Source organism: Zoogloea sp. (genome assembly GCF_041908905.1).
Classification (GTDB): Bacteria; Pseudomonadota; Gammaproteobacteria; order Burkholderiales; family Rhodocyclaceae; genus Zoogloea.
Map to the genome: position 1 here is coordinate 1 of NZ_JAYREK010000029.1, position 44,217 is coordinate 44,217.

A 44,217-nucleotide genomic window follows, 5' to 3' on the forward strand; every position below is an offset into this window, starting at 1 on the left:
CACAGGAAGAGGCGGTCGTTGAGGCCGTCGGTCCACAGGTCGGCCAGCGCGGAGCAGCCGTTGGCGAAGGGGCCGCCGCCCCAGTAGTCGTCCTCGTTGAGGAAGACGCTGTCGCCGAAGTCTTTGACGTCGCGCTTGGTCGCCTTGTAGCCCCAGCGGAAGCGGATCACCGGCGACCAGTGGGCCTGAGGCTGGATGAAGTTGTCAGCGGAACGCCGGGGCGCGAGAAAACCTTCCGGGTCCAGCTCCGGCGTATACGCGCAGGGGATCAGCCGCCCGGTGTCGTCCCCCTTGAACGCCAGCTGCGCCTCTTGGCGGGCCAGCCGGGCATTGAGGCCCTCGCACAGGCCCTGCTCGGCGGCGTCGTACCACTCGCCGTCGGAGTTGACGCCATGCACGAAGATGACGACCCCGGGCAGGGGCAGGCGGCAGGGCACGGGCTTCTCCCCATGGCCCGGGAGCAAAGGGATGCTGCAGGAGATGACGGGCGAGGTCATGGCTTGGGCGTGTTCGTTCAGGTTTCCGGGGGCGTGAAGCGGACGTCGAGGCTCTCGAACTGCGCGCTGGTGATGGACTGGGCGCGGCCCTCGGCGTCGGTGACGCCGGCCTCCACCCGGCCGTCGGCACGCGTGATCTCGTAGCGGGCGTCGGCGATCGGCTGGCCGTCGGTCGGCCGCACGAAGACGGGGGTGCGCCCCACGTCGGCGCTCGCAAAATGGGGGAGCTCCGCGGCCTGGGTGGCCGGGCCGCTCCAGTCGTGGCGGGCCGCCTTGAGGGCGATTGCGCCGGAGCAGCCGAGCTCGATCCGGCCGTTACCGAGCTTGAGATAGCAGCCGTCGGCGGTAGCCAGCAGGATCTCCTTGGCCGCCAGTGCCTGGAGCTGGCCGTCGCTGGCGGAGAGCTTGAGATGCCGCGCGGCCTCGATGGTGACGTCGTCGTGGCGGGCCTGGATGCCGACCGGCCCCTGGTGGGCAATGAAGCGGGCGCCGCCGGACTGGGCGAACAGGGAGATGCCCGTGCCGGCGTTGGCGATCAGGCGCTCGGCGGCGCTGACCTGGTAATGCTTGAGGGCGACGGCATCCAGATTGCCGCCGGCGTGGCTGACGATGCTGGCGGGGCTCGACAGGTGCACCCCGGCCGGGGCGGTGATGGCGACCAGGGGGGTGGCGCCGCCACCGCCGCCCGGCGCGGTGCTGGAGCCCTGCTCCCAGTCGCGGAGAGCGGCGTGCAGGCGGACTTGGGGCGCCGGGTCGGCCGCGACGGCGGTGTTGTCGGCGGCGTATTGGCCGAGCTCGCGGAACAGGGTGACGCACTCTTCCATCAGCGACAGCGTCTCCTCCCGCGCGAGCTGGCGGCTGGCCGGGTCGAGGCGGGCGAAGGCGCTGACGAGGAGACCGCGGGCGGCCCGCAGGGCGCCCGCCGCATGGGTGGCGAGTTCGAAGCCTTCTCCACGTGCTTCAGCCTTGCCGCCGTCCCGCGGGGTGCCGAGCCAGCCCTGGTTGAGCTGGGTGGCGGCGTGGCTGGAGAAGAGCTGGCTGCCGACCTGGCCGCCGCTGTCGTCGAAGCGCAGCTGGTTATAACCGTCGCCGTGGAACTCCCGCGAGCGGAGGCCGGAGAGCGCACCATTGGCCGGCAGCCCGCCCTTGCCGGAAAAGCGCACCGGCTCGTGGAGACCGTCGTACAGGCCGCCGAGGGCGATGGGCTTGTCGGGGTGGCCCTGGATGAAGCCGATCAGGATCTCGGAGCCCACCCGCGGCCAGAAGGCGGCCCCGAAGCCGGCGTCGGCCCAGGGCTGCAGGACACGCACCCGGGCGGAATCCCGGGGGGTGCCGCTGGTGCCGTAGCGGGGGTGCTCCTCGTCGCGGGCGAACAGGAAGCGCACGGCGATGCGCCCCTGCTCGTCGACGTCCACCTCGCGTCCGGACTCGCCGACCACGATGGCACTGAGCAGCCCCGGCCGCGGCACCCGGGCCGGGTCGTAGAGGGGAACGATGGGAACATCACTGCGCACGCATTCGAAACGGTTGCGGTAAAAGGGCAGGCCGCCACCCTCGTCCGGGATCTCACGCCAACCCTGGGCCAGGCGGTGCGCGAGGACGGGGTCGAGGCGGATGCCGTTGGCCGCGGTGAGCTCGAGGCGGGTGAGGACGAACTCCCGCTGGGCCGGCGGATGCCGATCTACCCCGGCGTGCCCGACCAGCACAAAACTGCGCCCGTGGGCGAAGCGGCGCACCACGCTCTCCCCCGACCAGCCCTTGGCGGCAAACTCGTGGGCGAGGATGCGGCTGCGCCCGAGCTGTGCGAGGTGGGCAGCCCCGGCGCCGGCGCGGGGCGGGTCGTAGGCGTAGTCGACGAGGCTGTGGGCCAGGGCATCGCCGGCCTCGCCCTGGTCGAGGGCGGAGGGCTCGGAGACATCGCTCCGGCGGACTGTCTTGCAGTCGAAGCTGCCCCGCGCGACGGCACCAGGCGCCAGGGTTCGCCGGGCCTCCCAGGTGTTGACGGTGTCGCTGACCTCGGTGGCATCGGCGCGCTGGAAGCGGACGGGGCCGAGGGAGTCGGCGACATAGAAGCCCGGCGCATCGGCGAGGATGAGCGTGTGAACGGGGTGGCCGTCCTCCCAGCTGCAGCGAAAATGCCAGGCGATGCCCTCCTGGGCCCACAGCCGGGTGAGGAAAGCGGCGTCGCTCTCACCGGCCTGCATCGTGAAGGCACGCGCAGGATATCTGCGCTGGAGGCCGTCGAAGGCAAACCGGAAGGCGGCGGCAAGGATGCGGTTGGTCTGCCGATGCTCGTCGAGGATCTGCTCGGTGATCTGCACGACGGAGAGTTCGCGAAAGACCCGCCAGGTCTTGCGGTGGGCGAGAATGCCCAGGGCGTCCTCGAAGTGCAGTTCGAAGACCGTGGCGGCGCCATCCGACAGGAGCCGCTCGACACCCGTGACGACGCCGCACACCCATCGGTTGCCGCCCTCGTCGTCACCGATGGAAAGCCCCACCGGCAAACCCTGGATATCCTTCAGCGCGAGGCTGTCGTCATCGCCAAGACACTGCACCCGGTAGCGCAGCAGGCCGCAGACAGCCTCCTCGCCCTCCGCGCGGTAGGCGACCAGGCGCCGTACAGCCTGTGGCGCGCTGGGAGGAAAGACAACCTTGAGGAGGCGCACGGCCTGGGAGAGTGCCGCAAATGCGCTGCGCACGGCGGCATGAAGACTGGTTTCGGCGATCATGGCAGCACAGCCTCGCCTGAGCCGGCTTTGCGCCCGGCACGGCAGGCCTCATCTCCTTGCAGAACAATGGCTGTACAAAATTATACATAAAATCTTTATGAATAGCTTATTTGCATTTTAACAAATGCAATTCGCTTTACCGCCGCCAGATACGCGGATAAACCTCGGAATAAAAAAAGCCCGGGGATCACCCGGGCTTCTGGTCTTGCAGGAGATGCAGCTTCGTTCAGCGCGGCAGCAGCGACGACCCCATCAGGAAGGCGTCGACCTCGCGTGCGGCCTGGCGGCCTTCGCGGATCGCCCACACCACCAGTGACTGGCCGCGACGCACGTCACCGGCGGCGAACACCTTGTCGACGTTGGTGCGGTAGCAGCCCTCGCCGTCGGTGGTGGCCTTGGCGTTGTTACGGGCGTCCTTGTCGACACCGAAGGCGTCGAGCAGCGCGCCGACCGGGTTGGTGAAACCCATCGCCAGGAAGGCTGCGTCGCAGGGGATCTCGAACTCGGAGCCGGCGACTTCCTCCATCCTGCCGTCCTTCCAGTCGAGGCGGACGGCCTTGAGGGCTTTGACGTTGCCTTGACCGTCGCCCACGAAGCCTTTGGTGGCCACCGCGAAATCGCGGCTGCAGCCCTCTTCGTGGGACGAGGAGGTGCGCAGCTTGTAAGGCCAGTTGGGCCAGGTGAGGGCCTTGTTCTCCTGCTCCGGCGGCATCGGCATCAGCTCGAACTGGGTGACCGAGGCGGCGCCGTGGCGGTTGGAGGTGCCGACGCAGTCGGAGCCGGTGTCGCCGCCGCCGATCACGACGACGTGCTTGCCCTTGACGTTGATCGGGTTGGCGATGCCCTGCTGGACTTCCTTGTTCTGGGGGATCAGGAACTCCAGCGCGGCATGGATGCCCTTCAGCTCGCGGCCCGGGACCGGCAGGTCACGGGGCACTTCGGAGCCGGCGGCCAGGATCACCGCGTCGAAGTCGGCCTTCAGCTGGTCGGCGGAGACGAACTCGGTGGCATCGTTGTTGATGCCGGCCGGCAGGTTCTTGTCGCCGACGAGGACCTGGGTACGGAAGGTGACGCCCTCGGCCTGCAGCTGCTCGACGCGACGATCGATGACCGACTTGTCGAGCTTGAAGTCGGGGATGCCGAAGCCAAGCAGACCGCCGATGCGGCTGCTCTTCTCGAACACCGTGACGTCGTGGCCGACGCGGGCCAGCTGCTGGGCCGCCGCCAGGCCGGCAGGGCCGGAACCGACGATGGCAACCTTCTTGCCGGTCTTGGTGGCGGACGGCTGCGGGACGACCCAGCCGTTGGCCCAGGCCTTGTCGATGATCGCGTGCTCGATCGACTTGATGCCCACCGCGTCGGTGTTGATGTTCAGCGTGCACGCGGCCTCGCAGGGCGCCGGGCAGATGCGGCCGGTGAAGTCGGGGAAGTTGTTGGTCGAGTGCAGAACCTCGATCGCCTCCTTCCAGTTGCCACGGTAAACCAGGTCATTCCAGTCGGGAATGATGTTGTTCACCGGGCAGCCGTTGTTGCAGAAGGGGATGCCGCAGTCCATGCAGCGCGCCCCTTGCTTGGCGGCTTCTTCGTCGCTCAGGGTGACGACGAACTCCTTGTAGTGCTTGAGACGCTGCTCGACCGGAGCGTAGGCCTCGGAGAGGCGCTCGTACTCGAGGAATCCAGTTGGCTTGCCCATATTACGCGGCCTCCAGTTCTTTCTGTTGTTGCGCGGCCTGCTCGGCCAGCGCGCGACGATATTCGTGCGGCATCACCTTGACGAACTTGCCACGGGCATTGGCCCAGTCGGCGAGGATCGCCTTGGCGCGCTCGCTGCCAGTGTAGGTGGCGTGGCGCTCGACCAGCATCTTGAGCAGGGCTTCGTCGGCCATGCCCAGGTGGCGGACATCGACGCGGCCGTGGGACTCGAGCTCGTCGCCGGATTCGGAGCCCTTGCGGGCTGCGAGCCCCTCCTCGACCGGCTCCAGGGCCACCTGGGCCATGTTGCAGCGGGACTCGAAGGTGCCTTCCTCGTCGAACACGTAGGCCACGCCGCCGGACATGCCCGCGGCGAAGTTGCGGCCGGTCATGCCCAGCACCACCACGGTGCCGCCGGTCATGTATTCGCAGCCGTGATCACCCACGCCTTCGACCACCGCCGTGGCGCCGGAGTTGCGCACCGCGAAGCGCTCGCCACCGACGCCGGCGAAGTAGGCTTCACCTTCGGTCGCGCCGTAGAGCACGGTGTTGCCGATGATGATGTTGGACGGGGTCTCGCCCTTGAAGCCATCCGCCGGGCGCACGACGATGCGGCCGCCGGAGAGGCCCTTGCCCACGTAGTCGTTGCCTTCGCCCACCAGCTCGAGGGTCAGGCCGCGGGACAGGAAAGCCCCGAAGCTCTGGCCGGCGGTGCCGTTGAGGCGGATATGCACGGTGTCGTCCGGCAGGCCGGCGTGGCCGTACTTGGCGGCAAAACGGCCCGACAGCATGGTGCCGACGGTACGGTTGACGTTGCGCACCGGGACTTCGAAGGAGACCTTCTCGCCCCGCTCGAGGGCCGGCTTGGCCAGCTCGATGAGCTGGTGGTCGAGGGCCTTGGACAGGTTGTGGTCCTGGGTCTCGGTGTGGGTGCGCGGCACCTCGGCCGGGACGTTCGGCAGGTGGAAGATGCGGCTGTAGTCGAGACCGCTGGCCTTCCAGTGCTCGATGCCCGCCTTCATGTCGAGCAGGTCGGCACGGCCGACGAGGTCCTCGAACTTGCGGATGCCCAGCTCGGCCATCAGCTCGCGCACTTCCTCGGCAACGAAGAAGAAGTAGTTGACCACGTGCTCCGGCTGGCCGGAGAAGCGCTTGCGCAGGGTCGGGTCCTGCGTGGCCACGCCCACCGGGCAGGTGTTGAGGTGGCACTTGCGCATCATGATGCAGCCTTCGACGACCAGCGGCGCGGTGGCGAAGCCGAATTCGTCGGCACCCAGCAGGGCGCCGATGACGACGTCGCGGCCGGTCTTGATCTGGCCGTCGACCTGCACGCGGATGCGGCTGCGCAGGCGGTTGAGCACCAGGGTCTGCTGGGTTTCGGCGAGGCCGAGCTCCCACGGCGAACCGGCGTGCTTGACCGACGACAGGGGCGACGCACCGGTACCGCCGTCATGGCCGGCGATCACGACGTGGTCGGCCTTGGCCTTGGCGACACCGGCGGCAACCGTACCGACACCCACTTCGGACACCAGCTTGACCGAGATGTCGGCCACCGGGTTGGTGTTCTTGAGATCGTGGATCAGCTGGGCCAGATCCTCGATGGAGTAGATGTCGTGGTGCGGCGGGGGCGAGATCAGGCCGACGCCCGGCACCGAGTGGCGCAGGAAGCCGATGTACTCGGACACCTTGTGGCCGGGCAGCTGGCCGCCCTCACCGGGCTTGGCGCCCTGGGCCATCTTGATCTGGATCTGGTCGGCATTGACCAGGTATTCGGTGGTCACGCCGAAACGGCCGGAGGCGACCTGCTTGATCGAGGAACGCAGGCTGTCGCCGGCCTTCAGCGGGATGTCGCGCTCGACGCGGCTGGCGCCGATGACCTCGGCCAGGGAGGAGTCCTTGGCGATCGGGATGAAACGCTTCGGATCCTCACCGCCTTCGCCGGTATTCGACTTGCCGCCGATGCGGTTCATCGCGATGGCGAGGGTCGAGTGGGCTTCGGTGGAGATGGAGCCGAGGGACATCGCGCCGGTGGCGAAGCGCTTGACGATGTCCTTGGCGGGCTCGACTTCATCCAGCGGCACCGGGGCGCCGACGGGCTTGATGTCGAACAGGCCGCGCAGGGTCATGTGGCGCTTGCTCTGGTCGTTGATGATCTTGGCGTACTCCTTGTACGTGTCGTACTTGCCGGAGCGGGTGGAGTGCTGCAGCTTGGAGATGGCCTCCGGGGTCCACATGTGCTCTTCGCCGCGGATCCGGAAGGCGTACTCGCCGCCGGCATCGAGGGCGTTGGCCAGCACCGGGTCGGCGCTGAAGGCCTGCTGGTGGAGGCGGATCGCCTCTTCCATGACCTCGAAGACGCCGATGCCCTCGACCTGGGAGGAGGTGCCGGTGAAGTACTTGTCCACCAGCTTCTTCTGCAGGCCGATGGCCTCGAAGATCTGGGCGCCGGTGTAGGACATCAGCGTGGAGATGCCCATCTTGGACATGACCTTCATGAGGCCCTTGCCGACGGCCTTGATGAAGTGCTTGACGTACTTGTCGGCGGTGGCTTCGTCGCCCTTGGCGAGCTCGACCAGGGTCTCGAGGGCCAGGTAGGGATGCACGGCCTCGGCGCCGTAGCCGGCCAGCACCGCGAAGTGGTGGACCTCACGGGCGGAGCCGGTCTCGACGACCAGGCCGGTGCGGGTGCGCAGGCCCTGGGTGACCAGATGCTGGTGGATCGCCGAGGTGGCGAGCAGCGCCGGGATGGCCACGTTGTCGGCATCGACCTTGCGGTCGGAGACGATCAGGATGTTGGAGCCGTTGAGCACCGCGTTCTCGGCTTCGGCGCAGAGGGAGGCCAGGCGCGCTTCGACGCCTTCCTTGCCCCAGCCCAGCGGGTAGCAGATGTCGAGTTCGGCGGAGCGGAACTTGTTGCCGGTGAAGCCGGCGATGCCGCGCAGCTTCGCCATGTCGGCGAAGGTGAGGACCGGCTGGGTGACCTCGAGGCGGTACGGCGGGTTGATCTCGTTGATGCCGAGCAGGTTGGGGCGCGGACCGACGAAGGACACCAGCGACATCACCAGCTGCTCGCGGATCGGGTCGATCGGCGGGTTGGTGACCTGGGCGAAGAGCTGGCGGAAGTAGTTGTAGATCGGCTTGTTGCGGGCGGACAGCACGGCCAGCGGGCTGTCGTTGCCCATCGAGCCGGCGGCCTCTTCACCGCTCTTGGCCATCGGCTCGAGGATGAACTTGATGTCTTCCTGGGTGTAGCCGAAGGCCTGCTGGCGATCCAGCAGCGACGCGGCGGACCTGGGCCCGGCCTCGGGCTCGACCTCGGCGCAGTTGTCGAGCTTGATGTTGATGCGCGACAGCCACTCCTGGTAGGGCTTGGCGGCGGCGAGGGACTCCTTGAGTTCCTTGTCGTCGATGATGCGGCCCTGTTCCATGTCGATCAGGAACATCTTGCCCGGCTGGAGGCGCCACTTCTTGACGATCTTCTCGTCGGGGATCGGCAGCACACCCGACTCGGAGGCCATGATGACGTAGTCGTCGTCGGTAACCAGGTAGCGGGCCGGACGCAGGCCGTTACGGTCGAGGGTCGCGCCGATCTGGCGGCCATCGGTGAAGGCCACGGCGGCGGGGCCGTCCCACGGCTCCATCATGGCGGCGTGGTACTCGTAGAAGGCGCGACGCTTCGGGTCCATCTGCGTGTGGGACTCCCAGGCTTCGGGAATCATCATCATCATCGCGTGGGCCAGCGAGTATCCGCTCATCACGAGCAGTTCGAGGGCATTGTCGAAGGAAGCGGAGTCGGACTGACCCGGGTAGATCAGCGGCCACAGCTTCTGCAGGTCTTCGCCGAGCAGCGGGGACTGGGTGCCCTTTTCACGGGCGCGCATCCAATTGTAGTTGCCGCGGACGGTGTTGATCTCGCCGTTGTGGGCGATGTAGCGGAACGGATGGGCCAGGTGCCAGGTCGGGAAGGTGTTGGTGGAGAAGCGCTGGTGCACCAGCGACAGCGCCGACACGCAGCGGGGATCCTGGAGGTCGAGGTAGTACTGGCCGACCTGGTCGGCGAGCAGCAGACCCTTGTAGTTGATCGTCCGCGCCGACATGGACGGCGTGTAGAACTCCTTGGAGTGCTTCAGCTTCAGGCTGCCGATGGCGTTGGCGGCACGGCGGCGGATAACGTAGAGCTTGCGCTCGAGGGCATCGGTGACCATCACGTCGGGGCCGCGGCCGATGAAGACCTGGCGGATCACCGGCTCCTTGGCCTTGACCGTGGGCGACATGGGCATCGCCGGATCGGTCGGCACGTCACGCCAGCCCAGGACGACCTGGCCTTCGGCACGGACGGCACGCTCGATCTCTTCCTGGCAGGCGAGACGGGAAGCGTTTTCCTTGGGCAGGAAGATCATGCCCACGCCGTAATCGCCGGCGGGCGGCAGCGTCACGCCCTGCTTGGCCATCTCTTCGCGGAACAGGGTGTCCGGAATCTGGATCAGGATGCCGGCACCGTCGCCCTGCAACGGGTCGGCACCCACGGCACCCCGGTGGTCCAGATTCTTCAGGATTTCGAGACCTTGCTGAACGATCTCGTGGGTTTTGTTGCCCTTGATATGTGCAATGAAACCGACACCACAGGCGTCATGTTCGTTGGCGGGGTCGTACAGGCCCTGCTCCAGGGGAAGATCCATCTCGTTTTTCCTCGACACAACACACACCGGCACTCACATTCCTGTAGCACCGGACCTTCAAACTGCGGGAAGCCGCCCCGCCCGAACCGTCAAAAAAAGCCGGCACATCGATCGGCCGGCTACTCCGATCCCGACGAGGAGACCGTTCAAACACATTGGGCGAGGTTTGAATATACCGCCGCAGACGCCGGTTTTTCAAGATTTTTTTGCAGCGCGGCAACGGGGGGAGCCGCTTGCGCGGCGCGGGTTGGCGAGCGGACGATCGCCTGCGTGGCGATCAGTAGATCTCGCCGACCGCGAAGAGGCGGCGATGCTCGCGCATTGCGTACCTGTCCGTCATGCCGGCGATGTAGTCGGCGATGGCGCGGGCCTTGTCGGCGCGGGCCATGGCCTGGTACTGGGGCGGCAGCAGGCGCGGGTCGTTCATGAAGGCGCCGAAAAGATCCTGGATGATGCGGCGAGCCTTGTCGGTCATGCGCAACACCTGGAAGTGGTGGTAGAGCTTGTCGCGCAGGAAGGCCTTCAGCACGCGCAGCTCGGGCAGCAGCCCGGCGCTGTAGGCCACCAGCCGCGGCGCGGCGTGCACCTCGTCGAGGCAGGCCACCCCCGCCTGGGCGATGTTGGCGCGGGTCTGCTCGATGAGGTCGACCGCCATCAGGTTGATCATCCGGCGGATCGTCTCGTGGATCAGGCGCCGCCCGGCGAGGCCCGGGTAGCGCGCCTCGACCGACTGCCGGTTGCGGGCGAAGATGGGCACCTCGTCGAGCTGCTCGAGGCTGACGAGGCCCGAGCGCAGGCCGTCGTCGATGTCGTGGTTGTTGTAGGCGATCTCGTCGGCCAGGTTGGCCAGCTGGGCCTCGAGGGAAGGCTGGCGCCCCTCGATGAAGCGCCGGCCGATCTCCCCGAGCTCGGCGGCATGCTTGGGCGAGCAGTGCTTGAGAATGCCCTCCCGCGTCTCGTACATCAGGTTGAGGCCGTTGAAGTCGGCGTAGCTCTCTTCGAGCAGATCGACGGTGCGCAGGGACTGCAGGTTGTGCTCGAAGCCGCCGAAATCCTTCATGCAGGCGTTGAGCGCCTCCTGGCCGGCGTGGCCGAAGGGCGTGTGACCAAGGTCGTGGGACAGCGCGACAGCCTCGGCGAGGTCTTCGTTGAGCTGCAGCGCGCGGGCGATCGAGCGGGTGATCTGAGCGACCTCGATGCTGTGGGTAAGCCGGGTGCGGAACAGGTCGCCCTCGTGGTTCACGAAGACCTGCGTTTTATATTCGAGGCGCCGGAAGGCCGTGCAGTGCACGATGCGGTCACGGTCGCGCTGGAACTCACCCCGCGCCAGTGGCGGCGCCTCCGCCACCTGCCGGCCGCGGGTGTTGGCTTCGCTGACCGCGTAGGGCGCCAGTTCGCTCATCGGCGGCGCGGCTCAGCAGCACGCCTCGATGGTGGCGCGGATCTCGGCGGTGCTGGCCTCGGAGGTGATCACCGCCCTGCCGATCGCCTTGAGCAGCACCAGCCGCAGGGTGCCGTCGCTCACTTTCTTGTCGTGGGCCATCAGCTCGAGATAACGGTCGGCGCCAAGGGCCGCGCCCTTCACCGGCAGGCCGGCCCGCTCGTGGATGCGGCGCACCCGCGCCACGTCGGCCTCGGAGAGCCAGCCCAGGCGGCGCGACAATTCGGCGGCCATCACTGCGCCGGCGGCCACCGCCTCACCATGCAGCCATTCGCCGTAGCCGAGGCCGGTCTCGATGGCGTGGCCAAAGGTGTGGCCGAGGTTGAGGGTGGCGCGCTCGCCCTGCTCCGTCTCGTCGGCGGCGACCACCTCGGCCTTGTTGCGGCAGGAGCGCTCGACGGCCTCGGCGAGGGCGTCGGCGTCGCGGGCCAGCAGGCGGTCGAGATTGGCCTCGATCCATTCGAGGAAGGGCAGGTCGCGGATCAGGCCGTACTTGATGACCTCGGCGAGGCCGGCCTTCAGTTCGCGATCCGGCAGGGTATCGAGGGTGGCGATGTCGGCCAGCACCAGCCGGGGCTGGTAGAAGGCGCCGATCATGTTCTTGCCCAGCGGGTGGTTGATCGCCGTCTTGCCGCCCACCGACGAATCCACCTGGGACAGCAGCGTGGTGGGCACCTGGATGAAGGGCACGCCGCGCTGGTAGCTGGCGGCCGCGAAGCCGACCATGTCACCGATGACGCCGCCGCCGAGGGCGATGAGGGTGGTGCTGCGGTCGCAGCGCTCGCCGAGCAGGCCATCGAAGATCAGGTTGAGGGTCGGCCAATCCTTGTGGGCCTCGCCGTCGGGCAGCACGATCTCGGTGACCCGCAGACCACGCTCACGCAGCCCGGCGACGAAGGGCGCCAGATACAGCGGGCCGACCACGGTGTTGGTGATCACCGCGACCCGCTTGGTCTTGAGGAAGGGCAGGATCAGGCCCGGGTCGGCCAGCAGCCCGGTGCCAATGTGAATGGGGTAGCTGCGCGCATCCAGCGCGACGCTCAGTGTTCGCATAGGGCCTGCAATTCCTTCTCTATCATTCTCACCATCGCGCTCGGCGTTCCGCGCCCGCCCTCGACGATGATGTGGGCAACCTCCCGGTAAAAGGGGCCGCGGGCTTTCAGCAGCTCCTCGAGGCGCCCCTTGGGGTCGGCCACCTGGAGCAGCGGGCGGCTGCGGTCGTGGCGGGTGCGCTCCCACAGGATCTGCGGCGGCACGCTGAGGAACACCACCACCGCACGCTCCCGCAGCAACGCGCGGTTCTCGGGCCGGATCACCGCGCCACCGCCGGTGGCGAGGACCATGTTGGATTCGCGGGTGAGCGCGTCGAGGGTCTGGGTTTCGCGCCTGCGAAACCCGTCCTCGCCCTCGATCTCGAAGATGGTCGGGATCTTGACCCCCGTGCGAGCCTCGATCTCGTGGTCGGAGTCGACGAAGCGCAAACCCAGCCGCTTGGCGAGATCCCGCCCCACGGTAGTCTTGCCCGAGCCGGGCATACCGACGAGGACGATGCAGCGACTGTTGATCATTTATTCCTTTATCCGGGTCACGGCACCCGAAGGCATCCGTGACCCGAGGTCCAGCCTTATGTCATCAGGGGGTGCGACGGACGGTCACCGGGATGTAGTTGAGCCGCCCGCGAGTCGACGGGACCGCCAGCGTGACCGTGCTGTCGATGGAGGGCGTGGTCGTGGCAATGCAGTTCGAGCCCTGGAAGCTGACCCGGTGGGCACGACCGCTGAGGTTGGTCACGAAATCCAGGCTGGCCGGCGCCGAGGCCGTTGCCACCGCGCCCGGCGTGGACGAGGCGACCTGGTAGCTGACCGAGCCGCTCACCACCGCGAACGGACCGGACACAAGCTGGGCGTCCGTCGGGAGGGCTCCGTTAATGTCCGCCAGGTTGAGGTCGAAACTTCCTGCACAGGCGCCCGAGACGACACCGAAATCCGTGTCGCTGACGGTCGCAATGAGGCTTTGACCGCTCAGGCTGACATTGCTCGACCGGGCGGTGAGGGTGAGGGTCCCCGCACTGTTCACCCGCACCGGGATGTAGCTGATCAGACCCTTCGGCGTCGTCGCCTTCAAGGTGAGCGAACCCGCAGGAATGCTGACGCACTTGGTGCCACGCATCGTCACCAAGTGGGTCGTGCCACCGGGGATCGTGGTGTCGAGGATCTTGTTGTTGCCGATCGTCACCGCCACACTCACCGGATCGGTGCCGCCCGACTGCAGGTACTGGACGCTGTTGTCCTCGATATCGAGGGTGGTGCCGGCCGGCAGCACGTTGTTGTTGAGATCCGAGATGCGGACCGTGAAGCTCGCCGAGCAGGAGCCACCCGTGGCACCGCCAAAGGTGTCGCCGACATACACCCGACCGTCGCTTTCCAGGTAGCTGTTCAGCGACAGGGCGTAGATGTTGCTGATGGCGCTGCCGGACAACACGATGACCTGTTCGCGACGCACCTGCGCCTGCCCCCAGGTGGTGTTGCAGGTGTTGGCCTTGGACTTGGCGTCGCTGTAGCGGATGTAATTGGTCGGGCAGTCGGCACCGGTGCTGGCGTTGTCGCCGGTCCCAAGGTAGGGGAAGTACTGCTCCGGCGAGGTCCAGACACCATCCTCGTTGTTGTCGACGTAGGCATCGCCCAGGCGGCGGTGGGTCTCGGTGGCGGACTGGTAGAGATTGTCGCCGTTGGTATCGTCGAAGCTCTCTTCGCCGTTGGCGTAGGCCAGCACGGTGATGCGCCCGGAATACACGCAGGTGTTGTCGATCCTGCCCGCGTCGGTGCTCGGGACCTTGGCGCCCAGGGCGTTCAGGCAGACACCGACGGTTTCGCTCTGGGGACGCCGCTCGCCGCTGACGAACTGGACGGTACAGGTGGCGTTCTGGAGGGAACAGACACCGGGCGACGGCGACACGCCGGCACCCTCGGTGACGAAGTTGACGGTCGTGCCATCGGGGACCGGGTTACCGACCCGGTCGAAGGCCAGCACCGTGAGGGCGCTCTGGACGCCATCGTAGTTCCAGCCCTCGATGTTGTGCGTACCGACCGACAGGGAGAAACGATCCTGGGTCGGCAGGCCGGTGGAGATCACGAGCTTGCTGGACTGGGTCTCGAGGGACGAATCCTTGAGCTTGGCCAGGACCCACACCGAGTTCGGATTGCTGCCCGCCTGCACCGTGACGCTGACCGTGCCGTCGGCGGCGGTCTGCTTGCGCACCTTGCCGAGCACCGACGTGACACCACCGGTGGTGATGGTCAGGGCATCGACCTGGGCCTGGGTCTTGTCATCGAGCTTGAGGCCGCCGGTCCAGTTGGAGAGGTAGAAGTCCACGCTGGCGGACGGCACGGGATTGCCCGTCGCGTCGACCACCTTGAAGGTCACGGTGGAGACGTCCACCAGGCCCGCGGTGCCCTTCAGGGCAATGGTGCCGGGCGTCGCGCTGACGAACTGGATGTTGGCCGGGGCGGGGCCCGCCGAAGTGATCTTGCCGGACAGGGTCTTGTCGAGGACGCTCACCGTGATGGTGTCAGTGCTGTTGCAGCCCTTGTCGGTGTAGGTGGCGGTGGCCACCCCGTTGATCGTCTGCACGGTCGAGGCGAGGGTCGCCTTGCCGCTGGCCGCGCAACCGGATGCGAACGCGACGGTCAGCGGCGCGGTGGACGGCGCGCCGTCGACATTGACGGTGACCGACACGGTGCTGGTGCCGTAGGCGTCGATTTCGGGCTTGCTGATCAGGAAGTTGGCGAGGCTCAGGTTGGCTGCGCCGACCTGGTAGGTCCAGCCGCCCGAAACGGTTGCGGTTCCAACCGTCGCCGTCGCGGTGACCGCTGCGGCGCCTTCGGCGCTAAGCGACGCGGCAGACATCTGGATGGTGGTGACGCCGTTCTTGGTCAGGCCCGTGCCGGAGGCCGGGCTGAAGATCGCCAGCGCAGTATTGGTGGTGAACGTGACCAGGGTGCCGTCATCGACGGTCGCACCCGCGGCGTTCTTGACGGTGGCCTTCACCGTCACCGAGCCGGACGAAGGCAGCGTCCGCGTCTCGACACCCGCGCTGTCGAGCACCGCGACGGTGACCGTGGGCGCGGTGGTCGTAGTGGTGCCACCACCCGTGTTGGTATCGGTGGTGGAACAGGTCGAGAACTGCGTCGGACAGTTCGACGAGGAAGAACCGCCGCCACCTCCGCCGCCGCAACCCGCGACAGCCAGGGCGAGGATCATCAGAAACGCGAGACGGAGCCGCGCGATGAGACCGTGTGCATTGAAATTACGCATGTGAAGTTCCATTCAGACCTGGGTGTTCAACGCAGCCCAAGCTGGTCGTTGATGATGCGGGGCGTGATGAAGACGAGCAGCTCGGTCTTGTTGTCCTTGCGCTCGTTGTTGCGGAAGAGGTACCCGAGCACCGGGATGTCGCCCAGCAGGGGAATCTTGGTGGTGTTGTTGCCGACTTCCTGGATGTAGATGCCGCCGATCACGACGGTACCACCGTTCTCGACGACCACGTCGGTCTTGACGTGTTTGGTGTCGATGGGGACGTTGCCGCCGGCGACCGGCTGGTCGTAGCGGGGCTGGTCCTTGTTGACGTCGAGGGCCATCATGACCTTGCCGTCCGGGGTGATCTGGGGCTTCACCTTGAGGGACAGGTTGGCCTTCTTGAAGCTGACGGTGGCCACCGCGGTGGTGCTGGTCTGGGTCTGGTAGGGGATTTCGGAACCCTGCTCGATGATCGCTTCGGCCTTGTCGGCGGTCATCACGCGGGGACGCGAGACGACCTTGCCGCGACCGTCGGCCTCGAGGGCCGACACTTCGAGGTCGATGTAGCGCGTGGCGGCACTGTTCCACAGCGCGAAGGACAGCGCGCCGACCTGCTTGGTGTTGATGTTGGAGGCCGGCAGATTGACGCCGAGGGCGTTGTCGAGGGTCGGCACCGTGGTGATCTGGCCAGCCTGGTAGGCGGTGGACGAGAGGTTGCCGCTGCCGAAGGTGTTGCGATACACCGGCACGCCGCCGGTGGTGGTGCCGAGCAGGCCGCCGGTCTTGGCGCCAAAGCCGAGGCGCACGCCCAGGTTGCGGGCGAAGGTGTCGGTGGCCTCGACGATCTGGGCCTCGATGAGCACCTGGCGCACCTCGACGTCGATCTCGGCGATGAGGCGGCGGACATCCTCGAGGCGGGAAGGCACGTCATTGACGAACAGCTTGTTGCTGCGCTCGTCGGCGCTCACGTTGCCGCGCTTGGACAGCACGGTCTGCTCCTTGCCCTTGATGAACTCGGCGACGCTCTTGGCCTTGTGGTAGTTGATCTGGAAGGTCTCGGTGCGCAGCGGCTCGAGCTCGCCGATCTGGGCCTTGGCCTCGAGGTCGAGCTTCTCGCGGGCAGCCAGCTCGTCACGCGGGGCGATCCAGATGACGTTGCCGTTCTTGCGCATGTCGAGGCCGCGGGCCTGCAGGATGATGTCGAGGGCCTGATCCCACGGGACGTCCTTGAGGCGCAGGGTGAGGTTGCCCTGCACGGAGTCGCTGGTGATGATGTTGAAGTTGGTGAAGTCGGCGATGACCTGCAGCACCGAGCGCACGTCGATGTTCTGGAAGTTGAGCGACAGCTTCTCGCCGCCGAAGCGGCCCTTGCCCGCGCCCCGGACCAGCTTGTTGGGATCTTCCTTGACCGGCTTCACCTCGAGGACGAACTGGTTGTCGCTCTGGTAGGCGTTGTGCTCCCACTGGCCGCGCGGGGTGATCGTCATGCGGGTGTTGCCGCCCTGGCTCTGGGTCAGCACCGTGGACACCGGGGTGCCGAAATCGATCACGTCGAGCCGGCGGCGGAGCTGCTCCGGCACTTCGGTCTTGAGGAAGTCGACGATCAGGCTGGTGCCCTGCTGGCGGATGTCGATGCCGGCACCGGCGTCGGACAGATCGACGACCAGCCGGCCCTCACCGTCCTTGCCACGACGGAAATTGATGTCGCGGATGGCGTGCCGCTCGCCCTGGGCCATCGGCGCCGGGGCGGCGAACTGGGTGGACTGGGACAGCTGGGTGCCGGCCTCGCGCAATTCGCCCGACGACAGGGTGATCAGGACGTCGCGATCCTCCATGCGGACATCGTAGGGAGACAGGCGGGACAGGTTGAGCACCAGCCGGGTGCGGTCGCCCACCTGGACGATGTTCACACTGCGCAGGTCGCCGGCGTTGAGCTGCTGGCTGTTGCGCCCGAGGCCGTTGCCGGTGTCAGGGAAGTCGAAGGCGACCCGCGCCGGGCTGGCCACGCTGAAGCTGCCCGGCGCCGCGGCGAGCGGCTTGGCCATCGTCAGCTTGAGAACGACGTTGCCCCCCTGCTCGGCGGCGACGATCTTCTCGATACGATTGCCGGCCTGCACGACCTCGGCCGCGGAAGCCTGCGCCAAAACCGGCGCGGACGGCAGCAAGGCGCCGCAAACCGCTGCCAATACCCATGCGCCCCGTACGACGCCACGTCTCATCTTCATTTCTTCGCCTCCTGGGGCGCCTGCTCCTGCAGCTGCAGCGTGCTGATGCGCTCTGCCCACTCGCCGGATTGATCTTCAACGAGTTCCTTGAGGGTGATCTCGGTTTCCGAGATCGCCGTGATCTGCCCGTAGTTCTGGCCGAGATAATTACCCACCCGGACCTGGTGCAATGTCTTGTCCGCCGCGATGATGGCGTGGGACTGGCCCTGCTTGATGAGGACCCCCACCATCTTGAGGGACTCCAGCGGATAGGCCTCCAGCGGTTCGCGGCGCCGGTTGGCGTCGGGCACGAACATCCCGGATTTCTTGTCGGGCTCCAGCTTGGCCGCCTTGAAGGGGTCGGTCGTCCCGACCCCCTGGTAGCTCACCGGCACCATCTGCTGGATCGGCGGCAGCGGCTTGAGGTTGGGTTTGAGATCCTTGGACGCCTCGGTCATCCAGGCGCGCAGGTCGTCTTCCTGGTCGCTGCACCCGGACACGATGAGCGCCGCGGCCAGGGGCAGCAACAGGGTCAGTCGCATGATGGTCACTTGCCCGCCTTTTCTTTGGCCTTTTCCTTGCGCAGACGCGCCACTTCCTCGTCGTCGAGGTAGCGGTAGGTCATGGCTGTCGCGTCGAACTTGAGGACACCTTCCTTCTGGGTCTCGATGGCGATGTCGTTGAGGGTGACGATCCGCGGCATCTGGGCCACATCGCCGACGAACTCGCCGAGATCATGATAGCTGCCGGTGACACGCACGGCGATCGGCAGCTCGGCGTAGAAATCCTTCATGACCTCGGTGCCGGGCTTGAAGAGCTCGAACTGCAGGCCGCGCCCGAGGCCCGCCTGGTTGATGTCGGCCAGCAGCGACTCCATCTCGGAACGGTTCGGCAGCTGCTTGAGCAGCGCGCCGAACTGGCGGTCGATCTCGCTCAGCTGACGGCGGTACTCGGGGAGATTGACGGCCTGCCGCTTCTTGTTGACCCAGTCTTCCTTGAGCGTCGCCTCTTCGCGCTCCTTGGCTTCCAGGGTCGCCAGCTGGTCGCTCCAGTCGAACCACCAGCCACCGACGACCAGGACGAAGAAGATCGCCAGCAGGGTGGCGACCCGCGGCGCGAGCGGCCATTGCCCCGGATCGTTGGGGTCAAGCCCCTTGAAGTCGCGCAGCAGATCCTGGACATCCAGGGAGCGGAGGTTTTCCAGCGAATCCTTGAGACCCATTACGGCTTACCTCCGGCGGCGGGAGGGGTTCCCTTGGGCTTTTCGGCACTTTCGACCGGCTGGCGCTCCAGGGTGACGTTGAGGTTGAATTCACTCACGCGGCGGGTGTTGAGCACGGAGGCCTTCACTTCGATCAGCTCCGCATTCTGGAGGTAGGGCGAGGCATCGAGGTTGCGCATCAGATTGGAGACCCGCGCGTTGGACTGGGCGTAGCCGGTGATGTTGATGCGCGAACCGGTCTGCTTGAGGCTCTTGAGGTAGAGCCCCTCGGGGATCTGGCGGGCGAGCTCGTTGAAGATGTGCACCGGCTCGGTGCGGTTGGTCTGCAGCGACTCGATGACCTGCTTGCGCGACAGCAGGGCCTCGGCCTGTTCGCGCAGGCCCTTGATCTCGGAGATCTCCTTGTCGAGCAGGGCGATCTCTTCCTTGAGCATGGCGTTCTTCTGGTCCTGGCCGTCGACGTAGCCGACGATCACGGAGTGCCCGATGAACCACACAAGCAGCCCGCCCAGCGCGGCGATGGCCGAGAACAGGATGAACTGCTGGCGACGCGCCTTGCGCTTTTCTTCCCGGTGCGGGAGAAGGTTGATGCGAATCACGAATCGAACCTCCGCAGAGCCAGCCCGCAGGCAACCAGCAGCGCCGGGGCGTCAGCCGTCAGGTTTTTCGGGCGAATCTTGGAGCTGAGGCTCATGTTCGCGAAGGGATTGGCGATCAGGGTGTCCACCTGGGTGCGCCCGGCGACCGTCTCGGCCAGCCCGGGGATGACCGCGCAGCCGCCCGCCAGCACGATGTGGTCGACCTGGTTGAACTGGGTGGAGGTGAAGAAGAACTGCAGCGCCCGCGACACCTCGAGGGCCAGGGCGTCCATGAAGGGGCGCAGCAGGTCGGATTCGTAGTTTTCGGGCAGCGAACTGCTGCGCTTGGCGCCCTCGGCCTCCTCGAGGGACATGCCGAAGTGGCGCATGATGTCCTGGGTCAGCAGGAAGCCGCCGAAGGCCTGCTCGCGGGAGTACACCTGCACGCCGTTGCGCAGCACCGAGACGTTCATCACGTTGGCCCCGGCATCGACGAGGGCGATGATCTTGTCATCCCCCTTGTCGGGCAGCTGGGCCTGGACGAGTTCGAAGGCCGACAGGGCGGCATAGGACTCGACGTCCATCACCAGCGCCTTCAGCCCCGCGGCCTCGGCGGCGGCGACGCGGTCCTCGACCTTCTCCTTGCGGGAGGCGGCGATCAGCACTTCGTCCTCCTCGGCGCCGGAGGCGGCCGGGCCGATCACCTGGAAGTCGAGGTTGACCTCGTCGAGGGCGAAGGGAATGTACTGGTTGGCTTCGGATTCAACCTGAACCTCGAGCTCCTGGTCGCGCAGGCCGGCCGGCAGGATGATCCGCTTGGTGATCACGGCCGAGGCGGGCAGGGCCAGCGCGACGAACTTGGTGCTGGTGCCGAGGCGGCGCCAGCCGCGGCGGATGGCTTCGGAGACGGCTTCGAGATTGGCGATGTTGCCGTCGGCCACCGCTTCACGGGGCAGGGCCTCGATCGAGTAGCGCTCGACCCGGTACCCCCCTCCGGAAACGGCGGACAACTCAACCATCTTGACTGACGACGACGAGATGTCGACGCCGATCAAGGGCCGTGCCCTGGGGTTCAGAAAGGATAGGTCGATCACAAAAAATCCTGAAAATTCTTTACGTTAGACGCACTTACAACAATCTACATGAAATCCTAACAACAACAATGACAGGTGTAAAGCAAGGCTCTGCAAATCGGCGCGGCGGCATTACGGGCGGCAAACCGGGGCTGCTCGTATAATGCACTGACTTTTTTGCCCCCTGCCCTCCCTTCATGCGCTGGCTCCTTTACCCGTTCGCCGCCCTGCTCGGCCTCATCACGATCGGCGTTGCGATCATCGCCATTGCCGTCGCCTCCGCCTGGCCGACCCTGCCCTCGCTCGAGGCCCTGACCGACTACCACCCCAAGATCCCGCTGCGCGTCTACACGGCCGACGGGGCCCTGATCGGGGAGTACGGCGAGGAGCGGCGCGCCTTCATCCGCATCCAGGACGTGCCCCCGGTGCTCAAGCAGGCGATCCTCGCCGCCGAGGACGACCGCTTCTACCAGCACTCCGGCGTGGACTTCCTGGGCATCCTGCGGGCCGCCGGCGCCAACCTCGCCACCGGCGGCAAACGCCAGGGAGCATCCACGATCACTATGCAGGTTGCACGGAACTTCTTCCTCACCCGAGAGAAAACCATCTCTCGCAAGCTTTACGAAATACTCCTCGCCTTCAAGATCGAGCAAAATCTCACGAAAGACCAGATTCTCGAGGTCTATATCAACCAGATATTCCTCGGGCGGCGCGCCTACGGCTTCGCGGTGGCCTCCCACACCTACTTCGGGAAACCCATCCGCGAGCTGAGCGTGGCCGAGGCGGCGATGCTCGCCGGCCTGCCCAAGGCGCCCTCCGCCTACAACCCGGTGGTCAACCCGAAACGCGCCGCGCAGCGCCAGCAATACGTGCTGCGGCGGATGCTGGAGCTCGGCTTCATCAACGAGGCCGAGCAGCGCGAGGCCATCGAGACGCCGCTCAAGGTGGTCACCAGCACCAGCGACTTCGGCGGCAGCGCCGACTACGTGGCCGAGATGGCCCGCCAGATCGCCTACGAGCAGTTCCAGGAAGAGGCCTATACCCGCGGCATCAAGGTCATCACCACCATCAACAAGGCCGAGCAGGACGCCGCCTACCGGGCCCTGCGCCGTGGCATCCTGGATTACGACCGCCGCCACGGCTACCGCGGCGCCGAGGCCTACGTCGACCCGGCCCGCATGAAGGGTGAGCAGGGCGAGGCGCTGGACGAGATCCTCGCCGAGACCCCCGACTACGACGACATGCTGGCGGCCATCGTCACCGAGGCCCGCAGCGGCGCCGTCACCGTCTATCGCTACGGCGAGACGATCCGCATCAGCGGCGACGGCCTGCGCTTCGCCGAACGCATGGTGGGCGAGAAGGGCCCGCCCAACAAACGCATCCGCGCCGGCGCCATCGTGCGCATCACCCGCAACGACAACGGCCGCTGGGAGATCACCCAGCTGCCGGAGGTCGAGGGCGCCCTCGCCTCCGCCGACCCGCGCACCGGCGCCATCCGCGCGCTGGCCGGCGGCTTCGACTTCACGCGCAACAAGTTCAACCACGTCACCCAGGCGTGGCGCCAGCCGGGCTCCAGCTTCAAGCCCTTCATCTACTCGGCGGCCTTCGAGAAGGGCTACGGCCCCAACAGCGTGGTGGACGACTCGCCGATGTCCTTCTCGTCGGGCGAGACCGGCAGCCAGGCCTGGGAGCCCAAGAACTACGACGGCCGCTACGACGGCCCGATCTCCATCCGCACCGCGCTGGCCCGCTCCAAGAACATGGTATCGATCCGCCTGCTCAAGTCGATCGGCCCGCGCTACGCCCAGGACTACATCACCAAGTTCGGCTTCGACGCCGAGCGCCACCCGGCCTATCTCACGATGGCCCTCGGCGCCGGCTCGGTCACCCCCTGGCAGATGCTGCGCGGCTACTCGGTGTTCGCCAACGGCGGCTACCGCATCGAGCCCTATCTGGTGCAGGAAATCCGCGACGACGCCGGCAACGTGCTGGCCCGCGTCGACCCGCCGGTGGCCGGCGAGACCGCCGAGCGGGCGATCGACGAGCGCAACGCCTACCTGATGGACTCGATCATGAAGGACGTGGTCCGCCGCGGCACCGCCACCAAGGCCATGGTGCTCAAGCGCAACGACCTGGCGGGCAAGACCGGCACCACCAACGACTACCTCGACGCCTGGTTCTGCGGCTACCAGCCGACCCTCGTCACGGTGGCCTGGATCGGCTTCGACAAGCCGCGCAACCTGGGCAGCGGCGAGACCGGCGGCCACGCCGCCCTGCCGATGTGGATCAACTACATGCGCAAGGCCCTCGAGGGCGTGCCCGAGAGCTTCCCGAAGGCGCCGGAAGGCCTGATCCGCATCCAGCCGGCCGGCAGCGCCACCGAGGAGATGATCTACAAGGAGAACCTCCCCGACGTGCCGGCGGAAGCGCCTGCCGAAGCGAAGCCCAGCACGCCGGCGGACGAAGCCCCGCCCCCGGCGCCTGCCCCCGCGGCCGCGCCGGCACCGGTCGCCCCCGGCCTGCCCCCCTCCACCGGCTGAGGGCTGGGCGGGCCGGACGCTGGCCTCAGCCCTTCAGGCTGACCGGCTCGCCGGCCTGCTCCGACATGCAGCGGGACAGCACCACGTAAAAATCCTCGCCGTCCCGCGTGCCCACCCAGCGGCCATCGGCGGGGCGAAAATGAAAGCCCCCCGACTTCGCCGCCAGCCAGATCTCCCGGGCCGCCGTGTGGCGATTCACGATGATCTTGCTACCGTTGTCGAACTCCAGCTCCAGCACGCCGCCGGGCTTCACCTCGTAGTCAAAGTCGGCCCCGCAGGCATCGAGCAAGCCCTCCAGGCGCCCGAGTTCGGCATCCGCCAGCGCGTTGAACCCTGCTTCATCCATCGCCCATTCCCTTCCTTCTGTTAACATTCACGTTTTTGCGTGGAAATCATGCGAACCATCGCCACTGCCGCCGCAGCCTGCGGCCTGATCGTGCTGGGCGGCTGCGGCATCAAGGGGCCGCTGCAGCTCCCCCAGGTTCCCAAGCCCATCGCCCGCCCGGCCGCCAAGCCGGCCACCGGCGCGGCCGACAGTGCGCCGGCGCCCGCACAGGCCCCGGCCGTCGATCATAACAAACCCGCCCCCCAGGACTCCGCCCAATGACCACCGCCCTGCCCGTGCCGACCCTTGCCGCCGGCCCCGCCGGCCTGACCCTCGAAGGGGTCGCCCTCGCCGACATCGCCGCGCGCTTCGGCACCCCCACCTACGTGTACTCCCGCGCCGCCCTCACCGGCGCCTACGAGGCCTACCAAAAGGCCCTCGGGATGCGCAAGGCGCTGGTCTGCTACGCGGTCAAGGCCAACTCCAGCCTGGGCATCCTGTCGGTGTTCGCCAAGCTCGGTGCCGGCTTCGACATCGTCTCCGGCGGCGAGCTGGCCCGCGTGCTGGCAGCCGGCGGCGACCCGGGCAAGGTGATCTTCTCCGGCGTCGGAAAGAGCATCGACGAGATGCGCTTCGCCCTCGAAACCGGCATCGGCTGCTTCAACGTCGAGTCCGCCGCCGAGCTCGACCGCCTGAACGACGTGGCCACCCAGCTCGGCAAGCGCGCGCCGATCGCCTTCCGGGTGAATCCCGACGTCAACCCCAACACCCACCCCTACATCTCCACCGGCCTGCGTGGCAACAAGTTCGGCGTGGCCTTCACCGAGGCCCTTGACCTCTACCGCAAGGCCGCGCGGATGCCCGCCATCGAGATCTCGGGCATCGACTGCCACATCGGCTCCCAGCTCCTCGACCCGGCCCCGATGGCCGAAGCTGCCGGCAAGATCCTCGGCCTGGTCGACCAGCTCGCCCGCGAAGGCATCCACCTCGACCACATCGACCTCGGCGGCGGCCTCGGCATCCGCTACCGTGACGAGGAGCCGCCCACCCCCACCGACTACCTCAAGCCCCTGCTCGAGTGCTTTGAAGGCCGCTCCGAAGCCCTGTGCTTCGAGCCGGGCCGCTCGCTGGTGGGCAACGCCGGCCTGCTGCTGACCCGCATCGAATACCTCAAGCCCGGCGTCGAGAAGAACTTCGCGATCATCGACGCGGCCATGAACGACCTGGCCCGCCCGGCCCTCTACGACGCCTGGCACGAGATCGTCGCCGTCGCCCCGCGCAGCCTGCCGGCGACCCGCTACGAGGTGGTCGGCCCGATCTGTGAGAGCGGCGACTTCCTCGGCCACGACCGCGACCTCTCCGTCGAGACGGGCGACCTGCTGGCGATCCTGTCGGCCGGCGCCTACGGCATGACCATGAGCTCCAACTACAACACCCGCCCCCGCGCCGCCGAGGTGCTGGTGGATGGCGACACGGTGCACGTGATCCGCGAGCGCGAGACCCTCGAGCACCTCCTGAAGGGCGAACGCCCGCTTCCCTGAGCCCACATCAGCCCCGCCCGAAGGCCCCGATCATGCGTTTCGCCCCCTGCGTCACCCTGTTCCTCGCCATCGGGCTCGGCGCCTGCGGCGGCAAGCCCGAACCGGCCGCCGGCAAGCCGGCCGGACCACCCGCCACGCTGATCACCACCACTACGGCGGAGAGCATCACCCTCGACGTCACCGAGGACAGCCTCGGCACCCTCGAGGCCCTCATCGACCCGAAGATCGGCGCCGAAGTGGCCGGGCGCGTGATCGCCGTGCATGCCAAGGCCGGCGACCGGGTCCGCCAGGGCCAGCCGCTGGCCGAGATCGACCCCACCGACTTCCACATCCAGGGCCAGGCCGACGCCGCCGAGATCGCCCGCCTGGACGCCCTCGTGGCCCAGGCCGAGCGCTTCGCCGAACGCCAGCAGCGGCTCGTCGCCCAGGGCTTCATCTCCAAGAACGGCGCCGACGATGCCCTGGCCCAGCGCGACGCAGCCCGCGCCCAGCTCGCCACGGCCCGCGCCCGCAGTGGCGCCAGCCGCTACAACCTGGAGCGCAGCAAGGTCGTGGCGCCCGTCGAGGGCGTCATCGAGACCCAGATCGTCGCCGCGGGCGACTACGTGAAGGTCGGCGACCCGCTCTACCGGCTGGTCTCCAACCGCATCCTGAAGGCCCACCTGCCCTACCCCGAGAGCGCCGCCGCGCGCATCCGCCCGGGCCAGCCGGTGCGCCTCACCAGCCCCCAGCAGCCCGACCGGGTGATCGAGGGCAGCGTCGAGCAGGTCAAGCCCACGGTCAGCGAGGGCAGCCGTGCCCTCGACGTGCAGGTGCGCCTCGACAACGACGGCGGCCTGCGTGCCGGCGGCACCGTCAATGGCGCCATCGTCACCGGCCGCAAGCCCGCCGCGGTGGTGGTGCCCGAGCAGAGCGTGGTGCTGCGCCCGGCCGGCAAGGTGGTGTATGTGGTCGCCGAAGGCAAGGCCCGCCAGCGCATCGTCGAGCCCGGCGTCAAGCGGGACGGCCGGATCGAGATCGTCAAGGGGCTCGCCCCGGGTGAAGTCGTCGCCGAGGACGGCGCCGGCTTCCTCAGCGACGGCGCCGCCGTCACCGTCAAGGCCGCTCCCGAAACCCGCCCGGCCACGGCCGCCGCCAGGCCATGACCCTGCCCGAGCTTTCCATCAAGCGCCACGTGCTGGCGTGGATGATGAGCGCCGTGCTGGTGCTGGTGGGCGTCATCGGCTACCAGCGGGTCGGCGTCGACCGCTACCCGTTCATCGAATTCCCGGTGATCTCGATCACCACGACACTGAAGGGCGCCAACCCCGACATCGTCGATTCCAGCATCACCAACGTCATCGAGTCGGCGGTGAACAGCGTGCCGGGCATCGAGCACGTGCAGTCCACCTCGTCGCCGGGGGTGTCGACGGTCAACATCACCTTCGCCCTCGAGAAGAAGGTGGACGTGGCCTTCAACGAGGTCCAGTCCAAGGTCAACCAGGTGCTGCGGCGGCTGCCCAAGGACGTGGACCCGCCGGTGGTGGCCAAGGTCGAGACCAACGCCCAACCGGTGATGTGGCTGGCGCTGCAGGGCGACCGCACCCAGCAGCAGCTCAACCAGTACGCCCTCAACGTCCTCAAGAAGCGCCTCGAGACCATCGACGGCGTCGGCGAGGTGCGCCTCGGTGGCCGGCGCGACCGCACCATCCGCGTCGACCTGCTGCCCGACCGGATGGCCGCCCACAAGATCACCGCTCAGGACATCAGCGAGGCCTTCGCCCGCGAGCACGTGCAGCTGGCTGGCGGCTTCGTGGTGGGCCGCAGCACCGAGAGCCTGGTCAAGCTCGACCTGGAGTTCCACGAGGTCGAGCAGCTGCGCGAGCTGATCGTCGCCTGGCGCGACAAGGCGCCGGTGCGCCTGGGCGACGTGGCGAACATCGAGGACGGCCTCGCCGACAAACGCCAGCTGGCCCGCTTCAACGGCCAGACCACCGTCGGCCTGGGCATGGTCAAGATCGCCAACGCCAACACGGTGGCCATCACCGAGCGCATCCAGGAGCGCCTCGACACCGAGCTCCGCCCGGCCCTGCCGCCGGGCATGAGCCTGTCGGTGGTCTCCAACGACGCGGTGTTCATCATCGAGATCGTCGACTCCCTCAAGGAGCACCTCATCGAGGGCACCCTGCTGGCGGCGCTGGTGGTGTGGGTCTTCCTGCGCTCGGTGCGCTCCACGCTGATCATCTCGCTGGCGATCCCCGTGTCGCTCGCGGGGGCCATCGCGGTGATCTACTTCGCCGGCTTCACCCTCAACTCGCTCACCATGCTGGGCCTGCTGCTGCTGATCGGGGTGGTGGTGGACGACGCCATCGTGGTGCTCGAGAACATCTTCCGCCACCGCGAGACCCTCGATCCCGACCCGGTCTCGGCGGCGATCAACGGCAGCAACGAGGTGGTCTTCGCGGTGATGGCGGCCACCCTGTCGCTGGTCTGCATCTTCGCGCCGGTGGCCTTCATCTCGGGGATCATCGGGCAGTTCTTCCGCAGCTTCGCGCTGGTGGTCACCTTCGGGGTGCTGGTGTCGCTGTTCGTCTCGCTCACCCTCACCCCCATGCTGTGCTCCCGCTACCTCAAGGTCGAGAAGCAGCACGGCCCGATCTACCGCGCCTTCGACCGGGCCTTCGCGGCCCTCGACGGCCTCTACGTGCGCCTGCTGGAGGGCGCCCTCGCCCACCGCCTGTGGGTGGTGCTGGCCACCGTGGCGGTGGTGGCGTCGAGCGGCTTCTTCTTCGCCAACATCGGCAAGGCCTTCGCCCCCGACGCCGACGAGGGGCGCTTCCTGGTGTCGCTGCGCACGCCGCTGGGCTCCAGCATCGACTACACCGACGCCAAGCTGCGCGAGGTCGAGGCGGTCCTCGACAAGCACCCGGAGGTGCGTTCCGAGTTCTCGCTGATCGGCCTCGGCGCCGCCGGGCAAGTCAACCAGGGCACGGTGGTGGTACGCATGGTGCCGCGCAGCGAGCGCACGCTCAAGCAGCAGGAGGTGATCCCCATGTTGCGCGAGGAGTTCGCCCGGATTGCCGGCGCCCGGGTGTTCGCCGCGCCCTACCCGATGGTGCAGGGCGCCCGCGGCGAGCCGCTGCAGTTCGTGCTCACCGGCACCAACCTGCAGGAACTCGGCAACCACGCCCAGGCCCTGCAGCGCAAGCTGGCCACCCAGCCCGGCCTCGGCCGCATCGACACCGACCTGCAGCTCGACCTGCCCCAGCTCATCTTCGCCCCCGACCGGCTGCGCATCGCTGACGCCGGCCTCAGCACCCAGGACGTAGCCCTGGCCATCAACATGCTCACCGGCGGCGTCGACATCGCCAAGTTCAACGACGAGCCCGGCGACGGCCAGCGCTACGACATCCGCGTGAAGGCCGTCGAGGGCAGCTTCACCCAGCCGGCGGATCTTTCCAAGATCTACCTGCGCAACAAGGCCGGCGAGATGGTGCGCCTCGACAGCGTGGCCAGCTTCCGCGAGGCCCTCGGCCCGGCGGTGGTCGGCCGCTTCGACCTGCAGTACGCCGCCACCTTCTTCGCCACACCGACCCTGCCGCTGGCCGAGGCCGTCGGGCAGGTCAAGCAGATCGCCGCCGAAATGCTGCCCACCGGCTATCAGGTGCGCATGATCGGCCAGGCCGAGGAATTCGGCAAAACCCAGAAGTACATGAGCTTCACCTTCCTGCTGGCCCTGACGCTGCTCTACATGGTGCTGGCCAGCCAGTTCAACAGCTTCCTGCAGCCCGCCATCGTGATGCTGGCCCAGCCGCTGGCCATCGTCGGGGGGGTGGCGGCCCTGTGGGCCAGCGGCCAGACCCTCAACATCTACTCGATGATCGGCCTGGTGCTGCTGATCGGCCTGGTGGCCAAGAACTCGATCCTGCTGGTGGACCTCACCAACCAGCGCCGCGGCGAGGGCCTGAAGGTGGACGCTGCCCTGCGCGACGCCTGCCCGACCCGCATGCGACCGGTGCTGATGACCTCGATGACGGTGATCCTGGCCCTCGCCCCGGCGGCGCTGGGCTTCGGCGCCGGCAGCGAGACCAACCAGCCGCTGGCCGTGGCGGTGATCGGCGGCATGGTCAGCTCCACGCTGCTGACCCTGGTGGTGGTGCCGGCGGTGTATTCGCTGCTGGAAGGCTGGCGCGAGCGGCGGCGCGGCTAAGGCGCCACCGCGCGGGGCCGCCGCCCGCTACTTGCCGCCGAGCAGGTTGTGCTGCGCGAGGTAGCGGTGGATGATCTCCAGCCGCGACAGGGTGTCGTCGAGCTCCAGCAGGCGCTGGCGGGCGAGGCTGGGGATGGGCAGGACCTCGGCCAGCCGGTAGCCGACCCAGGTAGCGTCGTCGAGGCGGTGGGGCTCGGCAAAGGCCTCGCTGCCGGTGTCCTCGATGATCGCCTTCAGCAGCGGCAGCGCGCCCTGCAGCGCCTCCGGCACCGGCTGCGGCGCGGGCTCGGGCAGCGGCACGACGCGGGCGGTCTGCAGTCGGTCGGGCTGCAGCCGGCGCTCGACGATGCGGAAACGCTCGCCGCCCACCGTCTTGATGAACAGCAGGCCCGCCTGGGGCATGTCCCAGTCGACGATGCGGGCGATGGTGCCCAGCCCGTGGGGCACCGCCGGCTCGCCGACCTCGCCGCCCTCGCTGATCAGGCATACCCCGAAGGGCGAGTTGGTGCGCATGCAGCGGGCCGCCATGTCGAGATAGCGCGCCTCGAAGAGCTTGAGGGGCAGCACCCCGCCGGGGAACAGCACGGTGCTGAGGGGGAAGATGGGGATCTCGACGGCGTCGATGGGGGTGCTCATCGCCTTGCTCCTTTCACGGCCCGGCGGCCGCGCTCATTCGTCCCGCTCTTCGCCCCAGCGGGGCATCAGGCGGTGGGCCACGCCCAGCTGGTCCATGATGCGGGCGACCACGAAATCGACGAGATCGCCCACGCTCTGCGGGTGGTGGTAGAAACCCGGGTTGGCCGGCAGGATCACCACGCCCATCCGCGCCAGACGCAGCATATTCTCCAGATGCAGCACCGAGAAGGGGGTCTCCCTCGGCACGATGACGAGCTTGCGGCCTTCCTTGATCGCCACGTCGGCGGCCCGCTCGATGAGGGTGCTGGCGAGCCCGGCGGCGATCGCCGCGAGGGAGCCCATCGAGCACGGGCAGACCACCATCGCGTCGGGCGGATTGGAGCCGGAAGCCGGCGGGGCGAACCACTCCTCCCGCCCGAACACCCGCAACTGGCCCGGCGCCGCGCCAAAGCGGGCCGACAGCTCGGCCTCGACCTCCGCCGGGCGGGCCGGCAGGGAAAGCTCCATCTCCTGGCGCGCGACGATCTGCGCCACCTGGGAATACAGCAGCCACACCCGGCAGCCGGCGGCCAGCAGGCACTCGACGAGACGCAGCCCGTAGGGCATGCCCGACGCCCCGGTGAGGGCGACGGCGATGGTTTTGGTGTCGGAAGAAGCAGTCAAAATAACGAAACCCTGGTTGTTAACAACTCGGCCGCCGGGGCGGCGCCCCCTTCGGCGCCCTGAGCGACCACGCCAGCCCGTGGCGGAAGCCCCGCGGGCGGCCGCAGCCGCCTCCGCGAGCCCCCCTCAGTGCCGGTGGATCGCCCTGATCCCCTCGTGGGCGACGCCGTGGCTGTCAGCGGCATGGTGGCCGTGGCGCAGGCGATCGTGCACATGGATGTCGTGGGGCACGAACTGCTTGATCAGCGAGCCCACCACCATGCCCACCGCGCTGGCGATGAGGCCGGCGAGGGGGGCCGGCACGAAGGGGGCGTCGCCCCCCGCCAGATGCACGGCCAGCCACACGGAAATGCCGCAGAAGATCGACAGCAGCGCGCCCTGGTTGGTTGCACGGCGCCAGTAGAGGCCGCACACCAGGGGCACGAAGGCCGCGACGAGGGTGGTCTGGTAGGCGTTCTCGACCATCTTGAAGATGCTGGCCGTGGAATACATGGCGTAGAGGGTCACCAGCAGGGTGAACACCAGCGTCACCGCCCGCATCCAGAACAGCAGCCGGCGGTCGGTGAGATGGGGCATCGCCGGGCGCAGGATGTTCTCGGTGAAGGTGACGGAGGGCGCCAGCAGGGTCGCCGAGGCGCAGCTCTTGATGGCCGACAGCAGCGCACCGAAGAACAGCACCTGGGCCACCAGCGGCGCCCTGGTAAGCACCAGCTCGGGGAGGATCATCTGGGAATCCGAATTGATCAGCCGGGCCACCATGTCCGGATCGATGAGGGTCGCCGAATAGGCCAGGAACATCGGCACGAAGGCGAACACGAAATACAGCCCGCCGCCGAGCACCGAACCCCACACGGCGATCTTCTCGGACCTGGCCGACTGCACCCGCTGGAAGACGTCCTGCTGGGGGATGGAGCCGAGCGTCATGGTGACCGCCGCGGCGATGAAGGCGATCACCTCCCGGGGCTCGGCGGGCGGCAGGAAGCTGAACTTGCCCGCGTTCATGGCGTGCTCGACCACCACCCCGACGCCACCGGCCATGCTGCTCACCTCGCCGCCGATCCACAGCATGCCGATCACGATGATGATCATCTGCAGGAAGTCGGTGACCGCCACCGCCCACATGCCGCCGTAGAGCGTGTAGACGAGGATGGTCAGGGAACCGATCCACATGCCGGCCAGCTTGCTGATCTCGCCGCCCGACACCACGTTGAAGACCAGCCCGAGGGCCGAGATCTGCGCGCCGACCCAGCCCAGGTAGGAGACCACGATGGCCAGCGTGGTGAGCACCTCCACGCCCCGCCCGTAGCGCTTCTTGTAGAAGTCGCCAATGGTCAGCAGGTTCATGCGATAGAGGGGCGCGGCGAAGAACAGGCCGACCAGGATCAGGCACAGGGACGAGCCGAAGGGGTCGGCCACCACGCCATGGAGGCCTTCGTTGAGGAAGGTCGCCGGAATGCCCAGCACCGCCTCCGAGCCGAACCAGGTGGCGAACACCGTGGCGGTGACCATGTAGAACGGCAGATGCCGCCCGGCCACCGCGAAATCCTTGGTGTTATGTACCCGCGTGGCGGCAAACAGGCCGATGCCCACCGAGATCAGCCAATAAACGATGACGAACCAGAACAGCATGCGCGGATAGGGGAAAAAGCGTTGAAGAATCCGCGGATTATCCTGGAAATGGCGACCGGACGCACTCGCCGGCGCGAGGGGGCCGGAAACGGGCCGGCGGGGCACTTTCCGGCCCGTTTCCGGCATGCGCCAACGACGTCCCGCCCACGCGGCGCCGGGCCTAGGCGGCCGCGGCGAGGCGGGTCGCGAACACGTCCGCCGGCTCGGCCTTGCCGTAGCACCAGCCCTGCAGCGCGTCGCAGCCGAGCTGGCACAGGGTGCTGGCCATCGCCTCGGTCTCGACGCCCTCGGCCACCAGCTCGAGCCCCAGGTTGTGGCCGAGGCCGACAATGGAGGCGACGATGGCCCGGTCCGCCGGGCCGGCGTTGATCTCCCGCACGAAGGACTGGTCGATCTTGAGCTTGTCGAGGGGAAACCGCTTGAGGTAGGCCAGGCTGGAATAGCCGGTGCCGAAGTCGTCGATGGCGATCGAGACGCCCAGCGCCTTCAGCTCGGCCAGCTGCCGGGCCACCAGCTCGACGTCACGCATCACCATGCTCTCGGTGAGCTCGAGGGTCAGCAGCCCGGCGGGGATGCCGTACCGGCGCAGCGCGTCGGCGACGCTGTCGACAAAATCGGCGCGGCGGAACTGCAGGGCCGAGATGTTGACCGCCGTCGGCACCAGCCGCAGGCCGGCGTCGCGCCAGGCGGCAAGCTGGGCACACACGGCGTGCAGCACCCGGCTGCCGACGGGCAGGATCAGGCCGCTCTCCTCGGCCAGCGGGATGAAGCGCCCGGGCAGCAGCAGCCCCAGCTCCGGGTGGCGCCAGCGCACCAGCGCCTCGGTGCCCACCAGATGCCCGTCGGTCGCCACCAGCGGCTGGTAATACACCACCAGCTCGTCGCGCTCCAGGGCACCGCGCAGCGCGTATTCGAGGGACAGGCGCTCGTCGCCCAGCGAGTCCATGCCCGGCGTGAAGAACTCGATGCCGTTGCGGCCGGCCTCCTTGGCCCGGTACATGGCCATGTCGGCCCGGTCGAGCAGGATCTCGGCGTCCAGCCCGTCGTCGGGGTAGACCGCCACGCCGATGCTGGTGGACAGGCTGAACTCGCGGCCGGCGAGGCGGAAGGGCTCGTCGAGGGCCGCCAGCAGCCGGTTGGCCCCGGCGCCCAGCCCCGCGCCGTCCTCCCCCTCGGGGAGCAGCACGACGAACTCGTCGCCGCCGTGGCGCAGCACCCGCTCGCCGGGGCGCAGCACCGACTCGAGCCGCCGCGCCACCTCGACCAGCAGCTGGTCGCCCACGTGGTGGCCGAGGGTGTCGTTGACGTTCTTGAAGCGGTCGAGATCCAGGAAACACAGGGCCAGCCGGCCCCCGCCCTGGTCGGCCAGCGCGGTGGCCTCGGCGGTGATCGTCGCCAGCTCGGCGCGGGAGGGCAGGCCGGTGAGGAAGTCGTGGCTGGCCAGAAAGCGGATGTGGGCCTCGTCGGCCTTGCGCTGGCTGACGTCGGAGAACACCGCCACGTAGTGGCTGACCAGGCCGTCGTCGCTGCGCACGACGCTGAGGGACAGCGCCGCCGGGAAGCTCTCGCCGTCGGCCCGGCGCAGCCACACCTCGCCCTGCCAGGCCCCGCCCGCCGCCGCCTGGGCGCGGACCTCGGCCGCGAAGCCCTCCGCGTGGAGGCGGGGGTCGAAGAGCTCCAGCACCTCGCCGCAGGTGCTCGCCTCGTCGTAGCCGGTGAGGGTGGAGAAGGCCCGGTTGGTCATCACCACGCGCCGCTCGCAGTCGGTGATGACGATGCCCTCGGAGTTGTTCTCGAAGACCTTGGCGGCCAGGCGCAACAGGTCCTCGCGACGATAGCTGCGCAGCGCGAAGGCCACGTCGGCGGTGAGCTCCTCGATCAGGCGGACGGTGTGCTCGTCGAAAAAGCCGCTCTCGTCCTTGCGCAGGGCCAGCACGCCGTCGGCGTTGACACCGCCGTCGGCGACGCGGAGCGGGAAAAAGGCAAACGAGCTGTCGGGCCCACTGCCGCCGGCCTGCGGCCCATTGACGATGAGCCGCCGGGCCAGCCCCGTCTGCAGGCAGGCCGGGCAGCGCAGCTCGTCCGGCTGGGCCGCGCGGCGCCCGACGCGCTGATAGAGCGCCTCCACCACCAGCTCGCGCCCGCGGGGAAAGCCGATCCAGGCCAGGTCGAGCTCGCCGAACTCCACCGCGATGCGGCACACCTGGGGTAGCAAGGCCGCCGCATCGCGGGTGTGCACGATCGCCTTGTTGGTGTCGGAGAGGGCGTGATAGAGGCGCGTCATGCGCTTGATGTCGCGGGCGTTGTCGCGGGCCGGCTGGAGGTCGTAGGCCGACCCCACGTAGCCGGTGAACTGCCCGTCGGCGTCGTGGAGCGGCACGCCGTGGTCGGCGATCCAGTGGTAGCTGCCGTCGGCCGCGCGCAGGCGGTATTCGAAGACGAAGGGCGCGCGGGCCTCGAAGGCGCGCTGGTACGTGGCGAGGCAGGACTCCCGGTCATCCGGATGCACCGCCTCGGCCCAGCCTCCGTTGGCCTCCTGCTCCGGCGAGCGGCCGGTGAAGGCCAGCCAGGCGCGGTTGAACCAGTCGCACTGGCCGGTGGCGTTGGCGCGCCAGGCCAGGTGCGGAAAACCTTCCAGCATCGCCAGGTGCTGGTCGCGGGCCCGCGCCAGCTGCAGGTTGCGGGTGCGCAGGGTGTCCAGCATGTCGTTGAGGGCGGCGGCGAGTTCGCCCAGCTCATCCCGCCGGCCGACCGGCACCGGGACGTCGGCGCCGCCGGCCTGACGCCGGTAGAGGGCCGCGCGGATCGCCTCGGCCGGGCGCAGCACGTGGCGCGAGACCATCAGCAGGATCAGCCCGGCCACCGCGCTGAGGATGCCCCCGAGCCACAGGCAGAGGGACAGCACGGTGTCCCGGGCCGCCCACCACAGGGCCGAGGCGTCGAGGCGCAGCAGCAGCACGCCCTCGGCGAGGCGCCCGTGCTCGTGGCCGTCGTCGACCAGCAGCACGGGCTCGAGCACCTCCAGCACCTGGTGGGTCGCGTCGACCCGGCGTTCGGCCTGGCGGGCGGCGCCAACGCGCCCGATGGCCACGGCGAGGGCCGGGTCGGACAGCGCCGCGAGGGGCTGGCCATGCCAGCTGTGCTCGCTGGAGGCCACCACCCGCAGGGGCTGGCCCGCCACCAGCGCGACCCTCAGGACGTCCCGCGCGGCGCCCAGGGACGACAGGAAGCGCCGCAGGTCGGTCGGGTCGCGGGCCGTCTCGGCCACCGAGCAGACCGCCGCGACGATGCCGTCGGCGCGCTCCTCGACGAGGGTCTGGAAGCGTTCGACGATGCTGGCGTACACCACGCTGACCAGCAGCACCATGCCGACGGCCCACAGGGCCAGCAGCGGCGCCACCAGCCGCCAGCGCAGGGAAACGAAGACGCCGCCCCAGCGGGCCGCGTCCTGGCCCCCGGAGGCGCCGCGGGAGAAGGGATCAGGCGAGGGCCCCGGCATCTGCCACGAACTCCCGGGCGATCAGGAAGTCCTTGAGGTTGCGGGCCTGGCGCAGCTGGGCCAGGGCCATCATGGCGCCCTGGAGCTCGTTGAGGGAGCGCTCCACCGGACCGCCGGGCGCCAGCAGGGCCGGCTGTTCGGCGCGAGACACGAAATGCATGCCGGAAAGGGTATCGCGCAGCTCCTGGACGCCCATGTTCTCGCGGCGGGCCATGATCGCGTGGGCCTCGTCCGGCTGGCTGGCCATCAGCGCGACGGCCTTGTAGTAGGCCGTCATGAAGGCCGGCACGTCGGGGCCGCGGCGCGCCACGAAGCTGCCGTCGAAGACCAGGGTGTCGATCACCTGGCCGGGCACCTGGCCGCTATGGAACAGCACCTTGCCGCCAGCCTCGAGGATGCGGTTCGACTCGGGCGGAAAACACACGGCGGCGCTCACCAGCCCGTCGGCAAAGGCGGCGGGCATCGCGTTCTGCGGCATCGGCACCAGGATCACGTCGCGGATCGACATCCGGACGGAGGCCAGCGCCAGCGCCAGCAGCTGGATGTGCAGGGTGCCCGGCTCGATGGCCACCCGGCGCTCGCGCAGCGCGGCCAGCCCCGCCAGGCCGGCGGCGCCCACCACCACGTCGGCGCCGTTGGAGTAGTCCACCACCGCCGCGATCTGCGGGCGGGTGCCGGACTGGTCGGCCGCCAGCAGGATCTCCACCAGCGTCGCCCCGCAGCCATCCACCTGGCCACGCTCGAAGGCCCGCCGCGACGCGCCGAGCGAGGTGAGATCGACCAGCGTGACGTCCAGCCCGACCTCTTCGAAGTAGCCCTTGTCCCGGGCAATGTACAGCGGGTCGTAACCGGGCCAGGGGTTGGTGGCGAACTTGATCGGTTCGCGGCTGGCACGGCCGCAACCACTGGCGATCAGCAGCAGGCCCCCCCCAACCCCGAGGGAAAGGGCGCGACGACGCAAGGATGGCATGAGAAATCAGAATCGATATGACACAAGCGCCGCAGTATGCACCGGGCGCCGCCGAATTCCCACGGTGTGAACAGGGGCAGACATGCCTTGCCGCAGGGGCTTTGACCAGGGTCAAGGCCCCCGGGGGGCACTGCGCCTAGAGTCATCCGGCGTTTTTTCAGGCCCTTATCTCCCATGCCCCCCGCCCGCCCCATCGAACTTGTCTGCCCCGCCGGCAGCCTGCCCGCCCTCAAGACCGCCATCGACCACGGCGCCGACTGCGTCTACCTGGGTTTCAAGGACGACACCAACGCCCGCAACTTCAGCGGCCTCAACTTCGACGACAAGGCCATTGCCGAGGGCGTGCGCTACGCCCACCAGCGCCGCCGCAAGGTGCTGGTGGCCCTCAACACCTACCCCCAGGCGGGCAACTGGCAGCGCTGGACCGCCGCCGTCGACCGGGCCGCGGAGGCCGGCGTCGATGCGATCATCCTCGCCGACCCGGGCCTGATGGCCTACGCCCGCCAGACCCACCCCGCGCTGCGCCTGCATCTGTCGGTGCAGGGCTCGGCCACCAGCTACGACGCGATCAACTTCTACCACCGCCACTTCGGCGTCTCGCGGGCGGTGCTGCCGCGGGTGCTGTCGCTGGCCCAGGTCGAGCAGCTGGCCGCCAACACCCCGGTCGAGATCGAGGTGTTCGGCTTCGGCGGCCTGTGCGTGATGGTCGAGGGCCGCTGCGCGCTGTCGGCCTACGCCACCGGCGAGTCGCCCAACTGCCAGGGCGCCTGCTCGCCGGGCAAGCACGTGCGCTGGGAGCAGACCCCGAAGGGCATGGAGACCCGCCTCAACGGCATCCTCATCGACCGCTTCGCCGACGGCGAGCGGGCCGGCTACCCCACCCTGTGCAAGGGCCGCTTCGACGTGAACGGCGAAACCTATTACGCCATCGAGGAGCCCACCAGCCTCAACACCCTCGAACTGCTGCCCGAGCTGGCGCGCATCGGCGTCTCGGCGATCAAGATCGAAGGCCGCCAGCGCAGCCCCGCCTACGTGGCCCAGGTCACCCGGGTGTGGCGCGCCGCCATCGACCGGCTGCAGCAGGGCGACGCCCCGTTCCGCATCGAACCGGCCTGGATGGCCGAACTCAACAAGGTCTCCGAAGGCCAGAGCCACACCCTCGGGGCCTACTACCGCCCCTGGAAATAGCCATGAAACTCGCCCTCGGCCCCCTGCTCTACTACTGGCCCCGCCAGGCCACCCTCGCCTTCTACGCCGACATGGCCGAAGCGCCGGTGGACACCGTCTACCTCGGCGAGACCGTCTGCTCGCGCCGCCACGAGCTGCGCCTCGCCGACTGGCTGGAGGTGGCCGAGATGCTCGCCGCCGCCGGCAAGGAGGTCGTGCTCTCCAGCCAGGTGCTGGTGGAATCCGAATCCGACCTCAAGACCCTGCGCCGCATCGTCGACAACGGGCGCTTCCGCGTCGAGGCCAACGACATGGGCGCGGTGCACCTCCTCACCGGCGGCGACCGCCCCGCCCGCGACTGGATCGCCGGCCCGACCCTCAACATCTTCAACCCGGCCACCCTCGGCCTCTTCGCCGGGCTGGGCGCCACCCGCTGGGTCGCCCCACCCGAGCTGTCGCGCCCGCAGATCGCCGAGCTGCGCGCCGGCCTCGGCTGCGCCATCGAGGTCGAGCTGTTCGCCCACGGCCGCCTGCCGCTGGCCTACTCGGCGCGCTGCTTCACCGCCCGCCACTACAACCTGCAGAAGGACAGCTGCGCCTTCCGCTGCCTGGAGTTCGCCGACGGCATCCCGCTGAAGACCCGCGAGGGCGCGCCCTTTCTCACCCTCAACGGGATCCAGACCCAGTCGGCCCACGTGCACACCCTCCTCGCCGACCTGCCGGCGGTGGTCGCCGACGGCCTCGACCTGCTGCGCATCAGCCCCCAGGGCGAGCATACCGGCGAGATCATCCGGCTGTTCCGCAGCGCCATCGACGGCCTCATCCCGCCCCTCGACGCCCTGCAGGACGCCATCCCCCTGCTCCCCGCGGCACCGTGCAACGGCTTCTGGCACGGCCGGCCCGGGGTCGAGCAACTGGTCATCCACTAGGAGCGCCCCATGCCCCTCCCCGCCTTCACGCTGCCCGGCCCCGTCGCCCGCCTCGGCGCCCGCCTGCCCCAGCTGCCGCCCACCCTCGCCCTCGTCGGCGGGCTCAACCTGGCCCTCGGCCGCATCCTGCCCCGCGACACCCTCGAGCCCCTCACCGGCAAGCGCCTGCTGCTCCGGGTGACGGACGCCGGCCTGGCGCTGCGCTTCACCCTCACCCCGCGCGGCTTCCGCCCGCTGTTCGACGCGCGCACGCCCGACCTGACGATCTCCGCCACCACCCGCGACTACCTCGCCCTGGCCCTCCGCGAGGAAGACCCGGACACCCTCTTCTTCAGCCGCCGCCTGCTGATGGAGGGCGAGACCGACCTCGGGCTGCTGGTCAAGAACACCCTCGACGCGGTGGACTGGGACGCCCTCACCGCGCGCCTGCCGGCGGCGCTCCGCCACGGCTGACGGCGCCCACCCTGCGCGTGGCCGGCGCCAACCCGGCGGGCCACGCGGCGGGCCGGCGGGGACGCCCCACCCGGCACCGGGCCCCGCCCAGCGGCTAGAATGGCGCCACCGCCCCATTCCCCACGCGCATGCCCCCGCCCCACCGCAGCTCGCCCCTCGCCGCCTATGTCGCTGCCTCCATCGGGCTGCTGATCGTCTACGCCTGCCTGCACCCCTTCTCCGGCTGGCGCGACCCGGGGCTGCCGGTGTTCGAGTTCCTCACCCTGCCGTGGCCGCGCTACTACACCTGGGTGGACCTCACCGCCAACGTGATCGGCATCGTGCCCTTCAGCTTCGCGCTGACCGCCGCGCTGATGGGGCGCCTGCCGCGGTTGTGGGCGGTGCCGGCGGCGATCCTGGGCTGCTTCCTGCTCAGCCTGTCGGTGGAGACCCTGCAGAACTTCCTGCCCAGCCGGGTCCCCTCCAACGTGGACGTGGGCTGCAACACCCTCGGCGGGGTGCTCGGCGCGCTGGCCGGCGGACGCTGGGGCGGGCGCCTGTTCGACCCGCGCAGCGGCCTCACCCGCTGGCGCCAGCGGCGCATCGTGCCCGGCCACGCGGGCGAACTCGGGCTGGTGATCCTCGGCCTGTGGCTGCTCACCCTGCTGACCCCCGAGAGCCTGCTGTTCGCCAGCGGCGACCTGCGCCGCCTGCTCGACCTGCCCACCCCGCTGCAGTTCAACCCGACCCGCTTCATGAAGGTGGAAGCCGCCATCGCCGCCAGCCAGCTGGTGGCGGTAGGACTCACCGCGCGCAGCATGATGCGCGAGTGGAGCCCGTGGCCGGTGGTGCTGCTGGTACTCCTCGGGCTGGGCGCCAAGACCCTCGCCGCAGCGGCGTTCTTCTCGCCGGGCGACCCGCTGCACTGGGCCACTCCGGGCGGGCAGATCGGCCTCGCCGCAGGGGCCGCCATCCTCACCGTGTGCCTGCTGCTGCCCGCCGGCGCCGACGGCATGCTGGCCGGGATGGCCCTTCTGGTGGGCACCGCGCTGGTCAACCTGGCCCCGGAGAACCCCTTCCTGCCCAGCGACGCGGCGCTGATCCAGCGGGGCCAGCTCCTCAACTTCCACGGGCTCACCCAGCTCACCGCCAGCCTGTGGCCCTTCATCACCTTCGCCTACCTGGGCCTGCTCGGCGCCGCGCGCGACCCGATGCGCCGACGCGGCGATTGACTGATAATCCCCCCATCACCACCACACCGAGGCACCCGATGAGCTACTTCAAGCACCACGTCTTCTTCTGCTGCAACCAGCGCGCCGAGGGCGAGACCTGCTGCGCCAACCACGACGCCGTGGCCCTGCAGACCTACGCCAAGGACCGCATCGGGGCCCTCGGCCTCAACGGCCAGGGGCAGATCCGCATCAACAAGGCCGGCTGCCTGGGCCGCTGCGACAACGGCCCGGTGCTGGTCGTCTACCCCGAGGAAACCTGGTACACCTTCATCGACAAGGACGACATCGACGAGATCATCGCCGAGCACCTGCAGAACGGCCGCGTCGTCGAACGCCTGAAGATCTGACCATGGCCACCACCGAAACCGCCCTCATCAACGGCCCCGCCGGCAAGATCGAGCTGATCATCGACGCCCCCGAGCGGGTGCGCGGCATCGCGCTGGTGTGCCACCCCCACCCGCTCTTCCACGGCAGCAACACCAACAAGGTGGCCCACACCCTGGCCCGGGTCTTCCGCGACCTCGGCTACGCGGCGCTGCGGCCCAACTTCCGCGGCGTGGGCAAGAGCGAAGGCAGCCACGACCACGGCGTCGCCGAAACCGACGACATGCTGGCGGTGATCAGCTGGGCCCAGAGCCGCTGGGGCGGCATGCCGCTGGCGCTGGGCGGCTTCTCCTTCGGCGGCTACGTGCAGACCCGCGTCGCCGCGCGGCTCGCCGACGGCATCACCCCGGCCGAGCGCATCGTGCTGGTCGGCACCGCCGCCGGCGAGGTGAGCGGCGCGCGCAGCTACCCGACCCTGCCGGTGCCCGACCACAGCCTGGTGATCCACGGCGAGAAGGACGAAACCGTGCCCCTCGCCAACGTGCTCGCCTGGGCCGAACCCCAGGAGCTGCCGGTGATCGTCGTGCCCGGCGCCGACCATTTCTTCCACGGCCGCCTGCACGTGATCCGCAAGATCATCGAGCGCCGCTGGGATCCCCTGCCCTAGCCCCCCCACCGCCCACCGGAGCCCCCATGAAACTCGTCGTCTCCCTCACCAGCCCCTACGCCCGCAAGATCCGCGTCGTCCTCGCCGAAAAGGGCCTCCCCTTCGAGCTCGAGGTGGACATCCCCTGGCTGGCCGACACCCGGGTGCCGGGCTACAACCCCCTCGGCAAGGTGCCGGCGCTGGTGGCCGACGACGGCGAGGTGTGGTTCGACTCGCCGGTGATCGCCGAATACCTCGACACCCTCGCCGGCCCGGCCCTGCTGCCCGCCGACCGCCTCGCCGCGCTGCCGGTGCGCCAGGCCGAGGCCCTCGCCGACGGCATCACCGACGCGGCGGTGGCGGCCTTCCTCGAAGGCATGCGCCCGGCCGAGCGCCAGGACCCGGCCAGCATCGAGCGCCAGCTCGGCAAGATACACCGCGGCCTGGCCGCCCTCGAGCAGCGCCTCGCCCAGCGCAAGGGCCTCGGCGGCGAGGCGCTCACGATCGCCGACATCGCCGCCGGCTGCACCCTCGGCTACCTCGACTTCCGCTTCGCCCACCTGGGCTGGCGGGCCGCCCACCCGCAGCTCGCCGCCTGGGCCGACGGCCTGCTGGCGCGGCCGTCCTTCACCGCCAGCGCGCCCCCGGCCGCATGAGCCCCCTCGAGATCGCCGGCCTCGTCAAGCGCTTCGGCGACGGCGCGAACGCCCGCGAGGTCGTACGCGGCCTCGACCTCCGGCTGGAACCCGGCGAATGCTTCGCCCTGCTCGGCCCCAACGGCGCCGGCAAGACCACCACCCTGCGCTGCGCCCTCGGCCTCACCGCCGCGACGGCCGGCAGCATCCGCCTGTGCGGCCTGCCGGTGCCCGAACGGGCCCGCGACGCCCGCGCCCGGGTCGGCGTGGTGCCCCAGCTCGACAGCCTCGACCCCGACTTCACCTGCGCCGAGAACCTGCTGGTGTTCGCCGGCTATTTCGGCCTGCATGAGCGCGACGTGCGCCCGCGCATCCCCGAGCTGCTCGCCTTCGCCGGCCTCGAGGGCAAGGAAAACGCCCGCATCCAGTCGCTCTCCGGCGGCATGAAGCGCCGCCTCACCCTGGCCCGGGCGCTGGTCAACCAGCCCGAGCTGCTGATCCTCGACGAGCCCACCACCGGCCTCGACCCCCAGGCCCGCCACCTCATCTGGGAACGCCTGCGCCGGCTCACCGCCGAGGGCACCACCATCCTGCTCACCACCCACTTCATGGACGAGGCCGAGCGCCTCGCCAACCGGCTGGCCATCATGGACGGCGGCCGCATCCTCGCCCAGGGCAGCCCGCGGGAGGTCATCGCCGCCCACATCGAGCCCCAGGTGGTCGAGATCTTCGGCGACTGGGACGGCCAGGGCGCCGCCGCCTGGGCCGCCGCCCACGCCCAGGCCCTGTGCCGGCGCTGCGAGGTGAGCGGCGAGACCGCCTTCTGCTACACCGACGACGCCGCCCCGCTGCTCGCCCACCTGGCCCGCCAGCCCGGCCTGCGCAGCCTGCACCGACCGGCCAACCTCGAAGACGTCTTCCTCAAGCTCACCGGACGCGACCTCCGTGACTAGCCCCTTCGCCCCGCCCCGCCTGTCGCCGCGCCTGCTGGCCGTGTGGCGGCGCAACTTCCTGGTGTGGAAGAAGCTCGCCCTGCCCTCCATCGTCGGCAACCTGGCCGACCCGGTGATCTACATGCTCGGCCTCGGCTACGGCCTCGGCCTGCTGGTGCCCGAGGTCGAGGGCGTCTCCTACATCGCCTTCCTGGCCGGCGGCACCCTGGCCTACTCCACCATGAACGCCGCCACCTTCGAGGCGCTGTACTCGGGCTTCTCGCGGATGCACACCCAGAAAACCTGGGAAGCCATCATGAACGCCCCGGTCAGCCTCGACGACATCGTTGCCGCCGAGCTGCTGTGGGCCGCCAGCAAGGCCTGCCTGGCCGGCGTGGCGATCCTCGCGGTGGTCGCCCTGTTCGGCTTCGCCGCCTCGCCGCTGGCCCTCGCCGCGATCCCGGTGATCTTCCTCACCGGCCTGTGCTTCGCCGCCCTCGGCCTGATCATGACCGCGCTGGCGCCGAGCTACGACTTCTTCATGTACTACTTCACCCTCGTCATCACCCCGATGACCCTGCTCTCCGGCGTGTTCTTCCCCCAGGGTCAGCTCCCCGACGCGGTGCGCGCGGTGGCCGAGTGGCTGCCCCTGTCCCACGCCGTCGCCCTGATCCGCCCGCTGCTCCTCGGCCAGCCGCCCACTCAGATCGGCCTGCACCTCGCCGTGCTGACCGGCATCGCCGTGGCGGCCTTCTGGCTGGCGCTGGGGCTGACGCGGCGGCGGCTGCTGAACTGAGGCAGCGTCGTCCCGACGGAGCTTACAAACCAGTCTTAATTGGGGATACGCCGCATTGGAACAATTTGAAAGGGCTAAGAGATACCTCAAAAGAATCGAAGGCATTTATGCAGGAATTTTTTCTTCCTCAGGCCATGACAAGGAAGCCTACGACGATGATGTAATCTCCTTCTTCATTCACTGCTACCACGTCAGAGATTGGATCATTCATCTCAACAAATTAGGAATTACGTCGCGAGAGGTAGACTCTTACATTGACAATCATAAAGCGTTGAAAATATGCGCCGATTTGGCAAACGGCTCTAAACACTGCACGTTGACTCGTTCTTTGCGCACTGAGCACCAACCTCATATCGCGGGAAAGGAGCGGCAAACATCTACTTGGCTTGCTGGAAGAACAGGCGGGGAAGTGATGCAGTGCAAGTACACAATTTTTAGCAATACAGAATTTGTCGATGCCCTGGAACTGGCGAGAGAGTGTGTCCAGCTATGGGAGTCATACATGAACGAACTAGAAAAACGTTACAGGCAGAATAACAAGGACGCTTTGCGCTAACGCGCTCTTGCCTGCCCCACGCCGGTCGCTCCCCAAGGGCAGGGCAATCGCACCGTCACGTCATGAATCCGAGCACTTCCGCCCGAAACTCGTCAGACGCCGAAGCCATCAGTCTTTTGTTCTTTATTCCCACCTTGCTGGTGGTGTTGAGGCGCAACAGATTCA

Annotated in this window: 34 protein-coding genes; 15 read left to right on the forward strand and 19 right to left on the reverse strand. The window is 68.6% G+C overall.

Annotated features, from left to right (window positions below):
* The 13 genes from ACE3OU_RS14050 to ACE3OU_RS14110 form a co-directional block, all read right to left on the reverse strand.
* On the reverse strand, positions 1-437 hold a 437-nt coding region (locus ACE3OU_RS14050), incomplete at its 3' end, for a hypothetical protein (protein WP_374242174.1).
* A gap of 77 nt (positions 438-514) precedes the next feature.
* Positions 515-3,226, reverse strand: coding sequence for a type VI secretion system Vgr family protein (locus tag ACE3OU_RS14055; protein WP_374242175.1), 2,712 nt, complete (start codon positions 3,224-3,226; stop codon positions 515-517).
* Positions 3,227-3,452: 226 nt separating this feature from the next.
* The gene (locus ACE3OU_RS14060; protein ID WP_374242176.1) at positions 3,453-4,919 is read right to left on the reverse strand and encodes a glutamate synthase subunit beta; all 1,467 of its coding nucleotides are present in this window, start codon (positions 4,917-4,919) and stop codon (positions 3,453-3,455) included.
* 1 nt (position 4,920) lies between these two features.
* Positions 4,921-9,597, reverse strand: coding sequence for a glutamate synthase large subunit (gene gltB / locus ACE3OU_RS14065; RefSeq protein ID WP_374242177.1), 4,677 nt, complete (start codon positions 9,595-9,597; stop codon positions 4,921-4,923).
* Positions 9,598-9,874: 277 nt separating this feature from the next.
* Positions 9,875-10,999: a deoxyguanosinetriphosphate triphosphohydrolase gene (locus tag ACE3OU_RS14070; RefSeq protein WP_374242178.1), complete on the reverse strand. Its 1,125-nt coding sequence runs from the start codon at positions 10,997-10,999 to the stop codon at positions 9,875-9,877.
* A gap of 12 nt (positions 11,000-11,011) precedes the next feature.
* A complete protein-coding gene (aroB, locus tag ACE3OU_RS14075; protein WP_374242179.1) occupies positions 11,012-12,091 on the reverse strand; it encodes a 3-dehydroquinate synthase in 1,080 nt (359 codons plus the stop codon).
* The gene (locus ACE3OU_RS14080; RefSeq protein WP_374242180.1) at positions 12,079-12,606 is read right to left on the reverse strand and encodes a shikimate kinase; all 528 of its coding nucleotides are present in this window, start codon (positions 12,604-12,606) and stop codon (positions 12,079-12,081) included. The genes aroB and ACE3OU_RS14080 overlap by 13 nt, the downstream gene beginning before the upstream one ends.
* Before the next feature lie 64 nt (positions 12,607-12,670).
* The gene (locus tag ACE3OU_RS14085; RefSeq protein WP_374242181.1) at positions 12,671-15,142 is read right to left on the reverse strand and encodes a hypothetical protein; all 2,472 of its coding nucleotides are present in this window, start codon (positions 15,140-15,142) and stop codon (positions 12,671-12,673) included.
* A 236-nt stretch (positions 15,143-15,378) separates the two neighbouring features.
* Positions 15,379-17,559: a type IV pilus secretin PilQ gene (gene pilQ / locus ACE3OU_RS14090; RefSeq protein WP_374242182.1), complete on the reverse strand. Its 2,181-nt coding sequence runs from the start codon at positions 17,557-17,559 to the stop codon at positions 15,379-15,381.
* Complete coding sequence (locus ACE3OU_RS14095) at positions 17,556-18,080, reverse strand: pilus assembly protein PilP (protein ID WP_374242183.1); 525 nt, start codon at positions 18,078-18,080, stop codon at positions 17,556-17,558. Before ACE3OU_RS14095 ends, pilQ begins: the two co-directional genes overlap by 4 nt.
* A gap of 5 nt (positions 18,081-18,085) precedes the next feature.
* Positions 18,086-18,760 (reverse strand): type 4a pilus biogenesis protein PilO, encoded by a 675-nt coding sequence (locus tag ACE3OU_RS14100; protein ID WP_374242184.1) that lies wholly within the window; start codon positions 18,758-18,760, stop codon positions 18,086-18,088.
* A complete protein-coding gene (locus tag ACE3OU_RS14105) occupies positions 18,760-19,359 on the reverse strand; it encodes a PilN domain-containing protein (RefSeq protein ID WP_374242185.1) in 600 nt (199 codons plus the stop codon). Before ACE3OU_RS14105 ends, ACE3OU_RS14100 begins: the two co-directional genes overlap by 1 nt.
* The gene (locus ACE3OU_RS14110) at positions 19,356-20,432 is read right to left on the reverse strand and encodes a pilus assembly protein PilM (RefSeq protein ID WP_374242186.1); all 1,077 of its coding nucleotides are present in this window, start codon (positions 20,430-20,432) and stop codon (positions 19,356-19,358) included. The genes ACE3OU_RS14105 and ACE3OU_RS14110 overlap by 4 nt, the downstream gene beginning before the upstream one ends.
* A 176-nt stretch (positions 20,433-20,608) precedes the next feature.
* Between ACE3OU_RS14110 and ACE3OU_RS14115 the strand changes: the two genes are divergently transcribed.
* Entirely contained in the window at positions 20,609-22,951 is a 2,343-nt protein-coding gene (locus ACE3OU_RS14115; RefSeq protein ID WP_374242187.1) for a penicillin-binding protein 1A, read from the forward strand.
* Between the two features lie 25 nt (positions 22,952-22,976).
* Here ACE3OU_RS14115 and cyaY read toward each other — a convergent pair whose 3' ends face one another.
* Complete coding sequence (gene cyaY / locus ACE3OU_RS14120; protein ID WP_374242188.1) at positions 22,977-23,297, reverse strand: iron donor protein CyaY; 321 nt, start codon at positions 23,295-23,297, stop codon at positions 22,977-22,979.
* 48 nt (positions 23,298-23,345) lie between these two features.
* Here cyaY and ACE3OU_RS14125 point away from each other — a divergent pair, with 48 nt between their 5' ends.
* From ACE3OU_RS14125 to ACE3OU_RS14140, 4 genes are read left to right on the forward strand one after another with little or no spacing between them, the layout of a single operon-like run.
* Positions 23,346-23,558 (forward strand): hypothetical protein, encoded by a 213-nt coding sequence (locus ACE3OU_RS14125; RefSeq protein ID WP_374242189.1) that lies wholly within the window; start codon positions 23,346-23,348, stop codon positions 23,556-23,558.
* Complete coding sequence (lysA, locus tag ACE3OU_RS14130; RefSeq protein ID WP_374242190.1) at positions 23,555-24,817, forward strand: diaminopimelate decarboxylase; 1,263 nt, start codon at positions 23,555-23,557, stop codon at positions 24,815-24,817. The genes ACE3OU_RS14125 and lysA overlap by 4 nt, the downstream gene beginning before the upstream one ends.
* A 32-nt stretch (positions 24,818-24,849) precedes the next feature.
* Complete coding sequence (locus ACE3OU_RS14135; RefSeq protein ID WP_374242191.1) at positions 24,850-25,962, forward strand: efflux RND transporter periplasmic adaptor subunit; 1,113 nt, start codon at positions 24,850-24,852, stop codon at positions 25,960-25,962.
* On the forward strand, positions 25,959-29,006 hold the full coding sequence (locus tag ACE3OU_RS14140) for an efflux RND transporter permease subunit (protein ID WP_374242192.1): 3,048 nt from the start codon (positions 25,959-25,961) through the stop codon (positions 29,004-29,006). Before ACE3OU_RS14135 ends, ACE3OU_RS14140 begins: the two co-directional genes overlap by 4 nt.
* 27 nt (positions 29,007-29,033) lie before the next feature.
* Here the strand turns inward: ACE3OU_RS14140 and ACE3OU_RS14145 are convergent, their stop codons facing one another.
* The 5 genes from ACE3OU_RS14145 to ACE3OU_RS14165 form a co-directional block, all read right to left on the reverse strand.
* Entirely contained in the window at positions 29,034-29,642 is a 609-nt protein-coding gene (locus ACE3OU_RS14145) for an LON peptidase substrate-binding domain-containing protein (protein ID WP_374242193.1), read from the reverse strand.
* A gap of 33 nt (positions 29,643-29,675) precedes the next feature.
* Entirely contained in the window at positions 29,676-30,305 is a 630-nt protein-coding gene (locus tag ACE3OU_RS14150) for a flavin prenyltransferase UbiX (RefSeq protein ID WP_374242194.1), read from the reverse strand.
* Positions 30,306-30,431: 126 nt separating this feature from the next.
* Entirely contained in the window at positions 30,432-31,934 is a 1,503-nt protein-coding gene (locus ACE3OU_RS14155) for a sodium:solute symporter family protein (protein WP_374242195.1), read from the reverse strand.
* Positions 31,935-32,094: 160 nt separating this feature from the next.
* Entirely contained in the window at positions 32,095-35,433 is a 3,339-nt protein-coding gene (locus ACE3OU_RS14160; protein ID WP_374242196.1) for an EAL domain-containing protein, read from the reverse strand.
* Entirely contained in the window at positions 35,414-36,403 is a 990-nt protein-coding gene (locus ACE3OU_RS14165; RefSeq protein ID WP_374242197.1) for an ABC transporter substrate-binding protein, read from the reverse strand. Before ACE3OU_RS14165 ends, ACE3OU_RS14160 begins: the two co-directional genes overlap by 20 nt.
* 174 nt (positions 36,404-36,577) lie before the next feature.
* On the opposite strand from ACE3OU_RS14165, the gene ACE3OU_RS14170 reads away from it, so the two are divergent.
* From ACE3OU_RS14170 to ACE3OU_RS14215, 10 genes are all read left to right on the forward strand, one after another.
* Entirely contained in the window at positions 36,578-37,591 is a 1,014-nt protein-coding gene (locus tag ACE3OU_RS14170) for a peptidase U32 family protein (protein ID WP_374242198.1), read from the forward strand.
* Positions 37,592-37,593: 2 nt separating this feature from the next.
* Positions 37,594-38,499: a U32 family peptidase gene (locus tag ACE3OU_RS14175; RefSeq protein WP_374242199.1), complete on the forward strand. Its 906-nt coding sequence runs from the start codon at positions 37,594-37,596 to the stop codon at positions 38,497-38,499.
* Between the two features lie 9 nt (positions 38,500-38,508).
* Positions 38,509-38,952: an SCP2 domain-containing protein gene (locus ACE3OU_RS14180; RefSeq protein ID WP_374242200.1), complete on the forward strand. Its 444-nt coding sequence runs from the start codon at positions 38,509-38,511 to the stop codon at positions 38,950-38,952.
* A 128-nt stretch (positions 38,953-39,080) separates the two neighbouring features.
* Complete coding sequence (locus ACE3OU_RS14185) at positions 39,081-40,163, forward strand: VanZ family protein (protein WP_374242201.1); 1,083 nt, start codon at positions 39,081-39,083, stop codon at positions 40,161-40,163.
* 38 nt (positions 40,164-40,201) lie between these two features.
* Positions 40,202-40,510, forward strand: coding sequence for a ferredoxin (locus ACE3OU_RS14190; protein WP_374242202.1), 309 nt, complete (start codon positions 40,202-40,204; stop codon positions 40,508-40,510).
* Positions 40,511-40,512: 2 nt separating this feature from the next.
* The gene (locus ACE3OU_RS14195) at positions 40,513-41,154 is read left to right on the forward strand and encodes an alpha/beta hydrolase (RefSeq protein ID WP_374242203.1); all 642 of its coding nucleotides are present in this window, start codon (positions 40,513-40,515) and stop codon (positions 41,152-41,154) included.
* A gap of 26 nt (positions 41,155-41,180) precedes the next feature.
* The gene (locus ACE3OU_RS14200; protein ID WP_374242204.1) at positions 41,181-41,789 is read left to right on the forward strand and encodes a glutathione S-transferase; all 609 of its coding nucleotides are present in this window, start codon (positions 41,181-41,183) and stop codon (positions 41,787-41,789) included.
* The gene (locus ACE3OU_RS14205; protein ID WP_374242205.1) at positions 41,786-42,721 is read left to right on the forward strand and encodes an ATP-binding cassette domain-containing protein; all 936 of its coding nucleotides are present in this window, start codon (positions 41,786-41,788) and stop codon (positions 42,719-42,721) included. The genes ACE3OU_RS14200 and ACE3OU_RS14205 overlap by 4 nt, the downstream gene beginning before the upstream one ends.
* Positions 42,714-43,496, forward strand: a complete 783-nt coding sequence (locus ACE3OU_RS14210; protein ID WP_374242206.1) for an ABC transporter permease — start codon at positions 42,714-42,716, stop codon at positions 43,494-43,496. Before ACE3OU_RS14205 ends, ACE3OU_RS14210 begins: the two co-directional genes overlap by 8 nt.
* A 55-nt stretch (positions 43,497-43,551) precedes the next feature.
* Complete coding sequence (locus ACE3OU_RS14215; protein WP_374242207.1) at positions 43,552-44,052, forward strand: hypothetical protein; 501 nt, start codon at positions 43,552-43,554, stop codon at positions 44,050-44,052.
* Positions 44,053-44,217 lie beyond the last annotated feature (165 nt).

What these genes read in the sequence shown, in the direction of transcription:
- ACE3OU_RS14055 (WP_374242175.1), bottom strand. Translation starts at nt 3,226, where the DNA reads ATGATCGCCGAAACCAGTCTTCATGCCGCCGTGCGCAGCGCATTTGCG.
- ACE3OU_RS14060 (WP_374242176.1), bottom strand. Translation starts at nt 4,919, where the DNA reads ATGGGCAAGCCAACTGGATTCCTCGAGTACGAGCGCCTCTCCGAGGCC.
- gltB (WP_374242177.1), bottom strand. Translation starts at nt 9,597, where the DNA reads ATGGATCTTCCCCTGGAGCAGGGCCTGTACGACCCCGCCAACGAACAT.
- ACE3OU_RS14070 (WP_374242178.1), bottom strand. Translation starts at nt 10,999, where the DNA reads ATGAGCGAACTGGCGCCCTACGCGGTCAGCGAAGCCAACACCCGCGGC.
- aroB (WP_374242179.1), bottom strand. Translation starts at nt 12,091, where the DNA reads ATGCGAACACTGAGCGTCGCGCTGGATGCGCGCAGCTACCCCATTCAC.
- ACE3OU_RS14080 (WP_374242180.1), bottom strand. Translation starts at nt 12,606, where the DNA reads ATGATCAACAGTCGCTGCATCGTCCTCGTCGGTATGCCCGGCTCGGGC.
- pilQ (WP_374242182.1), bottom strand. Translation starts at nt 17,559, where the DNA reads ATGAAGATGAGACGTGGCGTCGTACGGGGCGCATGGGTATTGGCAGCG.
- ACE3OU_RS14095 (WP_374242183.1), bottom strand. Translation starts at nt 18,080, where the DNA reads ATGCGACTGACCCTGTTGCTGCCCCTGGCCGCGGCGCTCATCGTGTCC.
- ACE3OU_RS14100 (WP_374242184.1), bottom strand. Translation starts at nt 18,760, where the DNA reads ATGGGTCTCAAGGATTCGCTGGAAAACCTCCGCTCCCTGGATGTCCAG.
- ACE3OU_RS14115 (WP_374242187.1), top strand. Translation starts at nt 20,609, where the DNA reads ATGCGCTGGCTCCTTTACCCGTTCGCCGCCCTGCTCGGCCTCATCACG.
- cyaY (WP_374242188.1), bottom strand. Translation starts at nt 23,297, where the DNA reads ATGGATGAAGCAGGGTTCAACGCGCTGGCGGATGCCGAACTCGGGCGC.
- ACE3OU_RS14125 (WP_374242189.1), top strand. Translation starts at nt 23,346, where the DNA reads ATGCGAACCATCGCCACTGCCGCCGCAGCCTGCGGCCTGATCGTGCTG.
- lysA (WP_374242190.1), top strand. Translation starts at nt 23,555, where the DNA reads ATGACCACCGCCCTGCCCGTGCCGACCCTTGCCGCCGGCCCCGCCGGC.
- ACE3OU_RS14135 (WP_374242191.1), top strand. Translation starts at nt 24,850, where the DNA reads ATGCGTTTCGCCCCCTGCGTCACCCTGTTCCTCGCCATCGGGCTCGGC.
- ACE3OU_RS14140 (WP_374242192.1), top strand. Translation starts at nt 25,959, where the DNA reads ATGACCCTGCCCGAGCTTTCCATCAAGCGCCACGTGCTGGCGTGGATG.
- ACE3OU_RS14145 (WP_374242193.1), bottom strand. Translation starts at nt 29,642, where the DNA reads ATGAGCACCCCCATCGACGCCGTCGAGATCCCCATCTTCCCCCTCAGC.
- ACE3OU_RS14155 (WP_374242195.1), bottom strand. Translation starts at nt 31,934, where the DNA reads ATGCTGTTCTGGTTCGTCATCGTTTATTGGCTGATCTCGGTGGGCATC.
- ACE3OU_RS14160 (WP_374242196.1), bottom strand. Translation starts at nt 35,433, where the DNA reads ATGCCGGGGCCCTCGCCTGATCCCTTCTCCCGCGGCGCCTCCGGGGGC.
- ACE3OU_RS14165 (WP_374242197.1), bottom strand. Translation starts at nt 36,403, where the DNA reads ATGCCATCCTTGCGTCGTCGCGCCCTTTCCCTCGGGGTTGGGGGGGGC.
- ACE3OU_RS14170 (WP_374242198.1), top strand. Translation starts at nt 36,578, where the DNA reads ATGCCCCCCGCCCGCCCCATCGAACTTGTCTGCCCCGCCGGCAGCCTG.
- ACE3OU_RS14175 (WP_374242199.1), top strand. Translation starts at nt 37,594, where the DNA reads ATGAAACTCGCCCTCGGCCCCCTGCTCTACTACTGGCCCCGCCAGGCC.
- ACE3OU_RS14180 (WP_374242200.1), top strand. Translation starts at nt 38,509, where the DNA reads ATGCCCCTCCCCGCCTTCACGCTGCCCGGCCCCGTCGCCCGCCTCGGC.
- ACE3OU_RS14185 (WP_374242201.1), top strand. Translation starts at nt 39,081, where the DNA reads ATGCCCCCGCCCCACCGCAGCTCGCCCCTCGCCGCCTATGTCGCTGCC.
- ACE3OU_RS14190 (WP_374242202.1), top strand. Translation starts at nt 40,202, where the DNA reads ATGAGCTACTTCAAGCACCACGTCTTCTTCTGCTGCAACCAGCGCGCC.
- ACE3OU_RS14195 (WP_374242203.1), top strand. Translation starts at nt 40,513, where the DNA reads ATGGCCACCACCGAAACCGCCCTCATCAACGGCCCCGCCGGCAAGATC.
- ACE3OU_RS14200 (WP_374242204.1), top strand. Translation starts at nt 41,181, where the DNA reads ATGAAACTCGTCGTCTCCCTCACCAGCCCCTACGCCCGCAAGATCCGC.
- ACE3OU_RS14205 (WP_374242205.1), top strand. Translation starts at nt 41,786, where the DNA reads ATGAGCCCCCTCGAGATCGCCGGCCTCGTCAAGCGCTTCGGCGACGGC.